We start from the raw sequence: 56,874 nt of genomic DNA, 5'->3' as shown, positions 1-56,874 counted from the left end.
GTACTTCAGCCGGGCCCAGACGCCCTGGCCGGGCTCGGTGGCACCCTGGCCGCCCTTGGTCTTCACGGCGACCTGGACGTCCTTGTAGCCGCCCAGCTCGGACTCGGTGGCGTCGATGATCTCGGTCTTCCAGCCGACGCGCTCGGCGTACCGCAGATACATGCGCAGGAGGTCACCGGCGAACAGGGCCGACTCGTCACCACCGGCGCCGGCCTTGATCTCGAGGATGACGTCCTTGTCGTCGCTGGGGTCGCGGGGGACGAGCAGCAGGCGGAGCTTCTCGGTGAGCTCCTCGCGCTGCTTGTCCAGCTCCTTGACCTCGGCGGCGAAGTCCGGGTCGTCGGCGGCGAGTTCCTTCGCCGTGTCGATGTCGTCGCCCGTCTGCTTCCAGGAGCGGTACGTGGCGACGATCGGGGTGAGCTCGGCGTAGCGCTTGTTCAGCTTGCGCGCGTTGGCCTGGTCGGCGAAGACCGACGGGTCGGCGAGCTTCGTCTCCAGATCGGCGTGCTCAGTGACCAGTTCCTCGACGGCCTCGAACATCTTGGGGCTCCTGTACTGCGAATGACGGGGGAAGGCGGGCGACCAAAAACGCCGGTCCCGGCGCGCTCCGAGGAGCGCGACCGTGGACCGGCGCTGGTGGCTCGCTACTTCTTGGCAGCAGCCTTGCCGAAGCGGGCCTCGAAGCGGGCCACGCGGCCACCGGTGTCGAGGATCTTCTGCTTGCCCGTGTAGAACGGGTGGCACTCGGAGCAGACCTCGGCACGGATGGTGCCGCTCTCGATCGTGCTACGGGTGGTGAACGACGCGCCACAGGTGCAGCTGACCTGCGTCTCGACGTACTCGGGGTGGATGTCGCGCTTCAAGGTGTCTCCTAGTTTCGGGAGGGCACCGGGTCGCCACCGCGGGCTGCGGGAGCGTGAACCGGGGCCGACGTACCAGTCTGCCAGGACTGGCCGCATCCCCCAAAACGGGGGGTGGGGGTGATCTATTCCCAGGGGCCCGAGGGCGGGCCTACGAGGCGGTGACCACGCCGTCCGCCTTGCCCGTGGCCGTGCCCTCGGTCGCGCTCTTCGGGATCGCCCGGTCGTTCTTCAGGGCCTTCCAGACCGCCTTGGCCTTGGCCTCGTCCACGAGGACGCGGTTGGCGTCCGCCGGGTCGTACTGGACCGGCATGGTGATCATGGTCATGTTCTTGGAGCTGATGCCCTTGAGGCCGTTGGCGAAGGACATGAGCTTGTTGACGGAGCCCAGGTCGGAGTCGGTCGTCACGGCCTTGGTGGCGGTGTTGGCGAGGTCGTACAGCTTCTTCGGGTTGCCGAAGACGTCGACGTCCTTGATCTGGTTGATCAGCGCCTTGATGAACGCCTGCTGGAGCTGGATGCGGCCGAGGTCGGAGCCGTCGCCGACACCGTGCCGGGTGCGGACCAGGCCGAGGGCCTGCTTGCCTGTGAGGGTGTGGGTGCCGGCCTTGAGGTTGAGGTGGCTCTCGGAGTCGGTGATGTCCTTGGTGGTCGTCACGTCGACACCGCCGAGCTCGTCGATGAGCTTCTGGAAGCCGGCGAAGTCGACCTCCAGATAGTGGTCCATGCGGATGCCGGTGAGGGACTCGACGGTCTTCACGGCACAGGCGGCGCCGCCCGTGGAATACGCGGAGTTGAACATCTTCATCGACGCGGCGTCGTGGACGTTCCCGTCGGTGTCGGTGCACTCCGGCCGGTCGACGAGAGTGTCGCGGGGTATGGAGACCACGCTGGCCTTCTTGTGGCCCTCGTAGACGTGCACGATCATCGCCGTGTCCGAGCGGGCGCTGCCGTCGTCGGCGCCGCCGCCGAGCTTCTTGTTGGAGCCGGAACGGGTGTCCGAGCCCAGGACGAGGATGTTCTCGGAGCCGTTGTCGACCTTGGTCGGCCGGTCGGTGCCGAGGGCCTGGTCGATGTCGACGCTCTTGATGTTGCCGTTGAGCTTGAAGTACAGATACCCGGCCCCGGTGCCGCCCAGCACGACGATCCCCGCGGCGGTCCAGGCCGCGATCTTCAGGCCCTTGTGCCCGCCCCGGGTCTTGCGGCGGCGGCCCTTGGCGCGGTGGCGCGGGCCCGTGGTGCCGGACTCGCCCGGTATGCCGGGCTCCGGCGTGCTCTCGGCGGTCATGTGCTCCTCGTTCTCGTCGGGTCGGTTACCCCCTGCTTTCAGGGTCAGACGTGGTCGCGCACGACCCGGACCTCACCATGGTCGCTCCGCCTGGTCAGACGGGGAAACCGGAGAAAGGGTTGCACAACGCACTGTGCCCACCCGGTGGACGGGTGGGCACAGTGCGTAGTCAATGAGCCGGGACGTACCCCGCTCACCTGCGATTTCAGCCGAAGATGTCGTACTGCTTGAAATCGGTACCGACCGAGATCCTTGTGGCAAAGATCTCGCTGGTGGCCTTGCCGGTGCCCTTGTACAGGTACAGGGTGCCGCCGGGCGTACGGGCCAGGAAGTCGGCCTTGCCGTCGCCGGTGATGTCACCGATGGCGTCGAAGGCGTTGTACGTGGTGTTGCTCCAGGTGCGGACCTTCACGCGGGCGGCGAACGGGGCCGAGGCCTTGCCGGTGCCCTTGTAGAGGTAGAGGGCGCCGGTGCTCTTGTTGCGGGCGATCAGGTCGGCCTTGCCGTCACCGTTGAAGTCGCCCTTGCCGCGCACCATGTTGTACGAGTTCCAGCCCGTGGCCGTGCCGATCTGCTTGCGGGCGGCGAAGGTGCCGTCGCCGTTGCTCGGGTAGAGCCAGGCCTTGCCTGCGGAGTCCACGGAGACCAGGTCGGGCTTGTAGTCGCCGGTCAGGTCGCCGGGGGCGATGATGCGGGTGCGGGTCTTCCAGTTGTCGAAGATCTTCTTCCGGCTGAACTCGCCCGTCGACCACACGTAACGGTCCCAGTAGACGGCACCGGTGGAGCTGTTGCGGTAGATGAGGTCCTGGACGCTGTCGCGGTTCAGGTCGGTCTGGAGGACGACGTTGTAGGAACCCCAGTAGCCGAGGTCCTGCCGGGCGCCGAAGGAGGTGCCCTTGGAGTCCTTCTCGTAGCCGGTCTTCGTGGACGAGTTGCGCACGAAGAGGTCGGCCTTGTTGTCCGTGTAGCTCAGGTTGGCGTCGTCGACCTGCGCGTACGCGGCGCCGAGGTAGGTGCTGACCTTCGAGAAGACGCTGTAGGCGCCCTTCTCGACGCAGTCCGTGACACCCCACGAAACGACGCCGACGATGCGGTTGTCCACGACCAGCGGACCGCCGGAGTCACCGTTGCAGGCGGACGTCGTGCCCTCGTCGCTGCCGGTGGCGGGGTTGCCGGCGCAGACCATGTGGCCCTTGATGAAGTCGGCCCCGTAGTAGTTGGCGCAGGTGGTGTCCGACTGGATCGGCAGCGTGGCCGTCTTCAGGGTGTCGGAGATGTCCTGCGTGGTGGAGCTGGTACGGCCCCAGCCGTAGACCTTCGCGCTCGTCCCGGCCTTGTACGAGGTGGTGTCCGTGGACGTCGTCATACGGATCGGCGTCGCCTTGACCGGCTGGTTCAGGGTGATGACGGCGATGTCGTTGTCGATGGTCCGCGAGCTGTACGACGGGTGGCTCCACTGGCGCACCGCGCCGGTGACCGTGCCGTTGGTGTTGCCGTTCGCGTCGGGCATCGTCGTCGTGCCGGTGACGATCGCGCCGTACTTGGCCCAGTTGTAGCCCTTGACGCAGTGCGCGGCGGTGAGGATCTTCGTCGGCGAGACGACGGAGCCGCCGCAGAAGAAGTACACGTCGTTCGTCGTGTCCTGGTAGAAGAGCTGGGCCATCCAGGGCGCCGAGGAGATCGTCGTGGTGGTGCCGCCGATGATCTTCGCGTCGACGGTGCCGCTGCTGGTGCTGGAGCTCAGCGACGACTTCGAGGTCGTCTGCCCGGCGATGTCCCCGCCGGCGAGACCCCCCGCGACCCGGGCCTTGAGCTCGGCCTGCGACACCGTGCTGATGGCGGGCGTCTTGGGCGTCGGCTCAGAGGCGGTGGCCGCCCCGGCCGACGTGATCATCAGCGCGGCTGCCACGGCGGCGGCGACACCGGCCGCACCGATGGGCAGGGCGATCCGCATCCGACGTCTGTGCCGGCCGCCCCCGGACATGGCTGTACCCACTCAAGTCCCCCCTCGGGATCAGAAGTTCACGGGTCGAAAAAGTGACCGAAGAGCGCGATCGTACCCCGGCCCCAGAAACCACAAAGGGCCACCCCCACAACGGGGGTGGCCCTTTGCCGAAGACTTACGTCAGTCGCCGTTACCGGGGGTCGGCGTCGTCTTCTGGATCTGCATCAGGAACTCGACGTTCGACTTCGTCTGCTTCATCTTGTCGAGGAGCAGCTCGATGGCCTGCTGCTGGTCGAGCGCGTGCAGCACGCGGCGCAGCTTCCAGACGACCGCCAGTTCCTCGTTGCCGAGGAGGATCTCTTCCTTACGGGTGCCGGACGCGTCGACGTCCACCGCCGGGAAGATGCGCTTGTCGGCGAGCTTCCGGTCGAGCTTGAGCTCCATGTTGCCGGTGCCCTTGAACTCCTCGAAGATCACCTCGTCCATGCGGGACCCGGTGTCCACCAGGGCGGTGGCGAGGATGGTCAGCGAGCCGCCGTCCTCGATGTTGCGGGCCGCACCGAAGAAGCGCTTCGGCGGGTACAGGGCGGTCGAGTCGACACCACCGGACAGGATGCGGCCGGAGGCGGGCGCGGCCAGGTTGTACGCACGGCCCAGACGCGTGATCGAGTCGAGCAGCACGACCACGTCGTGGCCCAGCTCCACCAGGCGCTTGGCGCGCTCGATGGCGAGCTCGGCGACCGTGGTGTGGTCCTCGGCCGGGCGGTCGAAGGTCGAGGAGATGACCTCGCCCTTGACCGACCGCTGCATGTCGGTGACCTCTTCCGGACGCTCGTCGACCAGGACGACCATCAGGTGGCACTCGGGGTTGTTGTGCGTGATCGCGTTGGCGATCGCCTGCATGATCATGGTCTTGCCGGTCTTCGGCGGGGCCACGATCAGACCGCGCTGCCCCTTACCGATCGGCGACACGAGGTCGATGATCCGGGTCGTGAGCACACCCGGGTCCGTCTCCAGGCGGAGGCGGTCCTGCGGGTACAGCGGGGTGAGCTTGTTGAACTCCGGGCGGCCACGGCCGTGTTCGGGCGCCATGCCGTTGACGGAGTCGAGACGGACCAGCGCGTTGAACTTCTCGCGCCGCTCGCCTTCCTTGGGCTGACGGACCGCGCCGGTGACGTGGTCACCCTTGCGCAGGCCGTTCTTGCGGACCTGGGCGAGGGAGACGTACACGTCGTTGGGGCCCGGCAGGTAGCCCGACGTACGGATGAAGGCGTAGTTGTCGAGGATGTCCAGGATGCCCGCGACGGGGATCAGGACGTCGTCCTCGGCGAGCTGCGGCTCGGCCGCGCCCATGTCGTCACGGCCACGACGGCCCCGACGGTCCCGGTAACGGCCGCGACGGCCACGGCGGCCGCCCTCGAAGTCGTCGTCGTCCTGCGGGCCGGCGTTGCGGTCCTGACGGCCGCCGCCCTGCTGCTGGCTCTGCTGCTGGCCGCGCTGGCCGCCGCCCTGCTGGTCGTCACCCTTGCCACGGCGGTCGCGGTCACGGCCGCCACGGTCGCGGTCCTGACGGTCGCCGCGGTCACGGCGGTCGCGACGGCCCTGACGGCCCTCGGCGTCACCCGCGTCGCCCTTGGCCTCGCCCTGCGCCTGCGGGGCGGGCGTCTCGGCCTTGGGCTCGCTCTTCGCCTCGGCGGCCACCGTCTCGGGGCTGCCGGCCTCGGCCGTGGCACGGCGACGGCGGCGCTCGACGGGAGCGTCGTCGGAGGCCGGCTGGCCGGGGATCTCGATCTGCTGCTGGGCCGTCGCCTTCTCGGCGGGGGCCTCGGCCTTCGCGTCCGCCTTCTTCTCGGCGGCCTCGCCGGTGCGGGCCTTGGAGGTGGCGCGGCGCTTGGGCTTGGTCTCGGTGGCGGCGTCCGCCTTGGGAGCCGCGGCGCTGCCTCCGGCCTGCGCCTCCTTGATGACCTCGATCAGCTGGCTCTTGCGCATGCGCGCGGTGCCCCTGATGCCGAGGCCGGATGCGACCTGCTGCAGCTCGGCCAGCACCATGCCCTCGAGGCCGGTACCGCGGCGCCGCCGGGAGCCGGCACCGGTGGCAGGCGCGGAGGCGTCCGTGGCGGGCGCGGCAGCGGTCTCCTCGACACGTGCGCCCATCAGATCGGTGGTGTCGCTCACGAAGGGTCCTTCCCTGGAGCGGACGTCGGCCTGTCTGGCTCGGCGACCGGTTGTGCTGTCCGACGTCGGTCCCATCCTTGTGGACCGTGCCGGGGCGGTGGTCCGCCTGGGCGGCGGAGGAATCTGGTGATGGCGCTTCCCAGAGCCATGACACCGACTGGCTGTGTCACGTGGCTCGGTCGCACCGGTTCCGGAGCGTGCCCGGCAAGTCGCTCAGTGCTCGCGTACGAGGTACTGCCCGCGTACGTCGTACGAAACACAGTGCGGCTTGGGAGGCTCCCGGAAGAATGTCTGTCCCGGACGGGGACGTGAAGCACCTCGCCATGGTGGGGTCGGGTGCAGACTTGAGGTTAACACTACCGGATCCAACAAACATTCCCCCTCTCGAAATCCGGCAACCGAACGCATTCAGATGTCACCGGCGGGTGCGAGCGGCAACACGCTCGCACCCTGGCCATCCAGTTCGAGCCGGTTGGCGGCCCATCCCTCACCCGCGAGGTGGGCCACCTTGTCGGCGCTGGCCTCGTCGACCAGCGCGAGAACCGTGGGTCCGGCGCCGGAAATCACGGCCGGAACTCCGTCCGCCCTCAAGCGCTCCACGAGCGCGGCGCTCTCCGGCATGGCCGGAGCCCGGTATTCCTGGTGGAGCCGGTCCTCGGTGGCGGGCAGCAGCAGCTCGGGGCTCCGGGTGAGGGCCTCGACGAGCAGGGCGGCGCGGCCCGCGTTGGCGGCGGCGTCGACGTGCGGCACGGTGCGCGGGAGGAGACCACGCGCGGTCTCCGTCAGAACCGGCTTCCCGGGCACGAAAACCACCGGAACGATGGAATCGGCGGGCTCCAGCCTGATGGCCCGGGCGGCGCCCGCCTCCATCCAGGCGATGGTGAAGCCGCCGAGCAGACAGGGCGCCACGTTGTCGGGGTGGCCCTCGATCTCGGTCGCGAGCTCCAGCAGCGCGGCGTCGTCGAGCTTGGACTCGCCGCCTATGGTCACGGCACGGGCGGCGACGATGCCGGCGCAGATGGCGGCGGAGGAGGACCCGAGGCCACGGCCGTGCGGAATGCGGTTGGCGCACACGATCTCGAGGCCGCGCGGCTGTCCGCCGAGCAGGTCGAAGGCGGTGCGCAGGGACCGTACGAGCAGGTGCTTCTCGTCGCGCGGGAGGGTCTCGCTGCCCTCACCCGCGATGTCGATGTGCAGCCCTGAGTCGGCCACCCGGACGACGACGTCGTCATAGAGCCCCAGCGACAGGCCGAGGGCGTCGAAGCCCGGGCCGAGGTTGGCGCTGGTGGCGGGGACGCGCACCCGGACGGCGGCGGCGCGGAACGCTGGACCGGCCATCGCTCGATGACTCTCCTTGAGCTGCGTGATTGTCGAAGACATTCGATACGTACGTGGAGACCCCGCGGGCCGCGGAGATGACGCGGCTCCCGGCCATGCGCTCGGGCATATGCGGCGGGCGGGTTCGGTACAGCCTATCGAAGGAAGGTTCTGTGGCGACATAGGGCGCACAGGAGGCGCACGATGCGTGTCGTAAGCCCCCTGTGCACCCCCTGTAGGGATGTCGCCGTGCGGTGCTTGTTTACGCCAGGCCGAGGCGCTCGGCGGCCGTCGCCGCGTCGACCGGGACGGTGACGGGCTGCGGGGCGCCCGCGACGGCCCAGTCGGGGTCCTTGAGGCCGTTGCCGGTGACGGTGCACACGATCTTCTGGCCCGGGTCGACCAGGCCCTGCTCGGCGGCCTTCAGCAGACCGGCCACGGACGCGGCCGAGGCGGGCTCCACGAAGACGCCCTCCTGAGCGGCCAACAGGCGGTAGGCGCGCAGGATCTCACGGTCCGTCACCTCGTCGATGAGGCCGCCGGACTCGTCGCGCGCGGCGAGCGCGTACTGCCAGGACGCCGGGTTGCCGATGCGGATGGCGGTGGCGATCGTCGACGGGTCCTTGACGACCTCGCCGCGCACGATCGGCGCGCTGCCGGAGGCCTGGAAGCCCCACATGCGGGGGGTCTTGGCGGCGATGCCGTCGGCGGCGTACTCCTTGTACCCCTTCCAGTACGCGGTGATGTTGCCCGCGTTGCCGACCGGGAGGACGTGGATGTCGGGGGCGTCGCCGAGCATGTCCACGATCTCGAAGGCGGCCGTCTTCTGGCCCTCGATACGCACCGGGTTGACCGAATTGACCAGCGCCACGGGGTAGTTGTCGCTGAGCGAGCGGGCGAGGGTGAGGCAGTCGTCGAAGTTGCCGTCGACCTGGAGGATCTTGGCGCCGTGGACGAGGGCCTGGCCCATCTTGCCGAGCGCGATCTTGCCCTGCGGCACGAGGACGGCGGAGACCATGCCGGCGCGCACCGCGTAGGCGGCGGCGGAGGCGGAGGTGTTGCCGGTGGAGGCGCAGATGACCGCCTTGGCGCCCTCCTCCTTGGCCCTGGTGATGGCCATGGTCATGCCGCGGTCCTTGAAGGACCCCGTCGGGTTCGCGCCCTCGACCTTGAGGTGGACCTCACAGCCCGTGCGCTCGGAGAGCACCTGCGCGGGCACGAGAGGCGTGCCGCCCTCGCGGAGCGTCACGACCGGGGTGCTGTCGGAGACGGGCAGCCGGTCCCGGTACTCCTCGATGATTCCGCGCCACTGGTGGGTCATTGCTGGTTACTCTCCTTCAACCCGCATGATGCTGGCGACACCGCGCACGGTGTCGAGCTTGCGCAGCGCCTCGACGGTCCCGCCCAGGGCGGCGTCGGACGCGCGGTGGGTCACGACGACGAGGGAGGCCTCGCCGTCCTTGCCCGTCTGGCGAACCGTATCGATGGAAACCCCGTGCTCGGCGAACACGGTCGCGACCTGGGCGAGAACACCCGGTTTGTCCGCGACATCGAGACTGATGTGATACCGCGTGACGACCTCGCCCATCCCCGAGACGGGCAGGGCGGCGTACGCGGACTCGCCGGGACCGGTCGCGCCGTTGAGCCGGTTGCGGCAGACGGCGACGAGGTCGCCGAGGACTGCGGAGGCGGTCGGGGCGCCGCCGGCGCCGGGACCGTAGAACATGAGCTGCCCGGCCGCGTCGGACTCGACGAAGACGGCGTTGTACGCGCCGCGCACGGAGGCGAGCGGGTGGGTGAGCGGGATCATCGCCGGGTGCACGCGGGCCGTGACCGATCCCCCGTCCTCGGCGCGCTCGCAGATGGCGAGCAGCTTGATGGTGCAGCCCATGTTCTTCGCGGAGGCGAAGTCGGCGGCGGTGACCTCGGTCATGCCCTCGCGGTAGACGTCGTCGAGGCGCACGCGCGTGTGGAAGGCGATTCCGGCGAGGATCGCGGCCTTGGCGGCGGCGTCGAAGCCTTCGACGTCGGCGGTGGGGTCGGCCTCGGCGTACCCGAGGGCCGTGGCCTCGTCCAGAGCCTCCTGGTAGCCGGCCCCCGTGCTGTCCATCTTGTCGAGGATGAAGTTGGTGGTGCCGTTGACGATGCCGAGCACGCGGTTGACCTTGTCGCCGGCGAGGGACTCGCGCAGCGGGCGGATCAGCGGGATGGCACCGGCGACGGCGGCCTCGTAGTAGAGGTCGGCGTCGTGGTCCTCGGCGGCCTTGTGGAGGGCGGCGCCGTCCTGGGCGAGGAGGGCCTTGTTGGCGGAGACGACCGAGGCGCCGTGCTCGAAGGCGGTGGTGATGAGGGTGCGGGCGGGCTCGATGCCACCGATGACCTCGACGATGACGTCGATGTCCCCGCGTTTGACGAGGGCGGTGGCGTCCGTGGTGACGAGGGCCGGGTCGATGCCCTCGCGGACCTTGGACGGGCGGCGCACCGCGACACCGGCCAGCTCGACGGGGGCGCCGATGCGCGCGGCGAGGTCGTCGGCGTGCGTCGTCATGATGCGCGCCACCTCTGAGCCGACCACTCCACAGCCCAGCAGCGCCACCTTCAGCGGACGCGTACGCATCATCCGACCTCGTTTCCTCATACCGTCTACGGTTGGACCAGTCTCACTCACCGGACGGGAGTTTCTACCCTTCGTCCGGATCGTGAGACATCTATTTCATTTGTACGGGGGCGGAAGACAGGAGATCTTCCGCCCTCGGGCTTCGGCGGCTGTCCGACGTCTCATCCGACGTCGAGACGCAGGAGGTCCTCCTCCGTCTCGCGCCGGACGATGACCCGCGACTCGCCGTCGCGCACGGCGACGACCGGCGGCCGCAGGACGTGGTTGTAGTTGCTCGCCATGGAACGGCAGTACGCACCCGTCGCCGGTACGGCGATCAGGTCGCCCGGCGCGAGGTCGGCGGGCAGGAACGCGTCCTTGACCACGATGTCCCCGCTCTCGCAGTGCTTGCCGACGACGCGGGCGAGCATCGGCTCGGCGTCGCTCGTCCGGGACACGAGAACGACGCTGTACTCGGCGTCGTACAGCGCGGTCCGGATGTTGTCGGACATGCCGCCGTCGACGGAGACGTATGTGCGCAGTCCGTCGAGGGGCTTGATAGTGCCGACCTCGTACAAGGTGAAGGCGGTGGGCCCGACGATGGCGCGCCCCGGCTCGACGGAGATGCGCGGCGTCCGCAGCTTGGCGCCCTCGCACTCCCTCGTCACGATCTCGGTGAGCGCCTTGGCGATCTCGTGCGGCTCACGGGGGTCGTCGTCGGAGGTGTAGGCGATGCCGAGCCCGCCCCCGAGGTCGATCTCGGGCAGCTCGACGCCGTGCTCGTCGCGGATGTCCTTGAGCAGCCCCACCACCCGGTGCGCGGCGACCTCGAACCCGGACATGTCGAAGATCTGCGAACCGATGTGGGAGTGAATCCCGATGAGTTCGAGGGAGTCCAGCTGGAGCGCCCGGCGCACGGCCTCAGCGGCCTGCCCGCCGGCGAGCGGGATGCCGAACTTCTGGTCCTCGTGGGCGGTGGCGATGAACTCATGGGTGTGCGCCTCCACCCCCACCGTGATCCGGATCTGCACACGCTGCCGCTTGCCGAGCTCCGCGGCGATGTGCGCAACGCGCACGATCTCCTGGAAGGAGTCGAGCACGATCCGCCCGACACCGGCCTCGATGGCCCGGCGGATCTCGCCCGTCGACTTGTTGTTGCCGTGGAAGGCGATGCGGTCGGCGGGCATGCCGGCGGAGAGGGCGGTGGCGAGTTCGCCGCCGGAGCAGACGTCGAGGTTGAGCCCCTCTTCGTGCAGCCACCGCACGACGGCACGCGACAGGAACGCCTTGCCGGCGTAGAAGACGTCGGCGTCGGCCCCGAAGGCGGTACGCCAGGCGCGGGCCCGCTCGCGGAAGTCGGCCTCGTCGAGGATGTAGGCGGGGGTGCCGTGCTCCTCGGCGAGCTGGGTGACGCTGATGCCGCCGACGGTCAGGACCCCGTCCTCATCGCGCGTCACGGTCTGGGCCCAGACCTTGGGATCGAGGGTGTTGAGGTCGGCGGGCGGCACTGTGCTTGCTACGGAGCGCCCCTCAGGGAGGACGTCGGCGTGACGGGGCCCGGCGGGGTGGGCGGAACGGCTCATGATCTGTGGCTGGCTCTCTAGATGTGGTCGGGTGCGTCGATGCCGAGCAGGGACAGGCCGCCGGCCAGCACCGTCCCGGCGGCTTCGGCGAGGGCGAGCCGGGCACGGTGGGCGGCCGAGGGTTTCTCGTCGCCGCGCGGCAGCACGCCGGGCAGGAGGGTGAGCGCGGCATCGGCGACGGTGACGAGGTGCCGGGCGAGACGGTCGGGCGCGCGGTCGGCTGCCGCCTGGGCGAGGACCCGGGGGTGGTCGGCGAGCAGCGGGGTGAGGCTGTGCCGTACGTCGCCGGGTACGGCGGTGAAGCCGAGGTCGGCGGCGTTGCGGCTGAGGGCCCGGGTGCGGGCATGGGTGTAACGGACGCGGAAGAGGGGGTTGCCCTCGCGCTGGACGAGGTGCTCGTCGGTGATCCGGGGCCGGTCGTGGGCGGCGGGACACAGCAGGGCCCAGCGGGCGGCGTCGCGGCCGAGGGGGGTGGGGGTGGTGGGGGCGGGGACCGGGCGGATGGGGACGTTGAGGGGGGTGGGTCCTTGGCGGACGTCGAGGGCGGGGGCGGGCGTCCAGCTGACGTTGCCGTCGAGGGGGGCGAGGGCGGCGGGGACGGGTGCCTGGCTGACGTTGACGTCAAGGTCGGCTGAGTCGGCGGGGGCGGGTGCCTGGCTGGCGTTGACGTCGAGGGGGGCCGGGGTCTCGGGGGTGCCGAAGGCGTCGACGTGGGCGCCGAGGAGGTCGGTCCACTCCGGTTCGGGAGGCGCCTCGCAGGTGTTCCGGACGAGGGCGCCCTGGGAGCGGAGGAGCCGGGAGACGGCGTCCATGACGACGACGGCGCGGACCTCGTGAGGCGCGTGCAGCCGGAAGATCTCGCCGGTGAGCCCGTCAGCGCATCCGTAGTGCCGCCCGCGCCGGAGGATCTCCTCGACGAGCGCGCCGGAGCCGGACTCGCGCAGGCTGATGTTGAGGAAGCCGGGCCCGGTGACGACGACGTCGGTGACACCGGGGGCGTCGAGGAGATGGGCCCGCAGGATCGCGGCGACCTTGTCCGCAGGCCTCCCTGCGGGGCGGGCGAGCTGGAGGGCGATGTTGGTGGCGTAGTCACCACAGCCGCCGGGCCCGGGAGGCGCGACGACGGCCCGTCCGGGAACCGTCACGCTCAGCTCTCCACCGTCGACAGCGCGACGGACCGCGCGCAGCACGGTACTGGAGAGCTCGACGGGGGTCACGGGACAAGCGTATGGGAGGAGGGGGGTGGGTAGGCGAGTCGGTTTAACGGAAGGTCCGGGATGTGGACGCCCGTGGACAGCGGCGAGGCCTGATGGACGCTGCCGAACCCCGACGGCCGGCCACAGCCAGCCACGGCCAATCAAGGACTACTGCTCCACGAAGCAGGCGGCAGGGCTGATCAGCCGCAGCCGCCCGCCTGTCCGGCTCGCTCGGCCTCACCGGCGCCGAGGACGCTGTCGAAGACCGCGTCGTCGTCCCCGTCCGCCTGCTCCGCACCGTGCCTGCGCTCCATCAACTGCCGTACGAGCCGTACGAGTTCGGCAGGCTCGAAGGGCTTGGCGAGGAAGGCGTCGACGCCGACGTCGAGGCCGCTCTCGACCTCGTACTGGGTGCAGGCGCTGACGATGGCGAGCGGAAGATCGCGGGTCCGGGGATCGGAGCGCAGTCGCGCGGCGGTACGAAGCCCATCAAGCCGGGGCATCACGACATCGAGGGTCACCACATCGGGCCGCACCTGATGAACGACATCCAGACACTCGGCACCGTCGGCCGCGGTCACGACCTCGAGACCCTCCAGCTCGAGATTGACCCTGATCAACTGCCGGATGACCTTGTTGTCGTCCACAACAAGCACCCGGCCCGAGGCGCCTGGCACAACTCGAGAGTAGGTCCGGACCGGCCATCGCGTCCGGGTTTTCCCGACTTCCACCCGTACCGGGGACCGCGGGCCGCCCCTGACCGCCGGAAATACCTGTTCATGAAGACCCCATCGAAGCTGGTAGGGTTCTACCCGTCGCCGCGCACAGTGCGGCGGACGCCCGCGTAGCTCAGGGGATAGAGCAACGGTCTCCGGAACCGTGTGCGCAGGTTCGAATCCTGCCGTGGGCACTTTGGAGAGCGGGACCCAGTTTCACTGGGTCCCGCTCTTTGTCGTTGGGTCGTGGTGGTCGCGGTAGAGCTGCGATATGCCCGTTCTCGTGGCGTTGGTCGGTGGGGTCGCGGAGTGCGCTCGGTCTCGGGGCGCTTGTGCCTGTGGCCGGAGCGGCGGCGGTTGCCTGGTGGTCCGGCCGCGCTGCTCGGAGTACGGGTGCTTGGTGAAGTGCAGGCGGGTTCTGGCCTGTTGGTCGGTGCCGGTGCACAGTTGATGATGGTGTGTGCGGCAGTGAGGTTGCACACAGATCATTCGGGGCTGTGCTTGTAACTCGCCTTGTACGTCGGTGGGTTGACGGAGCGTCGCTTTCGGGTGGTGTTTGCGGAGCGTAAGAATCCGGGCATGTTTTCCTTTCAACAATGGCCTTTCCGGCTTTCGTCCCGTTCACTCGGGACCGTCCCCCGCAAGGCAGTTCGGAGCATGGGAAGCGTGTACGGATATGTCCAATTCATCCGAGAAATCCGAAGTCCCGATAAATCCGCACACAGTTAGCGTCGCCGAGGTGATTCCGGGCGACCTGGTCGCGCTGTCGCCCGAGGACGTGGAACGGCAGCGCTGGTACGTCGTCACCCACACGCTGCCCGAGTCGCCGGAGACGATCCGGATGTCGCTGCGGCCGCCGCTCGGCGGGGTGGACCGTGACGAGGTGCTCGGGCGGGAGCGGACCGTCACCGTCGCCTGTCACCGGCTGGACGTCGCGGCCGTGCCCCGGCTGTCGTCACCGCCGCTCGACGACGTGGAGTTCCGGGACGGCGACCGGGTGAGCTCGGTGCGGGCCGTCGATCCACGGGCCGCCGAGGTGACGTATGTACGGCGTTGGGGTGCCTGGCACCGGGATCTCGACGTGTGTGCGGAGCAGCCGGTGGCGGACGAGGACGTGCGGGGGTGGGCTCGTGACGCCGACCGGGAGGGGTATGTCGTACGGCATCACCCTCGGCCCGCGCGGGAAGCCGCTGCCGGTGGGCCGCGGCGGGTCGTCGTCACCGGGCTCGGGGCCATGACTCCGCTCGGGGTCGGGGTGGATGCGTTGTGGCGGGGGCTGCTTGACGGGCGGCACGGGATACGGGAGTTGGACGGGGAGGAGTTCGGTGAGCTGCCCGTGCGGGTGGCCGGGGTCGTGCCCGTCGATCCTGGTGAGTTGTTGCCTCGGGCCGCCGCGCGGCGGATGAACCGGGCCGCCCAGTTCGCAGTGCTCGCCGCGCGGGAGGCCTGGGCCGACGCCGGGTTCGTGGACGGGGGGACCCGGGAGAGCGGGCTCGATCCCGAGCGGGTCGGGGTCAGTCTCGGGGCGATCCTCGGGGATGCCTCCGTGCTGGTCGGTGGGGATCGGAAGCTGCGGGACAAGGGGCCGCGGGCCGTCTCGCCGCTCACCACGCCGATGACCGTGCCCTCGCAGGCCGCCTCGCAGGTCTCCCTCGACCTCCACATCACCGGGGAGGCCCGGACGGTGACCAGCGCGTGTGCCTCCGGCACCGAGGCGATCGGGCAGGCCATCGACCGCATACGGTACGGCCGTGTCGACGTCGCCCTCGCGGGCGGTGCGGAAGCCGTCGTGACGCCGGCGATCATGGCGTCGTTCGCCTCGATGCGGGCGTTGTCCCAGGCCGGGCTGGAGGACGGGCGTTCGCCTTCGCGGCCCTTCGCCAAGGACCGGGGCGGGTTCGTGAACGGGGAGGGCGCGGGGGTTCTCGTGCTGGAGGCCGAGGAACATGCCCTCGCCCGGGGTGCGCGGATCTACTGCGAGGCCGCGGGGTGGGGGCTCTCCGCTGACGCGCATCACATGGCCGCGCCCGATCCCTCGGGGAGCGGGGTGGCGCTCGCGCTGCGGCGCGCGGTGCGGGACGCCGGGGGGTATGTGGTGGACGTCGTCCATGTGAACGCGCATGCCACGGCCACCGTGGAGGGGGATCTCGCCGAGGCGGGTGCGCTGCGGGCCGTCCTCGGGAACCGGAACCTGTCCGTGCCGGTGACCGCGCTCAAGGGGCACCTCGGGCATCTGCAGGGCGCCGCGGGTGGGGTGGAGGCCGTGGCCACCGTACTGACGTTGCATCACGGGGTGGTGCCGCCGACCGTGGGGTGTGCGGAGGTGGACGCCGAGGTGGAGCTGGACGTGGTGACGGACGCTCCGCGGGACTTGCCGGTGGGTGGGGATCTCGCGCTCAGCAACTCGTTCGGGTTCGGGGGGCACAACGCGGTGCTGGCCTTGCGGCGCATGGGGTGAGTGGCGGGGCTCGGACGCGGACGGGCTGAGCGGGGTTCGGCACCGCCGGGCTGCGACGTCGTGGCTGAGCGCCGTCGCGGCGGAAGAAAGTGGCTGGCACAGGAAAAGGAGCAGGAAGAGGAGAAGGAGCAGGAAGAGGAGAAGGAGACTGGCCTGTTGGTAGGCGTCAGGCCGAGCGCTTTCGTGGTGTTGTCTTCTTTGCCGTCGTCTTCTTCGCCGTCGCCGACGCCGTCTTCTTCGATGCCGTCTTCTTCGTCGCTGTCGACTTCTTTGCCGAGGACGAGGACGAGCTCGAGGCCGTCTTCTTCGTCGTCGTCTTCGACGTCGACTTTCTGCCCTGCGCCGGCTTCGGGGTCGTGCGGGACGACGTCTTGCGTTGCGGGAGTTGTCTGACCTCCGCCGGTTCCTCGCCGCGGGACTCCTTCGCCTCGCGCACGCTCTTCTCCAGGGCCGCCATGAGGTCGAGGACCTTGCCGCCCTTGGCCGGTTCCGGGGCCGCCGGCGGGGTCTCGCCGGCGGCCTTCGCGGCGACGACCTCCTCCAGCGCCTCGCGGTACTCGTCGTGGAGGTCCTCGAGGTCGATCTCGCCCAGGGTGTCCATGAGGGCGTCGGCGAGGTCGAGTTCCTTGTCGTTGACCGTGACCTTGGTGTCGGGGGCGACACCCTGGGGGGCGCGGACCTCGTCCGGCCACAGCAGCCCGTGCATCGCGATCGCGTCCTCCACCACCCGCAGCATCCCCAGCCGCTCCCTCCCCCGCAGCGCGAACTTGGCGATCGCCACCTTGTTGCTGCGCTTCAGCGCCTCACGGAGGAGCGTGTACGGCTTCGCCGCCGGGGCGCCACCCGCCGCCAGGTAGTACGCGGCGTCCATCTGGAGCGGATCGATCCGGTCGGCCGGCACGAAGGCCACGATCTCGATCGTCTTCGCCGTCGGGAGCGGGAGGTGGGACAGGTCCTCGTCGGTGATGGGGATGATCGTGCCGTCCGAGTCCTCGTACCCCTTGCCGATCTCCGCCCCGCTGACCTCCTTCTCCTCCAGCTCGCACACCTTGCGGTAGCGGATGCGGCCGCCGTCCTCCAGATGGATCTGGCGGAAGGAGATCGAGTGGCTCTCGGTGGCGTTGACCAGCTTGATCGGGATGCTGACCAGGCCGAACGAGATCGCGCCGTTCCATATGGATCGCACGGGCGGCATCCTTTCGGCGACTGTCACGGGAGGGATCGGGCGGTATCAGACGATATGCGTGAGATTCTCATCGTATGACGCCTATCACGGAGGTGGCGGGGCGCCGGCTCGCGCTCAGCAACCTGGAGAAGGTGCTGTATCCCGCGACCGGGTTCACCAAGGGCGAGGTGCTGCACTACTACGCCACCACCGCCGACGCCCTCCTCCCCCATCTGCGGGACCGGCCGCTGTCCTTCCTGCGCTACCCGGACGGGCCCGACGGGCAGGTGTTCTTCGCCAAGAACGTGCCGCCGGGTACGCCCGACTGGGTCACCACCGCCGAGGTGCCGCGGTCGGAGGGGCCGGCGCGGATGGTCGTCGTACAGGATCTGGCGTCGTTGATGTGGGCGGCGAACCTCGTCACCGAGTTCCATACGCCCCAGTGGGTGGTCGGTGATCCGGCCGAGGCCGATCGGATCGTGTTCGATCTCGATCCCGGGCCGCCCGCCTCCGTCGTCGAGTGCTGTGAGGTCGCGCTGTGGCTGCAGGAGCGGCTCGCGGCGGACGGGATCACGGCGTACGCCAAGACGTCCGGGTCGAAGGGGCTGCATCTGCTGGCGGCGGTGCGGCCGACGCCGTCCGAACGGGTGACGGAGTACGCCAAGGGGCTCGCCGTCGCCGCCGAACGGGCGATGCCGAAGCTCGTCGTGCACCGGATGACGCGGAGCCTGCGCCCCGGGAAGGTGTTCGTCGACTGGAGCCAGAACGCGGCCCGGAAAACCACCGCGACCCCCTACACCCTGCGTGCCCGCCCCGAGCCGACCGTCTCGGCGCCGGTCACCTGGACGGAGGTGGAGGAGTGCCGGTCGGCGTCTCAACTCGCCTTCCTCGCAACGGACATGGGGCCCCGTATCCAGGACTACGGCGATCTGCTCGCGCCGCTCTTCGACGCGCGGTCCGCCGGACGACTGCCCTAGGGCCTGTCCTGGCTTCCCGATCCGCACCGGCGGGCACAGATGGTGATCAATGGGGACATCTCTCATCGAATCACCGAAGGAGCAGCCACCGGCATGCGAGCACGACCATCCTCCGGCGCCCGCGCCCACACCCTCCGCCGAGCCCTTCTCGTCGGACTCACCGCCTACGCCCTCTCCGCCGCCCAGGCCCCGGCCCCGGCGCCCGACAAGCGCCCCGGCGCCGATGTCATCACCGACTGGAACAACACCGCCGTCGCCGTGATCGCCGACGACGCCAGGCGGCCGACCGCCGAGCCATTCCTCTGGTACGGCTTCGTCCATGCCGCCGTCTACAACGCGGTCGTCGGCATCGAGGGCCGCTACGCCGAGTACAAGTGGGACGTACGAGGTCCCCGGCACGCCTCCTCTGAGGCCGCCGCCGCGACGGCCGCGCGGCGGGTGCTGCTCACCTACTTCCCGGCGTCCAAGGTGCGCATCGAGAAGGCGTACACCGCGTCCCTCGCCAAGATCCCGGACGGGACGGCCCAGAAGCAGGGCGTCCGGTTCGGGGAGCTGGCCGCCGAGCGGCTCATCGCATTGCGTGAGGAGGACGGGCGCGGAGAGCGGGTGACGTTCGCCCCGGAGCCCGCCCCGGGTGTCTGGCGGCCCGCCCCGCCGACGTACAGCCCCGCTGTGAACGCCTGGCTGGGCAAGGTGCGGCCGATGCTGTCCGACGACCCGGAGCAGTTCATGCCGGGGCCGCCGCCCGCGCTGACCTCGCGGCGGTACGCCCGGGACCTCGCCGAGACGAAGGCGATGGGCGGGAAGAGCGGCAGCAGGCGGAGCGCGCGGCAGACCGAGACCGCGCTGTTCTTCTCGCACCCGCTGCCCCAGCAGCTCCAGGCCGGCTACCGCGACCACGTCACCCGGCACAAGCTCGACATCGTCGACGCCGCCCGGCTGTTCGCGGCGGCCAACACGGCGGCCGCCGACGCGACGATCACGACCTGGAACGCCAAGTTCACGTACGCCCTCTGGCGCCCGATCCACGCCATCCGGCTCGCCGGCACCGACGGCAACCCGGCCACCGCGGCCGACCCGGACTGGACACCGCTGCTGAACACTCCCCCGTACCCGGAGTACATCGGCGGGCACTGCACCAACGACGGCGCCGTGATGGCCGTACTCGACCGGCTGACCGGCGGGGACATCGACCTGCGGCTGTCGTCGACGCCGACGGGGACGACGCGGACGTACACGAGGTCGGCCGACTTCAACCGGGACACGATCAACGCCCGGATCTGGAGCGGCATCCACTTCCGCACCGCCGACGTGGTCGGCACCCGGATCGGCAGGGACATCGGCAACTGGGCGATGGACCACTACTTCCGGCCGCTGCGGTAACTACACCCGCGTCCAGGTGTTCCGGTCCCGTGCCATCGCGTGCAGGGCCTCCACGTCCGCCGGTTTCAGCACCCCGCCGAGCCGGGCCAGGCTCTCCACCTCCGTGTCCGCGATGACGCGGACCTCGCGCAGCGGGGCGGTGATCCGGACGTCCGCCGGGCCGGCGAGGGCGAGGACCGGGTGGACCTCGGCGGTCAGCGCGTAGGAGGCGCGGTCGGCGTCGGCGCGGACGCGGCGCAGCAGCGGGCGGGGGTCGTGGCGGCCCAGGGTGACCATGGGGTCGGCGACCGTCACCCGCTGCTTGCGGGCGGGCAGGGTGTGGATCGCGAAGAGGCCGCCCGGGCCGATCGCCAGGTGGTGGACGCGGTCGCCGCCGGGGAGCGGGACCGAGTGCAGGGCGTGCCAGCCCGCGCCGTCCAGGCGGTCCAGGGCCTCGCCGACCGCCTGCTCGGCCAGCAGCGCCCTGCGGCGCGGGTCGGGGCGGAGCCGGTGCGGCGGGCCGGGGTCGCGGTCGAGGGCGATCTGGAGGGCCTCGCCGGGTCGGTTGGGCGCCAGGTCGTCGTCCGGGTGGAGGGTCAGCCGGGCCAGTTCCGCCGGCGTCGGGACGGGGGGTGGCCCCACCGCGACCGGGCCCGTCAGGAACGGGCCGAGCACCTCCAGGACGTCCTCCCTGCTCGCCTCGCTGAGCAGGTTCACCCGGGCCGCCTCCCTGTCGTACCAGGCGACGTTCCGCCCGTCCGTCAGGCACACGTAGAGCCGCTCCTGGCCGTGCCGCCAGGTCGGTATGACGCGCAGTCCGCTCATGCACCATCACCCCTTGACCATGGGAACAGGCGGGGTGCTCCAGGGGCAAGAAGGCGGTTACCTTTGGGGAAGGTCGGGAGGGTGGTTGGGTGTGGGGAGTTGGGGAGGCGTTATTGCGTACCCGCAGGAAGCAGCCCGACGTACCGGCCCCGGACCGTCCCTGGAACGAGATCGTGCCCGGACTGTGGATGGGCGGGCACGAGTTCAGGGGGCACTCGGGGCAACGGGAGTTCGCCGTCGTACGGGACGAGTTCGATCTCGTCCAGACCCTGTTGAGGCTGCCGGGGCACGGGCCCGACCCCGGCGTGGAGCACCATGTGTGGCCGATACCCGACGGGCCCCTGGACGGGACCCAGCTCGCGGGCGTGATCCGGCTGGCACGGGCCGCGAACGAGGCGATCGACGAGGGCCGCAAGGTCCTCGTCCGCTGTTATCACGGCTACAACCGCTCGGGGCTGGTCGTGGCGCACGCCCTGATCCGTGCCGGGCACTCCGCCGAGGAGGCGATCCGCACGATCCGGGAACGCCGCTCGCCCTGGGCGCTGCACAACGACCTGTTCGTCGACTATCTGCGGGCCGGACTGCCCACGGCACGGCTGCTGGAGGAGCTGGCCGAATGACGCCCGTCCCGGACGGGTGCGCAAAAAGGACTTCCGTACGAATAAGGTGTACGGGCCGATAGTCGTCCCCCGCCGCCCCGTCCGCCCCTGGAGCACAGTGCCACGCCCTGTCCGAACCGCCCTCGCCACCGCCCTGCTGCTGGCCACCGCCGCGGGCTGCGGTGACGCGGGCGGCCTCCAGGGCGCGGGGTCCACCCCGACCGCGACCAGCCCGGCCAAGCTGTGGCCGCAGCTGACGCCGGCGTCGAGCCCCGCCTGGAACTACGACGACGGCGAGTCCGAGGTGATGAAGGGCATCGCCGTGCCGGGCGACGACGTCCGCGCGGTGGACCCGGTGGCCGTCGTACGGGCGGAGATCCGCCAGCACCCGGACGACTACTCCGGCGCCAAGGCCACGTACCGCGAGACGACCCGCCGGATGGCCTACTGCGGCAAGACACCGGCGGACGGCCGCTGCCCGGTGCTCAAGGCGTACTACCGCGATCTCACCGGCGACGGCCACGCGGATCTGACGCTGGGCTTCCGGCTGCTGCCGGGCAACCAGACCGCCGTCCGCGTCTACACCGTCCAGGGCGGCCGACTGGTGCAGGTCATGAACAACGACGACGCGGTGAGCGAGGTCGAGCTGGCCGGGCGCTCAGTGATCATCCACGCGCCGTCCGACCTCGCGGACTACGAGTACCGGTTCCAGTGGACCTGGGACCCGGACCAGCACGTCTTTCTGCTCACCCACGACGAGATGCTGCACATCGGCAAGAGGCCGAAGGCCTCCCCCACCCCCTCGGCGACCCCCTGATGAGGCTCGCGCTCCCCCGGTGGACCGGCACGCTCGCCCTGAAGGCCGCCGCCTTCATCACCGTCATGTGCTGTGCGCTGGCCGCGCTGCTCGGCATCCTCGTCCATGTCTCGGTGACCAACCAGACCGTCGGCCAGGCCCGTGACCTGGCGCTGTCCCGGCTCGCGGACGCCACCGAGGCGTACGAGGCCGGGGACAGCCTGCTGCCGGGCGCCGGCGTCGACCCGCCGGGGCTGCCCGCGTCGCTGCGGGCCCTCGCGGTGGCGGGCGACCGGGGCACGATGGTCGCCGACCACGACGGGCGCCCCACGATGTGGGCGGCCGGTCCCGCCGACGGCGACCGGGCCCTCGCCGTCGTCGTCGACTACTCCCAGCAGGCCCGCACCATCAACGCGCTCGACCGGGCCATCCTGTGGTCCTCGGCCCTCGCCATCGGGGCGACGCTGCTGGTGGGCGCCTTCGCGGTGACCCGGGTGACCCGGCGGCTGCACGCCACCGCGCGGGTGGCGCGGCGGATCAGCGGCGGTGACCTGGACGCGCGCGTCGACGATCCGCGTACGAAGGATCCGACGCGGCCGCAGGACGAGGTGGCCGCGGTGGCCGCCGCGCTGGACTCCATGGCGGCCTCGCTGCAGAGCAAGCTGCTGAGCGAGCAGCGGTTCACGGCCGACGTGGCGCACGAGTTGCGGACGCCGCTGACGGGGCTGCACGCGGCGGCGGAGCTGCTGCCGCCGGGGCGGCCGACGGAGCTGGTGCGGGACCGGGTGGCCGCGCTGCGGACGCTGACGGAGGATCTGCTGGAGATCTCGCGCCTGGACACGGGGCGGGAGCGGCTGGATCTGGACGCGGTGCCGCTCGGGGCGCTGGCGGAGCGGGTGGTGCGGGCGTCGGGGACCGACACGGAGGTCAGGGTCGTGCGGAGTGTCGTCGTCGAGACGGATCGGCGGCGCCTGGAGCGGGTGTTGGGGAACCTGGTGGCCAACGCGCATCGGCACGGCAGGGCGCCGGTGTCTCTGACAGTGGACGGGCCGACAGTGACCGTTCGGGATCACGGGGACGGGTATCCGGAGTACCTGGTCGAGCATGGGCCACAGCGGTTCCGGACGGAGGGGGGATCGAAGGGACATGGGCTGGGGCTGACGATCGCGGTCGGGCAGGCGGAGGTGCTGGGGGCGCGGCTTTCGTTTTCCAACGCGGTGGATGGTGGGGCGGTCGCAACGTTGCGGCTGAGCTGAGTGGCGGGGTGCGGGTTGCCTGTGGCTGGTCGCGCAGTTCCCCGCGCCCCTTGGCGGCGTTCTCCTATGGCCCAGTTTGAAAGGCGGCCCCCGGACACCCCTCCTAATGTGGCGAATAGTCAAGTTCGCCCCCTTCGTGGAGGTTCCGTCATGTCCCTGCGCTCCCGTCTCTCCATATCGCTCGCCGCCGGCGCCCTGCTCGCCGCCGCTGCCGCCGTGCCCGCCGTCGCGAACGACGACTGGGACGGTGAGCGCGGTGACTGGGGGAACCACCAGCAGCACGAGAACCCGCGCCTGTACCGGGGTGTCGTCACGGCGAGCACGCTGAATCTGCGCAGCGCGCCGAACCGCGGGTCGCAGATCATCCGGACCGCGCACCGGGGCGAGGTCGTCTCGATCTTCTGCAAGACGCCCGGCCAGACCGTCGGCGGCAACCCCCTCTGGTACCTCCTCACGGACGGCACCTGGGCCTGGGGCGCCGCGCGGTACATCGACAACATCGGGGCGGCGCCACGCTGGTGCTAGGAAGACCCGGAAGGTTGGGGAGACAAGTCTCCCTATTTGGGTAGGTTCCGGACATGACCAAGGCCGGAACCACCGTGGTGCGAGCGGATCCCCCCGCTCCCGCCGTCCGCCTCCCCCGGCGCCGGGGCGTCGAACTCGCCCTCATCGTCGTCGCCGTACTGCTCTCCGTGTACGGCTACTGCGCGGTCGGCCTCGCCCGACACGGGACCGTCCCGCCCGGCGCCGCCGGTTACGGCGCCGGGCTCGGCGTGCTCGCGCTGGTCGCGCATCTCGCGGTGCGTTACCGGGCGCCGTACGCCGATCCGCTGCTGCTGCCGATCGGCGTGCTGCTCAACGGCCTCGGCCTGGTCCTCATCTACCGGCTCGACCTGGAGACCCCGGGCGACCGGGCGGCACCCACCCAACTCGTGTGGTCCACGGTCGGCGTGGCGCTGTTCATCGTCACCGCGCTGTTCCTGCGGGACTTCCGGGTGCTCCAGCGGTACGCGTACGTGTGCGTCGCCGCCGCCCTCGCGCTGCTCGTCCTGCCCATCGCCTTCCCGGCCGTGAACGGGGCCCGGATCTGGATCCGGATCGCCGGGTTCTCCATCCAGCCGGGCGAGTTCGCGAAGGTGCTCCTCGCGGTCTTCTTCGCCGCCTATCTCGCCGCCAACCGCAACGCGCTCGCCTATGCCGGGCGGCGGATCTGGCGGCTCCAGCTGCCGACCGGGCGGGTGCTCGGGCCGATCGTGGCGATCTGGCTGCTGAGTGTGGTGGTGCTGGTCCTGGAGCGGGACCTCGGGACGTCGTTGCTGTTCTTCGGGCTGTTCGTGGTGCTGCTGTACGTCGCCACCGGGCGGACCGGGTGGATCGCGGTGGGGCTGCTGCTGGCCTCGCTGGGCGCGGTCGCGGTCGGCTGGCTGGAGCCGCATGTGCACAGCAGGGTGCAGGACTGGCTGCATCCGTTCGCCACCATCGAGGCCGGTCAGGGCCCCAACCAGCTGTCCCAGTCGCTGTTCGCGTTCGCCGCGGGCGGCACCATGGGCACCGGGCTCGGGCTCGGGCACTCGATCCTCATCGGCTTCGCCGCCAAGTCGGACTTCATCCTGGCGACGGCCGGCGAGGAACTGGGGCTCGCGGGCCTCTCGGCGATCTTCCTGCTGTACGGGCTGCTGGTGGAGCGCGGCTACCGGGCCGGCCTCTCCCTGCGCGACCCCTTCGGGCGGCTGCTGGCGGTCGGGCTCGCGTCGATCGTGGCGTTGCAGGTGTTCGTCATCGCGGGCGGCGTGACCGGGCTGATCCCGCTGACCGGCATGGCGATGCCGTTCCTGGCCCAGGGCGGCTCGTCGGTGGTCACCAACTGGGCGATCGTGGCCCTGCTGATCCGGGTGAGCGACTCCGCCCGCAGCCAGTACGACGGGGAGGTCGCCGCGTGACGCGGAACATCCGGATGACCCGCTACATCCGCCACGCCGCCTGCTTCTGCGCCCTGCTGCTGGTGGCGCTCCTGGTCAACGCCACCCGCATCCAGGTCATCCAGGCCCGGTCCTACGACGACAACCCCGCCAACCGCCGTACCGCGATCGCCCGTTACGGCCAGCCGCGCGGCGACATCCTGGTCGGCGACTCCTCGGTCACCGGCTCGAAGGACACCGACGGGCGGCTGCGTTACGAACGGACGTACCCGAAGGGCCCGTTGTACGCGCCGGTGACCGGCTTCGCCTCGCAGATCTACGGCACGACCTTCCTGGAGCACACCGAGGACGACATCCTCTCCGGCACCGACCCGATGCTGTCGGCGTTCCCGCTCTGGAACGACCTGACGCGACGCCAGAACCCGGGCGGCAACGTCGTCACGACCATCAACAGGGCGGCCCAGCGGGCCGCTTACGAGGGTCTCGCCGGGCGGAAGGGCGCGGTGGCGGCCGTGGAGCCGTCGACCGGACGCATCCTCGCGCTGGTGACCAGCCCGTCGTACGACCCACAGGTGCTGTCGGGGAACGACGCGGCCGTGGAGCGGAACTGGGCACGGCTGAACGCGGACCCGGACAAGCCGATGCTCAACCGGGCGGTACGGCAGACCTATCCGCCGGGGTCGACCTTCAAGGTCGTCACGCTGGCCGCCGCGCTGGACGCGGGTGTGGTGACGGACGTCGACAAGGCCACCGACTCCCCCGACCCGTACACCCTGCCGGGCACCACGACCTCGCTGACCAACGAGGCCACGGGATGCGAGGACGCGCCGATCCGGGCCGCGTTCATGTGGTCCTGCAACACGGTGTTCGCGCGGCTCGGGGTGCGGGTCGGGGTGAGCGACATGGCGACCACGGCGGCGCGGTTCGGCTTCAACGACACCGGGCTCGGCATTCCGTACTCCGTCGCGGAGTCGACGTTCGACGTGTCCGTCGACAAGGCACAGCTCGCGCTGTCGTCGATCGGGCAGTACAACACGCGGGCGACGCCGCTCCAGATGGCGATGGTGTCGGCGGCCGTCGCCAACGGCGGGCAGATCAGGTCGCCTTACCTGGTGGAGCGGACGACCAGGTCGGGTGGCGCGACGGTGTCCACGGCCGGTTCGCGGCCGGTGCGGCAGGCGATGCACCCGGCGACCGCGGTACGCCTGAAGGAGCTGATGGAGGAGGTGGTGACCGAGGGCACCGGCACGAACGCGGCGATCCCCGGCGCGACCGTCGGCGGCAAGACCGGAACCGCCCAGCACGGGGTCGACAACTCCGGTACGCCGTATGCCTGGTTCATCTCCTGGGCGCAGGGCGAGCGTGACTTGGAGCCGAAGGTCGCGGTGGCCGTGGTGGTGGAGGACGCGGAGGCGGACCGGGGGGAGATCAGCGGGGGCGGGGACGCGGCGCCGATCGCGCGGGCGGTGATGGAGGCGGTGCTCACCGACTGAGACGGGGGTACCGGCGGCCGGGGTTCCCGACCTACCGTTCGGTACATGACTTCAGCCGCCGCGTACGAACTCGCCCAGGTCAACATCTCACGCCTCAAATTCCCGCTGGACTCACCGGAGTTGAAGGACTTCGTCGACGCGCTGGACCCGGTCAACGCCTCCGCGGAGGTCGCCGACGGTTATGTCTGGCGCCTCCAGTCGGAGGGCGGTGACGCGACCGACATCAAGGTCTTCGGCGACGACTGGCTGATCATCAACCTCACCGTGTGGCGGGACACCAACGCGCTGACCGCCTTCATGTACCAGGGCCAGCACCGCGAGATGCTCTCGCGGCGGCGCGAGTGGTTCGAGAAGGTGGAGGAGGCGATGACGGCCCTGTGGTGGGTACCGGCCGGCCACCGCCCGACGGTCGCGGAGGCGGAGGCGCGGCTGCTGCATCTGCGGGCCAACGGGCCGACGCCGTACGCGTTCACGCTGCGGACGTCGTTCCCGGCGGGCGCTTCGCAGCCGGTGTCGTTCGCGGTGCCGGAGGATCTGGGCTGCGGGGTCTAGGCGGCCGCGCCGGGTACCGCCTCCCGCCGCCGCAGCCACTCCTCCGGGACCCCGCTCACGCCGGTACGGGCGGCCACGATGCCGCCCGTGATGGCGCAGGTGGTGTCGACGTCGCCGAAACCCTCGGCGGTCGTCCACAGGGCCGAGACCAGGTCGTCGGGGTGGCGGGCGGCGGACCAGACGGCGAAGGGGACGGTGTCGTCGGCGCGGATGCGCTGTCCGTTGCCGAGAACGTCGGAGGCCTTCCAGGGCTCGGTGGAGAAGGGGACTTCGGCGGCGCGGGCGAGGCCTTCGCGGACCGCGCTGTCCGGGGTCAGCGCCGCCACCGCGTCCAGCGTCAGCTCGTCCCGGGCCGAGAGCGCGGCGGCCACGGCGACCGCGACCGCGCCGGCGACACCCTCGGGGTGGGCGTGCGTGACCTCGGCGGAGCGGGCCGCCTGCTCGACGGCACGGGACAGATCGGTGTGGAACCACGCTCCGAGCGGCGCCACCCGCATCGCCGCCCCGTTGCCGAGGCTGCCCTCGCCGTCGAAGAGCTCCCGGGCGAACTCCGGCCAGCGTTCGGGCTCTTGGAGCAGGCGGGGCAGCAGGAGATGCATGCCGTGGCCGTAGCCCCGGGCGGGATCGGCGTCGTAGCCGAGGGCGAAGGCCTGGGCCAGTTCCGGCTGCCGGATCTCGCCGAACTCGTCGAGGACCCGGCAGACGGCGAGCGCCATCGCCGTGTCGTCCGTCCAGTGCCACTCGGGCTCCTCGGGCATCCGGCGGGCGCGGACCTCGTCGTACGCCTGCCGGGGCTCGCGGAAGAGCGGGAACCAGCGCTCGCCGAACGCGTCTCCGAGGGCGAGCCCTTCGAGGCTGCGGCGGGCGATGGTACGGGTCATGGAGTCCCCCGGTCGATGGCTTCCTGTACTTCGGCGACCCGGTCATGCTCCTCCGCCGCGAACCGCTCCGCATCCAGTTTCTCGGCGATCTCCTCGTCCTGGGCCATCAGCAGGTCGAGGTTGGAGTCGCCCATCTCGAAGACGCCCATGTCGACGTAGGCCTGCTGGAGGCGTTTGCCCCACAGGCCGATGTCCTTGACGCACGGGACGATGCGGGAGAACAGCAACTGGCGGAACAGGGCGAGGAATTCGGACTGCTCGCTGTACTCCTCGGCCTCGGCGGTGGGGATGCCGAAGTTCTCCAGGACCTCGACGCCTCGCAGACGGTCGCGCATCAAGTAGCAGCCCTCGATGACGAATTCCTCGCGCTCACGGAGTTCGGCGTCGCTGAGCTGCTTGTAGTAGTCGCGCAGGGCCATGCGGCCGAAGGCCACGTGCCGCGCCTCGTCCTGCATGACGTAGGCGAGGATCTGTTTCGGCAGCGGCTTGTCCGTCGTGTCGCGGATCATGCCGAACGCGGCGAGGGCGAGGCCCTCGATGAGGACCTGCATGCCGAGGTACGGCATGTCCCAGCGGCTGTCGCGGAGCGTGTCACCGAGCAGGGACTGGAGGTTGTCGTTGATCGGGTACAGCATCCCGATCTTCTCGTGCAGGAACCGGCCGTAGATCTCCGCGTGCCGGGCCTCGTCCATCACCTGGGTCGCCGAGTAGAACTTCGCGTCGAGGTCGGGCACGGACTCGACGATCCGCGCCGCGCAGACCATCGCGCCCTGCTCACCGTGCAGGAACTGGCTGAACTGCCAGGAGGCGTAGTGCTGCCGCAGCTCGCCCTTGTCCTTCTCGGTGAGCTTCGCCCAGTGCTTGGTGCCGTAGAGGGACATGGACTCGTCGGGGGTGCCGAGGGGGTCGGCGGGGTCGACCTCCAGGTCCCAGTCGATGCGCTTCTGTCCGTCCCACTGCTTGTCCTTGCCCTTCTGGTAGAGGGCGAGGAGGCGTTCGCGGCCATCGTCGTACTCCCAGCTGAAGCGCGCCGCGCCGGTCGCCGGCACCTGCCAGTGGGGGTCTCCCGGATCTGTGGCGTACAGGTCGAAAGTCGGCATGTCCCGCAGGCTGCCCCTTTGTAGACGCGGGGTCAACAAGTAGTGCGCGGGGGATTGACGGGCTTGCTGACAAGCAGTCTCATAACCTCATGACGACGCTGACGGACGCCGATGCGCTCGCGGGCCTCCGCGACGCGCTCGGCCTGCTCAAGGACCGGGAGCAGGTGGCCGAGCGGCTGCTGGACTCCTCCGCCAAGCACTCCTTCGACCCCGACAAGGAACTCGACTGGGACGCGCCCTTCGAGGAGGGCAAGTGGTTCTGGCCGCCCGAGCTGGTGTCGCTGTACGACACCCCGCTGTGGAAGCGGATGAGCGAGGAGCAGCGGATTCTGCTCTCGCAGCACGAGGCCGCCGCGCTGGCCTCGCTCGGGATCTGGTTCGAGCTCATCCTCATGCAGCTGCTCGTGCGGCACATCTACGACAAGGCGGCGACGAGTGCGCATGTGCGCTACGCGCTGACCGAGATCGAGGACGAGTGCCGGCACTCGAAGATGTTCGCGCGGCTGATCTCGCACGGGGACACTCCGTGGTACCCGGTGAGCCGGGCGCACCAACAGCTGGGGCGGCTGTTCAAGACGATCTCGACGACGCCGGGGTCCTTCACGGCCACGCTGCTCGGTGAGGAGGTCCTCGACTGGATGCAGCGGCTGACGTTCCCGGACGAGCGGGTGCAGACGCTGATCCGGGGGGTCACGCGGATTCATGTCGTGGAGGAGGCGCGGCATGTGCGGTACGCCCGCGAGGAGCTGCGGCGGCAGATGGTGACGGCGCCTCGGTGGTCGCAGGAGTTCACCCGGGTGACGTCCGGGGAGTTCGCGCGGGTGTTCTCGGTGGCGTTCGTGAATCCCGAGGTCTACACGAACGTGGGGCTGGACCGGCGGGAGGCGCTGGCCCAGGTGAAGGCGAGTGGGCATCGGCGGGAGGTAATGCAGACGGGGGCGAAGAGGTTGACGGACTTCTTGGATGACATCGGGGTGCTGCGCGGGGTGGGACGGCGGTTGTGGAAGAGCTCGGGGCTACTGGCCTGACGCCGGGTGCGGGCCGGTGGGGGTTGGTCGCGCAGTTCCCCGCGCCCCTTTAGGGCGGCATGCGCAGCCTGCGATTACGCTGCACCCCATGACGCCCGCCGCCCCCGCCTATCGCCGCCTGAGTGTCGAGGAGCGGCGCAGTCAGCTTCTCGAGGCCGCCCTCGGGCTCTTCGCGCACCGCGCGCCCGAGGACGTCTCCCTCGACGACGTGGCCGAGGCGGCCGGGGTATCGCGGCCTCTCGTGTACCGGTACTTTCCCGGCGGGAAGCAGCAGCTGTACGAGGCTGCCCTGCGGTCCGCCGCCGAGGAGCTCCAGCAGTGTTTCGACGAGCCTCGTGAAGGGCCGCTGCTCGACCGGCTCTCCCGGGCCCTCGACCGCTACCTCGCCTTCGTCGACCAGCACGACGCCGGGTTCAGTGCGCTGCTCCAGGGCGGGAGCGTCGTCGAGACGTCCCGTACGACGGCCATCGTGGACGGCGTGCGGCGGGCCGCCGCTCTGCACATCCTCAGCCATCTCGGGGTCACCGAGCCCAGCTCGCGGCTGCGGATGACCGTGCGGATGTGGATCACCGCGGTGGAGGCGGCCTCGCTGATCTGGCTGGACGACGACAAGGAACCGCCGGTCGACGAGTTGCGGGACTGGCTGGTGGAGCAGTTCGTCGCCGTGCTGTCGGTGACCGCGCGGCGCGACCCGCAGACCGCGGCGCTGGTGCAGGCGCTCGCGGCGGATGGCTGACACTGGTCCCGTGAAGAGCGAAGACACCCCCTTCGAGGGCGGCCCCATGGACGGCCGTGTCCTGCCGGTCCTCCTCGGCCCGACCGGGCACCCGCCCAACCAGTACCGCATCCCGGTCCCGGACCCGGACGGCGGTCCGCCCACCGTGCTGATCTACCGCCGGGTGCCGCGCGGGCACAGCAAGCTGGGGCTCCAGAAGGGGTGGAAGTACGCGTACGAGCCCGAGGGCAAGCCGTCGCGGTTGAAGTGGCCGTGGTCCAAGCCCGACGCCACGCCGGGCGGCAAGCCGGACGACACCGACGGGTGACCTCGTTGCGCCGAACCGCGCACACCCGGCGCGCGCGGCCGGGGCGGCCGTCCCATGCTCACGGTGCGGAGCAGAGGGGCTGCTGCGCGCCGGAGGTGATGACGTGTCAGGAAGGCTTCTGCGTCTGGTGTGTACGGCGGCGGTGGCGGCCGGCACCGTCCTCGCACCCTTGCCCGCGGCGGCCGTACCGGAGCCGCCCGCGCCCGGTGAGCGGAGCGTCTCCGAACTGCTGACGGATCTTCAGCGGCTGTACCAGGAGGCCGAGGAGGCGACCGAGACGTACAACGCCACCGCCGAGAAGCTGAAGGAGCAGCGGGCGGAGGTGCGTCGGCTGGACGGGCAGCTGGCGCGGGCCCGGCTCTCCCTCCATGACAGTCGGGGGGCCGCAGGGCGGCTTGCCCGGCAGCAGTATCAGAACAGCACCGACATCTCGCCGTACGTGCGCCTGCTCCTGGCCCGTGATCCGCAGCACGCGCTCGATCAGGGCCATGTGATCGGGCAGTTGGCGCGGGAGCGCGCCGAGACCGTGGGGCGGCTGACGGGGAGCGAGAAGAAGGCCGACGGGCTCGCCCGGAAGGCCCGCGCGGCGCTCGACCGGCAACTCACCCTGTCCGTACGGCAGAAGAAGGACCGGGACGCCGTACGGAAGAAGCTCGACGACGTCGAGGAGCTGCTCGCCTCCCTGACGGAGGAACAGCTGGGCGCCGTCACCGAGTTGGAGCGGACGGATGTCGAGGCGGCTCAGGAGGAGCTTGTCACGTCCGGTGCCCTGGGTCAGGGGGAAGGCGAGCCGACGCGGGCGGCCGATCGGGCCGTGCGGTACGCCGTGCAGCAGCTCGGGAAGCCGTACGAGTGGGGGGCCGAGGGGCCCGAGGCGTACGACTGTTCAGGGCTGACGTCCCAGGCGTGGGGGCATGCGGGCCGGCCCATTCCCCGGACCAGCCAGGAGCAGTGGGCCCAGCTGCCGCGGATTCCGCTGAGTGAACTCCGGCCCGGCGACCTGGTGGTCTACTTCCCCAAGGCGACCCACGTGGCCATGTACCTGGGGGGCGGGCAGGTCGTGCAGGCCCCGAGGACGGGTGAGAAGGTCAAGGTCTCGCCTCTCGCCTCCCACCCGATCCTGGGGGCCGTGCGCCCTGACAAGGGTCAGGACAGGGACGCCAGGTAGGCCGCCGTCTTCTCCGGCTCGTAGAAGAAGTTCTCGAAGTCGGAGGGGTCGTTGAAGGCGTTGGCGAAGCGGTCGGCGGCGGGCTGCAACTGGCCTGCCGCGCCGATGAGGTTGAGGATGTGCTCCGGCGGCGGGGCCAGCATCGCGTTCGTCCACTTGGTGACGTGCTGGGCGGTGTCCCAGTAGCGGTCGAACGTGCCCTGCATCCACTCCTCGTCGAACTCCTTCTCCCCGCGCTCCAGGATCGAGGCGAGGTAGGAAGCCGCGCACTTGGAGGCGGAGTTGGAGCCCTGGCCGGTGATCGGGTCGTTGGCGACGACGACGTCCGCGACGCCGAGGACCAGTCCGCCGCCGGGCAGACGGCCGATCGGGTTGCGGACCGTGGGGGCGTAGCGGCCGGCCAACGTGCCGCCCGCGTCGGTGAGTTCGACCTTCGTGGCCCGCGCGTACTCCCAGGGCGTGTACCGCTCCATGAGTTCCAGGGTCAGGGAGAGGTGCTCCGCCGGGTCCTTGACGCCGTTGAAGACGTCGAGCGGGCCGCCGGGTATGCCCTCCCAGAACAGGATGTCGGCGCGGCCGGAGGTGGTGAGCGTCGGCATGACGAACAGCTCGCCGACGCCGGGGACCAGGTTGCAGCGGACCGCGTCGTAGTCCGGGTGCTCGGGACGCGGGCCCAGGCCGTGGACGTACGACACGGCCAGCGCCCGCTGCGGCTCGCTGTACGGCGAACGGGACGCGTCCCGGCCGAACATCGACACCAGCTCGCCCTTGCCCGCCGAGACCAGCACGAGGTCGTACGTACGGGAGAAGTAGTCGAGGTCGGAGACGGCCGCGCCGTGGATGACGAGCTGGCCGCCGCGCTGGGCGAAGGTCTCCATCCAGCCGGCCATCTTCACGCGCTGGTCGACCGACTGCGCGTACCCGTCGAGCCTGCCCACCCAGTCGATCGCACGGGCGGCCGGGCCCTCGGCCCACGAGCCGGGGGCCGCGACCGAGACGCCGAGTCCTTCGATCTTCGGGGCCTGGGACTCCCAGAAGTTCAGCTGGAGATCGCGCTCGTGCTGCAGTGCCGTGTGGAACATGCACTGCGTCGACATGACCCGGCCGGAGCGGATCTCGTCCGCCGTCCGGTTCGACATCAGGGTGACCTCGTAGCCGTGCGACTGCAGGCCGAGGGCGAGCTGGAGACCGGACTGACCGGCCCCTACGACGAGTATCTTCCGCATGCGGGTGGTGACTCCTTGGTGGGTTCTACTCGGGGGTTTCGTCCAGGGCGTGGCCGACCAGGGAGAGAAGGGTCTCGATCACCGAGATCCGGCGGCGCGCGTCCATGATCATTACAGGTATGTGCGCCGGGATCGTCAACGCCTCCCGCACGTCCTCCGGTTCGAAGAGCTCGCTGCCGTCGAAGTGGTTGACGGCGACGACGTACGGCAGTCCGCAGCTCTCGAAGTAGTCCAGGGCCGGGAAACAGTCCTTCAGGCGCCGGGTGTCCGCCATGACGACCGCGCCGATCGCGCCGCGCACCAGGTCGTCCCACATGAACCAGAACCGCTGCTGGCCCGGCGTGCCGAACAGGTAGAGCACCAGGTCGTCGTCGAGCGTGAGGCGGCCGAAGTCCATGGCCACGGTGGTGGTCAGCTTGCCGGGCGTGGCGGTGAGGTCGTCGGTCTCCTCGCTCGCCTCGGTCATCAGCGCCTCGGTCTGGAGCGGGGTGATCTCCGAGACGGCGGTGACGAGGGTGGTCTTGCCGACGCCGAAGCCGCCGGCCACGACTATCTTCGTCGCGATGGGGGCGCGGGTGCGGTCCGTTTGCCAGGACTTCAGGTCCTCGTCGGTGTCCGCGAAGGCGGTGTCTCTAAAGACGACGGAGTCCATTCAGCACCCTTTCGAGCAGAGCGCGGTCCGGACGGCCGGTGCCGTGACCGGTGCCGGTGCCGTACACACGGATCTTTCCCTGGTCCGCGAGGTCGCTGAGCAGCACCCGGACCACGCCGAGCGGCATCTTCAGCAGCGCGGCGATCTCGGCCACCGTGCGCATGCGGCGGCAGAGTTCGACGATGGCCCGCATCTCCGGCATGACCCGCGAGCTGAGGGATCCATTCGTCAGTTCCTTGCGCTCCTCCGGTGCTTCGAGCGCCGCCACGAACGTCTCCACGAGGAGGACGTGGCCGAAGCGGGTACGGCCGCCGGTGAGCGAGTAGGGGCGGACGCGGGCGGGTTTGCGGTCGCCGCCGCGGACGGGGAGGTTCGGCCTGTCGGTCATCGCGTACTCCCCGCCGACTCGGACTCGAGTGATTTCCGTAGCTCGCTGCGGAGTTCGGGGGTCAGGACATGGCCGGCGCGGCCCACGAACAGGGCCATGTGGTACGCCACCACGCTCATGTCGCAGTCCGCGGAACCGTGCACACCGAGCAGCGAGCCGTCGCTGATCGACATCACGAACAGGCTGCCCTCGTCCATCGCGACCATGGTGTGCTTCACCGGGCCGGACTCCATGAGCTTGGCGGCGCCGATGGTCAGGCTGCCGATGCCGGAGACGATGGTGGCGAGGTCGGCCGACGATCCGCGCGGGCCCTTCGGGGTGGCGGCGCGGGGTTGGCGGGCCTCGTCGTTGCGGCCGGGGTCGGAGGAGAGCAGGAGCAGGCCGTCCGATGAGACCACCGCTACTGACTGGATGCCCGGCACCTCCTCGACCAGGTTCGTCAGCAGCCAGTGCAGGTTGCGGGCTTCACTGCTCAGTCCGAAGGTACTGGGCGCGGTCAACTGCTTGCCTCCTCGGGAGTGCCCCCCGTGGCTTCTTCGGAATGTGCGGGCGTCCTCGTCTGACCCGTCTGTTCGGCGATCTCTGCTTCTACGTCGCGGTAGCCGGCCTCCGCCCCCCGGCGGAAGCCGCCGAGCCTCCGGCGGAGGGCTTCGGCGTCGACGGATGCGGTGCGCTGGCGGGGCGGTTCTGTGGGTGCGGTGATCTTCGGGGTGCGCTTGGGGAGGCCCTTTGCGGTGAGCTGGTCCTCGTCGGGGGTGCGGGTGTGTTCCGTCTCGGCTTCGCCTTCGACAGAGGTGTTCCCGCCCGCACCACCCGTACCACTTTCGTCGTCGGGTGCGGGTGGCCCCTGTGGGGCGGATTCGCCATCGGCGGCCGCAGGTTGTTCGTCGGTCGTCGCAGAGCGTTCGTCGGTCGTCGGCGGTACCGGAGCCAGGAGTTCCATCGTCGTTTCCGACGGGGTTTCCGCCGCCGCCGTCTCCGAGCTTCGTACCGCCTGCTCCGCCAGGGCCACCAGCGCGTCGCCCGATTCCGAGCGGCCGTGCAGGACGTTGGAGTTGGCCTCCGCGTCGGCGCCCGGGAGGGCGAAGGAATGAGGCGTGCCGGAGAATGGGGTGGCGGAGGGGACCGCGGCCGAGGGGGCCGGCGCCAGCAGCGGCTTCGGCAGGACCACGACCGCCGCGATGCCGCCCTGCTTCTGCTCGCGGAGCCGGACGCGGACGCCGTGGCGGTGGGCGAGGCGGGCGACGACGTAGAGGCCGAGGCCGAGACCCTCCTCGCCCTCCTGGTCGTACGGGGAGTCCGGGTCGAAGTCGGCGAGGCGGGAGTTGAGGCGGGTCAGGCGGTCCTCGGTCATGCCGATGCCCTCGTCCTGGACGGAGAGCATGACCTCGCCGCTCTCCAGGAGCCAGCCGGAGACCTCGACGGGCAGGTCCGGCGGGGAGAACGAGGTGGCGTTCTCCATCAGCTCCGCGAGGAGGTGGGAGAGGTCGTCCGCCGCGAAGCCCGCGACGTGGGCATGCGGGGGCAGGGCCGCGATGCGGACGCGCTCGTAGCGTTCGATCTCGCTGACCGCGGCCCGTACGACGTCCACCAGCGGGACCGGGCCCGCGTGCTGCTGGACGTGTTCCGTGCCCGCGAGGACCAGGAGGTTCTCGCTGTGGCGGCGCATGACCGTGGCGAAGTGGTCCAGTTTGAAGAGGGTGGCCAGGCGGTCCGGGTCCTGCTCGCGCTCCTCCAGGCCTTCGATAACGGCCAGTTGGCGTTCGACCAGACCCAGGGTGCGCAGCGCGAGGTTGACGAAGGTGCCGCCGATGCTGTCGCGGAGACGACCCAACTGGGCGGCGGACTCGGCGAGTTCGGCGCGCAGTTCCTCGCGGGCGTCGGCCATCTTCTGACGCTGGGCGACGAGGTGCTTGCGGTCGGCTTCCAGGGTGGTGATGCGGCCCTGGACACCGAGGACATGCGCGTGCAGGGCGTTGACCGAGCGGACGACCTGGGCGAACTCGTCGTTGCGGCCGGTGAACTTGACCGGTTCCTCGGCGGCCGGGTCCGCCGCCGTGGCCAGCCGGGCGGAGCCGAGGCGCAGGACCGCGAGGGGGCGGGTGAGGGTGCGGGCCATGGCGGTGGCGACGCCGACGGCGAGCAGCATCAGGGCGCCGAGGACCGCGATGCGGATCTCCCAGGCGGTGACGTCGTCGTCGCGGAGCTGGGCGAGGTCCTTCGTGCGCTGGTTGTAGAGCGCCGACTCCACGCCGCGCATGAGCTCGACGCGGGCCGAGAGGGTGGCGTCGAGCTTCTTGGTGCTGGTGGTCAGCTCGCGGTCGGAGAGGGTGGGCTGGTCGGTGAGGGAGGCCAGGTACTTCTCGGCGGAGTTGACCTCGGGCCCGGTGACGGTGGAGTCGTAGCGGGCGAAGGTCTCCTCGGGCGCGGTCTCCTTGAAGTCGGCGAGGGCCGCGTCGGAGCGCAGCCGGGCCTGCTGGGCGGCCGCGGTGAGGGCGTCGCGCTGCTTGGCGTCGGCCTCGGAGGTGGTGGAGACGGTCGAGGTGATGCCGGTGACCGGGTCGGTGACCGTCTGGGTGCCGCTCGGCACGCTGAGGGCGGCGAGGAGCAGTCCGCGGGTGGCGGCGGCCTGCTGGACGGCGGAGTCCAGCTCGGCGAGGGCGTAGGTGCCGGAGCCCGCGCGGGGCGGCAGCTGCTCGGCCAGCTGTTCGGCGAGGCGGTGCAGCTCGGTGATGGTGGCCGAGTAGGAGGCGTGCGCTTCGAGAGCGGTGCTCTTGCCGGTGAGCACCGCTCTGCGCAGGGCGGCGATCCCGTCGAGGTCGGCGCGCAGGTCGGCCGGGGTGTCGGTGTCGGCGCGCAGCTCCTCGACCTGCCGGTCGACACGGGTGCTGCGCTGCTCGGAGGGCGCCTTGGAGCGCGGGCGGCCGGCGGCGACGTACGAGGTGACCTCGTCCCGCTCGTCGGCGAGCGCGTGCGCGAGGGCGAGCGCGTTCTGGGTCTGCTCGGCGAGCGTCACCAGATCCTGGGAGTCGCTGAGGTCCTGGGAGGCGGCGAGCACGGAGGGCGCGCCGGCCCCGGCGATCGCGGCGGCCACGACGGCGACGGCGACGATGAGCCGGTTGCGTACGTGGGTGGGGCGGCCCTTGCCCACGACGGCCCCGTCAGGGGTGGGGGCGGAGGTGGTGTCGGCGGGAGCCGTCTGCTTGCTCGTACGACGTGGCCGCGTCTTCTGCACCGGTGCTCGCATTCCTGACTCGTGTACCCATGGGCCCGGGTGACGCTCCGTCAACTGACGGGTACTCCCGGTACGGTTCCCGACCCTCCCAGCGCCAGTGGGCAGTGGTCGCGCATCACCCGACCCGCCACTCGAAGGAGTGAACCCCGGAGGGGAGTTGGGGAGCAAGTTCCCGTGGCACAGTCAGGGGCCTTGCGCGGTGGGCCGGTTGGACGTCCGGGGCGCACGATGGCATCATCTGCCGCCGCGCATGGCCGGAGTGAATCATTCCACCCCAAACCAGACGCTTGACCTGCGCGCCTGCACCGATTCGGCGACCGATGCCAGCCTTTTGTGAACCCTGTGAAGGGCTCGTGCAGACTGGCTGGATGCGTACTGAACTCGTATCGGAGCCCGGCGATCCGACCCGCCCCAACGAGGACTTCGCGAGCGTCGGCCTTCCGGCCTCCGGACGGGGCGGAGCACTGGTGGTCCTGGACGGCGTCACACCGCCGCAGGGCCCCACGGGCTGTCTGCATTCCGTCCCCTGGTTCGTCTCACGCCTGGGCGGCGCCCTGACCGAACTGACCGTTTCCCTCCCGGATGTTCCGCTGTCCGAGGCTCTGAGCCTCGCCGTGGCGCGTACCTCCGATTCCCACGCACACACCTGTGACCTTTCTCACCCACGTACACCACAGGCAACGGTGGTGCTGGCGCGCTGGTCCGCGGAGGCCGTGGAGTACCTGGTCCTGTCGGACTCGGTCCTGCTGGTGGAGGCGCCGGGCGGGGCGCTGACGGTCCTGGAGGACGACCGGCTGTCCCGGCTCCCCCGCGAGTCCCTCACGACCGACGCGTACATCGACGCGCATCTCCGCAACAAGGAGGGCGGGTTCTTCACGGCGGCGGCCGATCCCTCCGTGGCGGCGCGTGCGGCGACGGGCGTACTGCCGCGCTCCTCGGTCAGGACCCTGGCCGCGCTGACGGACGGGGCCACACGCTGGGTGGAGAAGTTCCGGGAGGGCGACTGGACGGACCTGTTCACCTTCGTACGGAAGGAGGGGGCGGGGGCTTTGGTGGCGCGGGTGCGGGAGCTGGAGGTCGCGGATGCGGAGCGGGCGTTCCTGGGGCGGAGCAAGCAGCACGACGACGCGTCGGTGGTGTACGCGGAGCTCTGAGGGCGGCGCCTATTTCTCCATGCCCAGGTTCAGCTGGTGCAGCAGCCGCGCCAGCTCCGACACCTCCCGCGGGTCCCAGTCCGCCAGCCGCCCCGCGTACCGGGCCCGGCGCGCGTCCCGGACCCGGCCGACCCGCGAGCGTCCCTCGTCCGTCAACTCCACGAGCCAGGCCCGCCCGTCCGCGGGATCAGGCGCACGGGTGACGAGCCCGAGGTCCTCCAGGGCCCGCAGCTGCCGGGACATCGTCGCCTTGCCGACGCCGATGTACGCGGCGAGTTCGGTGGCCCGCTGGCGGCCGTGCTCGTCGAGGCGGACCAGGAGCCCGTACGCGGAGGACTCCAGGTCCGGGTGGACCTCGCGGGCCATCTCGCCCTGGTTGGCCCGGGCCCGCCGCAGCAGCACGGTCAACTCGCGTTCCAGCGCCAGGAACTCGGGCTGGTCCACACCACTCCCCCGCACGCCGGAACCGACCCCGCGTCCGCCGCCGTTTGCGTCTTCGTGCACGTCAGTCCCTGCCTCGGTTTTCCTGGTCGTGAAAGTTTCCGCCAAATGCCGTCATCGCCGCAGCTCGGCCAGTATTTCGCAGGCTTAGACCAACGGCAGCCTCCGGCCCCTCTTCCCTGGTGCTCGTCTACGTGCGTAGCTTCTCTACCAGGCACTTACTGGCATGACCACGCCAGAACACCCCCCACGTTCCGGTACGTTCCCCCACCGCGCCTCCGGAGGCACGCATGCCCGTGCACAGACTCAGACCGGTACGTCTCCTCCTCGCCGCCCTCGTCGCGACACTGCTCGCGGCCGTCTCCCTCCCCGCCTCCGCCGCCGACACCCCGGCGCGCGGCTCCGCCTACATGGGCATCGGGGTCCTCGCCCACGACGGGCAGAACGGCACCCCCCGTGACACCCGCGCCACCCAGACCGAGGGCGTGGACGTCTCCGGCCACCAGGGCAACGTCGCCTGGTCCACGCTGTGGAGCAGCGGGGTCAAATGGGCGTACGTGAAGGCGACCGAAGGCACGTACTACACGAACCCGTACTTCGCCCAGCAGTACAACGGCTCCTACAACGTCGGCATGATCCGCGGCTCGTACCACTTCGCCACCCCGGACACGACCGGCGGCGCCACACAGGCCGACTACTTCGTCGACCACGGCGGCGGCTGGTCCAAGGACGGCAGGACGCTGCCCGGCGCCCTCGACATCGAGTGGAACCCGTACGGCGCCTCCTGCTACGGCAAGACGCAGAGCGGGATGGTCACCTGGATCCGCGACTTCCTGAACCGCTACAAGGCCCGCACCGGCCGTGACGCGGTCATCTACACCGCCACCAGCTGGTGGACCGAGTGCACGGGCAACTACGCCGGCTTCGCCACCGCCAACCCCCTGTGGATCGCGCGCTACGCGTCGACGGTGGGGACGCTGCCGGCGGGGTGGGGGTACTACACGATGTGGCAGTACACGTCCTCCGGGCCGACCGTGGGCGACCACGACAAGTTCAACGGGGCTCTCGACCGGGTCGTCGCCCTCGCCAACGGCTGACCCACCGACGTACGGCTGACACACCGGCGTACAGCGAAGGCCCGGGCCTCCCTCACGGGACCCGGGCCTTCACCTCATCCGGTGGCGTCCGTCACGCCGTCACCGGAAGTCGTGCCGCGGCAGGAACACGCGCCGCGAACGGACGTCACGCCGCCACCGGCACCTCCGGCGTCGCCCCGTTCGTCGCCGGGGACAGGGCCAGTTCCAGGACCTGGCGGACGTCGGTCACCGGGTGGACCTCCAGCTTGTCCAGTACCTCGGCGGGGACGTCGTCCAGGTCGGCCTCGTTGCGCTTGGGGATGATGACGGTCGTGACGCCCGCCCGGTGCGCGGCCAGCAGCTTCTGCTTCACGCCGCCGATGGGCAGGACCCGGCCGGTCAGGGAGACCTCGCCGGTCATCGCCACGTCCGTGCGGACCAGCCGGCCGCTGAGCAGCGACGCGAGGGCCGTCGTCATCGTGATGCCCGCGCTCGGGCCGTCCTTCGGGACCGCGCCCGCCGGGAAGTGGATGTGCACGCCCCGGTCCTTGAGGTCGCCGACCGGCAGCTCCAGTTCGGCGCCGTGCGAGCGCAGGAAGGACAGGGCGATCTGCGCGCTCTCCTTCATCACGTCGCCCAGCTGACCGGTGAGGGTCAGTCCCGCCGCGCCCGTCTCCGGGTCGGCCAGGGACGCCTCGACGAACAGCACGTCACCGCCGGCGCCCGTCACCGCCAGGCCCGTCGCCACACCCGGCACCGCCGTGCGCCGCTCCGCCGGGTCCTGGGCCGACTCCGGCACGTGGTGCGGGCGGCCGATCAGGTCGCGCAGCTCCGCGTCCGTCACCGTGAACGGCAGCTTCCGCTCGCCCAGTTCGTGCTGGGCGGCGACCTTGCGCAGGAGCCTCGCGATCGAGCGCTCCAGGGTGCGGACGCCCGCCTCGCGCGTGTACTCGCCGGCGAGCTTGCGCAGCGCGCTCTCCTCCAGCGTGACCTCGTCCTTGTCGAGGCCCGCCCGCTCCAGCTGGCGCGGGAGCAGGTGGTCACGGGCGATGACGACCTTCTCGTCCTCGGTGTAGCCGTCGAGGCGGACCAGTTCCATACGGTCGAGCAGGGCCTCGGGGATCGCCTCCAGGACGTTCGCCGTGGCGAGGAACACCACGTCGGACAGGTCGAGTTCGACCTCCAGGTAGTGGTCGCGGAAGGTGTGGTTCTGCGCCGGGTCCAGGACTTCGAGGAGCGCCGCCGCCGGGTCGCCGCGATAGTCGGAGCCCACCTTGTCGATCTCGTCCAGCAGGACCACCGGGTTCATCGACCCGGCCTCCTTGATGGCCCGCACGACCCGGCCGGGCAGCGCGCCGACGTACGTACGCCGGTGGCCGCGGATCTCCGCCTCGTCGCGGACACCGCCGAGGGCAACGCGGACGAACTTGCGGCCCATGGCGTGCGCGACGGACTCGCCGAGCGAGGTCTTGCCGACACCGGGCGGGCCGACGAGCGCCAGGACGGCACCGCCGCGGCGGCCGCCCACGACACCCAGGCCGCGCTCGCTGCGGCGCTTGCGCACCGCCAGGTACTCGGTGATCCGCTCCTTCACGTCCTCCAGGCCCGCGTGCTCGGCGTCCAGGATCGCCTTGGCGCCCTGGATGTCGTACGCGTCCTCCGTCCGCTCGTTCCACGGGAGTTCGAGGACGGTGTCCAGCCAGGTGCGGATCCACGAGCCCTCGGGGGACTGGTCGGAGGACCGCTCCAGCTTGTCGACCTCCTTCAGGGCCGCCTCGCGGACCTTCTCGGGCAGGTCGGCGGCCTCCACGCGGGCGCGGTAGTCGTCGGACTCCTCGCCCTCCTTCTCACCGTTGAGCTCGCGCAATTCCTTGCGTACGGCTTCCAGCTGGCGGCGGAGCAGGAACTCGCGCTGCTGCTTGTCGACGCCTTCCTGGACGTCCTTGGCGATGGTCTCGGCGACGTCCTGCTCGGCGAGGTGGTCGCGCAGTTGCTGGGTGGCGAGCTTGAGGCGGGCGACCGGGTCGGCGGTCTCCAGCAGCTCGACCTTCTGTTCGGTGGTCAGGAACGGTGAGTAGCCGGAGTTGTCGGCGAGCGCGGAGACGTCGTCGATGGCCTGGACACGGTCGACGACCTGCCAGGCGCCGCGCTTGCGCAGCCAGGCGGTGGCGAGGGCCTTGTACTCCTTGACCAGTTCGGTGACGTGGCCGGGCAGCGGCTCCGGCACCGTCTCGTCGATCCTCGTCCCCTCGACCCACAGCGCCGCACCCGGCCCGGTCGTCCCGGCGCCGATCTGCACGCGCCCGCGGCCGCGGATGAGCGCGCCCGGGTCGCCGTCGGCGAGCCGGCCGACCTGCTCGACGGTGCCGAGGACACCGGTGCCCGGGTACGTACCGTCGATGCGCGGCACCAGCAGGACCTTGGGCTTCCCGGGCTCCGAGCGGGCGGCGGCCTGGGCGGCCTCCACCGCGGCACGCACGTCGGCGTCGTTGAGATCGAGCGGGACCACCATTCCGGGCAGCACGACCTCGTCGTCGAGCGGCAGCACAGGCAGAGTGAGCGGTGTGGACGTCGAAGCCATGATCTCCCCTTCGGCAGTCAAGTTGAGCTATGCCGACTCAATGCACGTGAGCCTTTGATTGTTCCCCCGGGTGCGTTCGCTGTGAGCGATCACCTCTGTCGGGGTGGAGGGCGGTCCGCGTACCGTGACCAACGGTAATAGCCACTGATGTATTTCATCTATTACAAGGAGATGTCGTGGACGAGACCGTGCGGGCCTGGGTGGACGGGTGGGTCGTCTCGCGCGGGGCGGCCCCGCCGGTGGTGGAGCCCTGGGGCTGCACGATCGACATGGGCATGGAGGGGCACGTCACCCGGCATGTCCTCGGCGCGGTCGGCGACGCCGTGGACGAGGCGGACGTACGGAAGGTCGCCGAGGCGGTGACCGGGGCCGGGGTGTGGCTCAAGGTGTTCCGGGACCCGGCCGTCGTCTCCCGATGGCTCGACGACGGCTGGTGGATCGACCCCGAGCCCGGCTACCTGATGACCCTCCCGCTGACGCCGGACACGGCAGACCTCCGGCTCCCGGACGGCTACCGGCAGCGCACCTGGTCCCGCGGCGGAGTCGTCCGCACCATGATCGCCGGCCCCGACGGCTCCTGGGCCGCCCGCGGCCAGCTCGCCCCGACCGGCGCCACCGCGGTCGCCGACCAGATCGCCACCTCCCCCGCCCACCGGCGCCGCGGCCTCGGCACCCTCGTCATGCGCACGCTCCAGCGGGCCGCGCTGGAACAGGGGGCGGAGCGGTGCGTGCTGGCGGGGACGCCCGAGGGGAGGGCGCTGTACGAGTCGCTGGGGTGGACGGTGTCGGCGACGCTGACCAGCGCGAAGTACACCGGGGGCTGAAACCGGCGGCGAGGAAAAGAAGTTGCCCCCTCCCGGAGACCCCGTACGTTCGCCCCGTGACCGATACACAGACCTTCCTCGCCGCCTACGACGACCAGATGCGCGGTGCGCCGCCCACCCCGCCGGCCGGGGTGACGTACGAGAAGGACGGGCCGCTGCTGCGGATCGTCGGGCAGTTCCGCGGGTTCGTGAGCGGTCCGCGCGAACTCGGCCTGGAGGGCGCGGAGCTGGACCGGCTGATCGCCCGGCAGCGGGACTTCTTCGCCGGACGGGGTGAGGCGGTGGAGTGGAAGACCCGGGCCCACGACACCCCCGCCGACCTCACCGCACGACTCCGCGCGGCGGGCTTCGTACCGGAGGACCGGGAGACGGTGCTGATCGGGCGGGCCGCCGACATGGCCGTACGGGAGCCGGTGCTGCCGGACGGGGTGACCCTGCGGCGGGTCACCGCCGACGCGGACATGCGGCGGATCGCCGCCATGGAGTCGGCCGTGTGGGGCCAGGACTGGGGCTGGCTCGCGGACGACCTCATCGGCCGGGTCGCCGCCGCCCCCGACGAGATCGCTGTCTACGTCGCCGAGGCGGACGGCGAGGTCGTCTCCGCCGCTTGGCTGGCCTTCCGGGCGGGCACCGAGTTCGCCAGCCTGTGGGGCGGCTCCACGCTCGCCGCGTGGCGGGGCCGGGGCATCTACCGCGCGCTCGTCGCCGTCCGCGCCGCCCTCGCCGCCGCCCGGGGCGTCACCTACCTGCACGTCGACGCCTCCGACGACAGCGCCCCCATCCTGCGCCGCCTGGGCTTCACGGCGGTGACGACGACCACGCCGTACGTGTGGACGCCGGGCGACCGCGAACGGCCCTGATCTCCACGGCATCGCAAGCCCGCCGCGACATCCCCGCAACGCCGTTCACAGGAAGTCCCTGCACACTGCAAGCTCGTTCACAGCTCGATTGAGCGTTTATACGGGGTTTTACGGGGACTTGGGGGCGTGGGATTCGGATGAGCGGCGAGGAGCGGCGGCGGCGCGGGCCCGGGCGGCGGGCGGTGCTGACGGGGGCGGCCGTGGCGGCGGCGGGAGCCGCGACACCGCTCGTGCTCAGGGCCACCGGCGGCGACTCTCCCACGCCCGGCGCCACGTCCGGCCGCCCGGCCGCCCCCGTCGCGAGCAGGGCGGCCGCCTCCACCGCGCCTCCCGCGTCCCGTGGGGACGCCCGCCCCAACATCCTCCTGGTCCTCACCGACGACCAGCCCAAGGACACCGACTGGGCCCTCCCGCAGACCCTGGACTGGCTCGGCGGCCACGGCACGACGTTCGGGCGGGCGCACGCCAACACCCCGCTGTGCGCCCCGTCCCGCGCCTCGATCATGTCGGGCCGGTACGCGCACAACCACGGCCTTCTCGACACCCGCCACCCCGGCCATCTGGACCAACGCACCACGGTCCAGCGCCAGTTGCACGAGGCGGGCTACCGCACGGGCCTGTTCGGCAAGTACCTCAACTACTGGCCCACCGGCGACGCCCCGCCCCACTTCGACGAGTGGCTGCTCCAGGAGCCGGTGCGCTACTACAACGGCCACTACAACGACAACGGCACCGTCCGGAACATCCCCGGCTACAACACCACCGTCATCAAGGACCGCGCCCTCGACTTCATCGAACGGTCCCGCGCCGACACCCGGCCCTGGTTCGCGTACGTCGCCACGCGCGCCGCGCACGAGGTGAACATCCCGGAGAAGCGGTACGCCCACACGCGCGTGCCCGCGTGGCAGGGCCGCCCGTCGGTCTTCGAACCGAGCAAGGGCGACAAGCCGCCCTACCTCCGCGAGGCCCACCACGCCTTCGCCGAGGGCAGCGCCCTGCGCACCCGTCAGCTGCGCACGCTGCTCTCCGTGGACGACGCGATGCGCGACTTCCGCGACCGGCTCCGCGCGCTCGGCCAACTCGACAACACGCTCGTGCTGTTCACCAGCGACCACGGCCTGTGCTGGGGCGACCACGGCTGGCTGCGCAAGTCGGTGCCGTACCGGCCGAGCCTCGAAGTCCCCTTCCACCTGTCCTGGCCGGCCGGCGGCCACGGCACGGCCCGCGCCGACGACCGGCTCACCGGCCACGTCGACATCGCCCCCACCCTCCTCGCCGCGGCCGGCATCACCCCGGACACCCCGCACGACGGCCACTCCCTGCTCGACACCGGCAACGACCGCAGCCATCTGCTCGCCGAGTGGTGGTGGAACCGTCAGGACAGGCAGCCGATCCACACCTGGGCGTCGTACATCGGCAGGACGGAGCAGTACACGGAGTACTACCGCACCCGCCTCGGCCCCGACGGCCGCCCGCGCGGTGACGGGAAGGTGCTGTTCCGCGAGTACTACGACCTGCGCGCCGATCCGTACCAGCTGCGGAACCGCCTGCACGGCGCCGACGCGGAGGAGGAACAGCGGCTCGGGGTACCGGCGTTGGCGGCGGCGCTCGCCAAGGCCCGTTTGCGGGACGGGAACTGACGGAAGGGAACCTCCTGCACGCCGTATTCTGAGCCGGCGTGAAGGGGGGATGGCTCATGGGGCCGTTGATCGCTGTGATGGGGAGCGCCGATCCGGGGCGGCGGCTGGACCCGCCGTTGACGGACGCGGCCGGTGCGCTGACGGCCTGCGAGGAGATCGGCGCGGAGCTCGCGGCCGACGGGTGCCGGATCATCGTGTACTCCAGCGAGGCGCAGTTCATCGAGAGCCGGGTCGTCACCGGCTTCCTGACCCGGGAGGACCTGCCGGAGGGCTCCGTCCAGGTCCGGCCGCCCTACGAGGACGGCGACATCGACTTCCCCCAGCGGGACGAGCGGCCCGAGGTCTTCGACCTGCGGTACGAGCCGGGCAACGACTGGGAGATCAGCTTCTACCGGTCGCTGCGCGACGTCGACGGGGTCATCCTCGTCGGCGGCGGCCGCTCGACGCTGGTCACAGGGATGATCTGCCTCGCGTTCGGGATACCGGTGTATCCGCTGGCGGCCTTCGGGGGTTCCGCCCGCAAGGTCTGGGAGACCATGAACCGGTCCACCCATCACGCCACGGCGGACGAGGTGTCCGCCATGGGCGCGCAGTGGGGTCCGGGCAGCGCCCAGCGGCTGGTGCGGCTGCTGGGCACGCAGCGGGAGCGGCGTGAGGAGAAGCAGCGCGAGGAGGCGAGGTCCCGGCGGGGCGCCACCCTGCGGGCGGGGCTGGGCGCGGTCACGGGGATGCTGCTGCTCCTGCTGGGCTTCGCTACCATCCCGCTGACGTACGCCGTCGAGTCGAGCACCGCGGTCAACCTGTCCGCGCTGATCGTGGGCGCGCTGGCCACCGGCACCTCGGGGGCGATCACCCGGACCGTCTTCGACCGCGAGACCCACTGGGCGCGGACGGCGGTCCTCGGCATGTCGGCCGGCGGGATCGCCTTCCTGCTCTTCGTCTCCGCCCAACTGGCCGCGTCCCCCGACATCCTGGCCGGGGAGGGCGTCCGCCGCCTGCTGTTCTTCGTCCTGGCCGTCGGCTATGTCTCGGGCTTCACGTTCGACGCGGTGTACAACCGCCTGAAGCAGACGGAGCCGCCGGCGCCGCCGGTGATTCCGGGGTTGCCGACGGGGGTGCCGGGCGGGGCGACGCCGCCGCAGTCGCCAGGGGGTGCGTGATGGAACCGCCGTCCAGGCTCGAGGTGTTCCTCAGCCACCGCTATCACTCACCGGCCGAGAACCAGTACTTCTGGGAGCTGCTCAGCGCGGTCGAGAACGTGTCGTTCCGCGTCGACAAGGCGGGCTCCTTCACCAGTCCGGTGCGGCTGGAGCGGATGATCCGGGACGCGGACGGGTTCGTCGGCATCCATCCGCTGCCAGGACCGGCGCACGCGGCCCCCGTGCCCTCGCAACTCCTGGAGACCGCCCAGTACTTCCGTCTCGAACTCGCGATGGCCGTACGGGCCCGCAAGCCCGCCGTCGTCTTCCACGACCAGCGGCTGCTGCCGGTGCTCCGGGCCCCGCAGAGCGTGCGCCTGCTGCCGTACGACGCCCAGGAGGTCGACGCGGGCCGGCACTCGTCGCTGCCCGCCAAGGTCGAGGCGGCCTTCCGCGGCTTCCTCGCCGAGGCGCACGCGTCGGAGTCGGCACCCAGGCGGCGCTCCCACCAGGCACGGCGGGTGGGGGTGCTGGTCCCGCCGGAGGACCCGCTCGTTGCGGCCACCCTGACCGCTGCCCTGCGCGGCGAGTACTGGGAACCCGAGGTCCTGCCCTGGCCGCCCCGGCTGGACCTCGATCTGATCGCCCGGCTGCGGGCCTGCGACTGGGTGGTGATCGACCTGGACACCGCACCCGGCCGGCTCGCCGCCGCCTTCGCCCACGGCCAGTTCGTCCCGACCCTGGCGATCGCCTCGCGGGCGGACGAACCGGTGCCGGACGTGGAGACGCTCTACGGCACGTCCGCGACCGGCCACCGCAAGGCGATCGTCCGCTGGAGCGGCCCCCTCGACCTCGCGGACGCCGTCACCAAGCACCTGAAGGTCATCGACGAACCGCCCCAGTACATCGGCAGCGCCGAACAGGCCGTGGCGCACTTCCGTTCCGCCGCCCTGCGCAACGAACACGTCTTCCTCAGTTACGCCTCCGCCAACGGCGACCGGGCCGCCGAGTTCTCCCGCCTGCTGAACGGCCGTTTCCAGGAGGTCTTCGACTTCCGCGAGCAGGGGGCCATCGGCGTCGGTGAGGACTGGCTCGACGACCTGATCGGCAATCTGGCCAGGTCGGCGATCGGTGTGCTCCTGCTGTCGAAGGAGTATCTGGAAAGCGAGTACTGCATGTTCGAGGCGCGGGAGTTGCACCGGGCGTCGATCGAACGCCGGGTGAGGCTCGTTCCGGTGTGCCTGGAGAAGATGGACCTCCCGGCCTTCCTCCAGGGCACCCAGTACCGCGCCCTCTACCGCCACACCCCGCAGGAGATCGTCACCGAGCTCCTGTCCCAACTCCCCGCCACCGCCTGACCATCGGCCAGGTCGCCACCCCGATCGCCAGTGAGAACAGGTGCCCCCAGTTGCTCAGCGGATCGGTGAACGCCAGCAGGTCCTGGACCAGCATCCAGCCGAACCCCACCAGCAACGGCCAGCGCAGCCAGGGCCGCAGCAGCCCCGCCAACGCCCCGAAGCTCGCGGCGACGCCGAAGCTGATGCCGTAGTCCAAGCGGTGCAGTGAGCTGTCCGGCAGCTGCCCGACCAGCACCGCGAGCCCCACCGGCACCTCGGTCGCCAGCGTGGCCAGAACGTGCCCCAGCAGGAAGACGACCGCCGTCCGCGCCCCGCCGATCCGCCGCTCCAGCGCGGTGAGGACGAGGAGAAAGCCGATGGCGTACGGCGACAGCAGCCCGCCCGCGACCCACAGCGCACTGGCGAGCAGCACGAGCACCGGCGTCCGCACGAGGTGTGCCACATCGGTGCTGGAGCCCTGGAGCAGGCTGTGCACGAGGTCGGGGTCGGCGTACTCGGTGACCAGCGAGGTCACGGCGAGGACGGCGGCGTACCCGAAGGTGAAGGGGGTCCCGGTGGGGGTGGGGAGGAGGCGCCAGGGGCGGGGGCGTACCGGAGCCGGGCGGGTGGCCGGTGCCGATGCCGGCGCCCGCTGACTCGGGATGCCGTCGAGCAGCTCGGCGGCATCGGGAAGACCGGCCGTCTCAGTCCGTTCCACCGCGAGGCGCTCCTTCCGTTTCGCCCCACGATTCGCGCCCGACCCGCCCGCTGTCTGTGACCGGCGCCACGCGGACCCCGATTCACAGCCACTTCTCAAGAACCGCCCAACGGGCGGCGGGCGGGCCCCTGATGTCGTACGGCCACGGCAATCGCCTGTGCACAAGCCACCGAACTGCCAAAATGACCCGATGCCCATCTCGTACGACACCCCTGAAGTCCTGGACCGTCGCGAGGGCCCGCACGGCGAGGTCGTGCTGCGCCGGCACGGTCGGTTGTTGCAGATCATCGCCAACGGCTGCTTCCTGATGGACACTTCCGACGGCCGCTCGGAGCGGCTGCTGGTCGACGCCGCGCTCGCCGCGCTGGACGACCGGCCCGCGCCGAGCGTGCTGATCGGCGGGCTCGGCGTCGGCTTCTCGCTCGCACACGCGGCCGAGAATCCGCGCTGGGGCCGGATCACCGTCGTGGAGCGGGAATCGGCCATCATCGACTGGCACCGTGACGGCCCGCTGTCCGCGCTCTCCGCGCGAGCGCTCGCGGATGCACGCGCAAAGATTCTGGAAACGGATCTTGTCACTTACGTCAATGAGACATCGGACACGTACGACGCGCTGTGCCTGGACATCGACAACGGACCCGGCTGGACCGTCACCGAGGGCAACGACGGGCTGTACTCCTCGGCCGGACTGGCCAGCTGCGCAAGGGTGTTGAGGCCGGGCGGGGTGCTGGCGGTGTGGTCGGCGCAGCCCTCTCCGGAATTTGAAAGTTCCCTATGGAATGCCGGGTTCCAACAGGTGCGTACCGAAGAGATCCCGGTTGCCCGGGGCGTTCCGGACGTCGTGCATCTCGGCGTCCGACCTGGATAGCCGAGGCGCGGTGACTCCCCGTACTCTGCTTCCCTGACGCAGATCATTCAAGCGTCAATCGCAAGCATGCGCAGGCAAGCCAGAGAGCGGAATCACCCCACTGATTCCGGAAAGCAACTTTTGGGGCGGGCGATGGAGCAGACACACACCTCCCACAACGGCACGGCTACGGCCACCCCGGGCGCGCAGCGCCGGGTGCTGGTGGTCGAGGACGACCCGACGATCGTGGAGGCCATCGCGACCCGGCTGCGCGCCGAGGGATTCCTCGTGCAGACCGCGGGCGACGGTCCGGCGGCGGTCGACACGGCCGAGGCCTGGCAGCCCGATCTGCTGATCCTCGACATCATGCTGCCCGGCTTCGACGGCCTGGAGGTCTGCCGCCGGGTGCAGGCCGCCCGTCCGGTGCCGGTGCTGATGCTGACCGCGCGGGACGACGAGACCGACATGCTGGTCGGGCTGGGGGTCGGCGCCGACGACTACATGACCAAGCCGTTCTCGATGCGGGAGCTGGCGGCCCGGGTGCACGTCCTGCTGCGGCGGGTGGAGCGGGCGGCGCTGGCCGCCGCGACGCCCCGCTCGGGCATCCTGCGCCTGGGCGAGCTGGAGATCGACCACGCGCAGCGCCGGGTGCGGGTCCGGAGTGAGGATGTTCACCTCACCCCGACCGAGTTCGACCTCCTGGTGTGCCTGGCGAACACCCCGCGCGCGGTGCTATCCCGGGAGCAGCTGCTGGCCGAGGTGTGGGACTGGGCGGACGCCTCCGGCACCCGCACGGTCGACAGCCACATCAAGGCGCTGCGGCGGAAGATCGGCGCCGAGCGGATCCGCACGGTGCACGGCGTGGGCTACGCCCTGGAGACGCCGACGCCATGAGCGACGGTCCGGCCGGACGGAGAGGGCCCTGGGGGCCCGGGGACCCCAAGGGTGTTCCCGGTGAGTCCTGGGGCAGCGTGCGCCCGTTCTCGATCAAGACCAAGCTGGGGGCGCTGGTCGTCGCCTCGGTCCTGATCACCACGGGCCTGTCGATGATCGCGGTGCAGACGAAGACGGAGATCCGTTTCATCACGGTCTTCTCGATGATCGCCACGCTGCTGATCACCCAGTTCGTGGCGCACTCGCTCACGGCTCCGCTGGACGAGATGAACGCGGTCGCCCGCTCCATCTCGCACGGCGACTACACCCGCCGGGTCCGCGAGAACCGCCGGGACGAGCTCGGCGACCTCGCCGAGACCATCAACCGCATGGCCGACGACCTGGAGGCCCAGGAGCAGCAGCGCAAGGAGCTCGTGGCGAACGTCAGCCATGAGCTCCGTACGCCCATCGCGGGCCTCAGGGCGGTGCTGGAGAACATCGTGGACGGGGTCTCGCCCGCGGACCCCGAGACGATGCGTACGGCCCTGAAGCAGACGGAGCGGCTCGGCCGGCTCGTCGAGACGCTGCTCGACCTCTCCCGCCTCGACAACGGCGTCGTACCGCTGAAGAAGCGCCGTTTCGAGGTGTGGCCGTATCTGTCTGGCGTGCTGAAGGAGGCCAACATGGTCGCCTCGGCGCGGGCGGGACTCAGCTCCGGGTCCGGCAGCCACACGCGCACGGACGTGCATCTGCACCTGGACGTGACCCCGCCGGAGCTGACCGCGCACGCGGACCCGGAGCGGATCCACCAGGTGGTGGCGAACCTCATCGACAACGCGGTCAAGCACAGCCCGCCGCACGGCCGGGTCACGGTGAAGGCCCGGCGGGGTCCCCTGCCGGAGTCCCTTGAGCTGGAGGTCCTCGACGAGGGCCCCGGCATTCCGCGCTCGGAGTGGCACCGGGTCTTCGAGCGGTTCAACCGCGGCAACATCACGCGCCCGCACGGTCCGGGCAGCGACGGCGGCACCGGGCTCGGGCTGGCGATCGCCCGCTGGGCGGTGGATCTGCACGGTGGCGGGATCGGAGTGGCCGAATCCGAGCGTGGCTGCCGGATTCTTGTCACTCTCCCGGGACTTCCATCTCTGCCAAGTTGACGTAAAGTTCGAAGCGGAGCTTCAAGATCCACGGGCGTCCGCGCTGACGGACACGTGTGATCGGCCACAGGCCCGCGCCATCGGCGTCCAGGGGCCCCGCTCACCCCTTCCCGGGTGACGCCGTGAGAACCGGAACCACGCTTGTTTCCCGCCATTTCCAGCGGCGAAACACGGTTTTCGATGTGACTTACACGACGATGAACCGGCCCGGCCTGACCTTCTGGGTCTTGGAGGCGTAGCCTTTATTCCCGCTGTCCATCACCTTGTGAAGCGGAAGAGGGCGGTTGCCGCCGTGTCGCCACAGTCCCCCAGTAACTCGAGCATGTCGACCGACGCAGACCAAGCGGGCAAGAACCCCGCGGCCGCGTTCGGACCGAACGAGTGGCTCGTCGACGAGATCTATCAGCAGTACCTCCAGGACCCGAATTCGGTAGACCGAGCCTGGTGGGACTTCTTCGCCGACTACAAGCCGGGCGCGGCCGCCGCCCCGGCTGCGGCTGCTGCTCCGGCCCCCGCCGCCCCGGCTCCGGCGGCTCCTGCCGCCCCCGCGGCTCCTGCGGCGCCCTCGGTGCCCGCGCCGGCTCCCGCGGCCGCGCAGCCCGCTGCCGCCGCTCCGGCGCCCGCCAAGGCCGCCGCCCCGGCTCCGGCTCCGGCCGCTGCTCCTGCGGCTGCTTCGGCTCCGGCTCCGGCGAAGCCCGCCGCGGCCAAGCCGAAGGCCGAGCCGGCCGCCGCGTCCGCGGAGGGCCCCGAGCTGGTCACGCTGCGCGGCCCCGCCGCCGCGGTCGCGAAGAACATGAACGCCTCCATCGAGGTGCCCACGGCCACGTCCGTGCGCGCGGTCCCGGTGAAGCTGCTCTTCGACAACCGCATCGTGATCAACAACCACCTGAAGCGCGCCCGGGGCGGGAAGATCTCCTTCACCCACCTCATCGGGTACGCGATGGTGCAGGCCATCAAGGCCATGCCGTCGATGAACTACTCCTTCACGGAGAAGGACGGCAAGCCCACCCTGGTCAAGCCGGAGCACGTCAACTTCGGCCTCGCCATCGACCTGGTGAAGCCCAACGGCGACCGCCAGCTGGTCGTCGCGGGCATCAAGAAGGCCGAGACGCTGAACTTCTTCGAGTTCTGGCAGGCCTACGAGGACATCGTCCGCCGCGCCCGTGACGGCAAGCTGACGATGGACGACTTCTCCGGTGTCACGGTCTCCCTGACCAACCCCGGCGGCCTCGGCACCGTCCACTCGGTCCCGCGCCTCATGCCCGGTCAGTCGGTCATCATGGGCGTCGGCTCCATGGACTACCCCGCGGAGTTCCAGGGCACCTCCCAGGACACCCTGAACAAGCTCGGCATCTCGAAGGTCATGACGCTCACGTCGACCTACGACCACCGGGTCATCCAGGGCGCCGCCTCCGGCGAGTTCCTGCGGATCGTCGCGAACCTGCTCCTCGGTGAGAACGGCTTCTACGACGACATCTTCGAGGCCCTGCGCATCCCCTACGAGCCGGTCCGCTGGCTCCGGGACATCGACGCCTCGCACGACGACGACGTCACGAAGGCCGCCCGTGTCTTCGAGCTGATCCACTCCTACCGGGTCCGCGGCCACGTCATGGCCGACACCGACCCGCTGGAGTACCGCCAGCGCAAGCACCCCGACCTCGACATCACCGAGCACGGCCTCACCCTGTGGGACCTGGAGCGCGAGTTCGCGGTCGGCGGCTTCTCCGGCAAGTCCCTGATGAAGCTGCGCGACATCCTCGGCGTGCTGCGCGACTCGTACTGCCGCACCACCGGCATCGAGTTCATGCACATCCAGGACCCCAAGCAGCGCAAGTGGATCCAGGACCGCATCGAGCGCCCGCACTCCAAGCCGGAGCGCGAGGAGCAGCTGCGCATCCTGCGCCGGCTGAACGCGGCGGAGGCCTTCGAGACCTTCCTGCAGACGAAGTACGTCGGCCAGAAGCGGTTCTCCCTGGAGGGCGGCGAGTCCGTCATCCCGCTGCTGGACGCGGTCATCGACAGCGCGGCCGAGTCGCGCCTGGACGAGGTCGTCATCGGCATGGCCCACCGCGGCCGCCTGAACGTGCTCGCCAACATCGTCGGCAAGTCGTACGCGCAGATCTTCCGCGAGTTCGAGGGCAACCTCGACCCGAAGTCGATGCACGGCTCCGGTGACGTGAAGTACCACCTGGGCGCCCAGGGCACCTTCACGGGCCTGGACGGCGAGCAGATCACCGTCTCGCTGGCCGCGAACCCGTCCCACCTGGAGACGGTCGACCCGGTCATCGAGGGCATCGCCCGCGCCAAGCAGGACATCATCAACAAGGGCGGCACGGACTTCACCGTCCTGCCGGTCGCCCTGCACGGTGACGCGGCCTTCGCGGGCCAGGGCGTGGTGGCCGAGACCCTGAACATGTCGCAGCTGCGCGGCTACCGCACCGGCGGCACGGTCCACATCGTCATCAACAACCAGGTCGGCTTCACGGCGGCTCCCGAGTCGTCGCGTTCCTCCATGTACGCCACGGACGTGGCCCGCATGATCGAGGCGCCGATCTTCCACGTGAACGGCGACGACCCCGAGGCCGTCGTCCGCGTCGCCCGCCTCGCCTTCGAGTTCCGCCAGGCGTTCAACAAGGATGTGGTCATCGACCTCATCTGCTACCGCCGCCGCGGTCACAACGAGTCGGACAACCCGGCGTTCACGCAGCCGCTGATGTACGACCTGATCGACAAGAAGCGCTCGGTGCGCAAGCTCTACACCGAGTCCCTCATCGGTCGCGGCGACATCACCCTGGAAGAGGCCGAGCAGGCGCTCCAGGACTACCAGGGCCAGCTGGAGAAGGTCTTCACCGAGGTCCGCGAGGCCGTCTCCCAGCCGGCCACCGGCCCGGTGTCGGACCCGCAGGCGGAGTTCCCGGTCGCCGTGAACACCGCGATCTCCTCCGAGGTCGTCAAGCGGATCGCCGAGTCCCAGGTCAACATCCCGGACACCTTCCACGTCCACCCGCGTCTGCTGCCGCAGCTCCAGCGCCGGGCGACGATGGTCGAGGACGGGACGATCGACTGGGGCATGGGCGAGACCCTCGCCGTCGGCTCGCTGCTCCTGGAGGGCACCCCGGTCCGCCTGTCGGGCCAGGACTCCCAGCGCGGCACCTTCGGCCAGCGCCACGCGGTCCTCATCAACCGCGAGACGGGCGAGGAGTACACCCCGCTCCAGTACCTCGCCGAGGACCAGGCCCGCTACAACGTCTACAACTCCCTGCTCTCCGAGTACGCGGTCATGGGCTTCGAGTACGGCTACTCGCTGGCCCGCCCCGACGCGCTCGTGATGTGGGAGGCGCAGTTCGGCGACTTCGTCAACGGCGCGCAGACGGTGGTCGACGAGTACATCTCGGCGGCGGAGCAGAAGTGGGGCCAGACGAGCGGTGTCACGCTCCTCCTCCCCCACGGCTACGAGGGCCAGGGCCCGGACCACTCCTCGGCCCGTGTCGAGCGGTTCCTCCAGCTCTGCGCCCAGAACAACATGACGGTCGCGATGCCGACCCTCCCGTCGAACTACTTCCACCTCCTGCGGTGGCAGGTGCACAACCCGCACCACAAGCCGCTGGTGGTCTTCACCCCGAAGTCGATGCTGCGTCTGAAGGCCGCCGCGTCGAAGACGGAGGAGTTCACGTCGGGTCAGTTCCGCCCGGTCATCGGCGACGCGTCGGTGGACCCGGCCGCGGTCCGCAAGGTCGTCTTCGTGGCGGGCAAGCTGTACTACGACCTGGAGGCCGAGCGGGTCAAGCGCGGCATCACGGACACGGCGATCATCCGGATCGAGCGCCTGTACCCGCTGCCGGGTGCCGAGCTCCAGGCCGAGATCGCCAAGTACCCGAACGCCGAGAAGTACCTGTGGGCCCAGGAGGAGCCGGCGAACCAGGGTGCCTGGCCGTTCATCGCGCTCAACCTGATCGACCACCTCGACCTGGCGGTCGGCGCGGACGTCCCGCACGGCGAGCGCCTGCGGCGCATCTCGCGCCCGCACAGCTCGTCGCCGGCGGTGGGTTCGGCGAAGCGGCACCAGGCCGAGCAGGAGCAGTTGGTGCGTGAGGTGTTCGAGGCGTAGGCCTCTGCGTCCGGCACGCCGGAAGGCCCGGTCCCCTTTGCGGGGCCGGGCCTTCCGGCTGTCCGTGAGCGGTCCTGGTCAGGCGGGCTGCGGTTCGAACTCCCAGTAGGGGCGCACCCGTTCCCGGGCCGAGACGGTGTGGATGTGCTGCGGTCCGAGGGTCTCGGCCAGCCGCCGCAGGGCGTCCTGTTCCAGCGGGTCGGCCTCGTCGGGGCGCCCCACGTCCCGCAGGTCGTAGGCGAGGGCCACCTGGGCGCTGAGTGTCATCGGGTGATGGTCGCCGAGGACGGCGCGGCAGCCGTCGTACGTCGCCGTCGACAGGG

Annotated in this window: 49 protein-coding genes and 1 tRNA gene (2 of these 50 running past the window's edge); 26 read left to right on the top strand and 24 right to left on the bottom strand. The window is 70.7% G+C overall.

From position 1 onward, the window contains the following. From prfA to IQ210_RS16815, 11 genes are all read right to left on the bottom strand, one after another. Positions 1-540: the 5' portion of a peptide chain release factor 1 gene (gene prfA, locus IQ210_RS16865; RefSeq protein ID WP_194079831.1), read on the bottom strand. 537 nt of this gene lie to the left of the window's left edge; 540 of the gene's 1,077 nt are visible here — the first part of the coding sequence; its start codon is at positions 538-540; its stop codon lies off the left edge, out of view. A 104-nt stretch (positions 541-644) separates the two neighbouring features. Continuing rightward, complete coding sequence (gene rpmE, locus IQ210_RS16860) at positions 645-863, bottom strand: 50S ribosomal protein L31 (RefSeq protein WP_079311057.1); 219 nt, start codon at positions 861-863, stop codon at positions 645-647. A 148-nt stretch (positions 864-1,011) separates the two neighbouring features. Continuing rightward, positions 1,012-2,148 carry an LCP family protein gene (locus IQ210_RS16855; RefSeq protein ID WP_194079830.1) on the bottom strand — a complete coding sequence of 379 codons (1,137 nt, stop codon included), beginning with the start codon at positions 2,146-2,148 and terminating at the stop codon, positions 1,012-1,014. A gap of 205 nt (positions 2,149-2,353) precedes the next feature. Continuing rightward, positions 2,354-4,102: a trypsin-like serine protease gene (locus IQ210_RS16850; protein ID WP_228047864.1), complete on the bottom strand. Its 1,749-nt coding sequence runs from the start codon at positions 4,100-4,102 to the stop codon at positions 2,354-2,356. A gap of 171 nt (positions 4,103-4,273) precedes the next feature. Then, the gene (rho, locus tag IQ210_RS16845) at positions 4,274-6,268 is read right to left on the bottom strand and encodes a transcription termination factor Rho (RefSeq protein ID WP_194079829.1); all 1,995 of its coding nucleotides are present in this window, start codon (positions 6,266-6,268) and stop codon (positions 4,274-4,276) included. 408 nt (positions 6,269-6,676) lie between these two features. After that, positions 6,677-7,606 (bottom strand): homoserine kinase, encoded by a 930-nt coding sequence (thrB, locus tag IQ210_RS16840; RefSeq protein ID WP_194079828.1) that lies wholly within the window; start codon positions 7,604-7,606, stop codon positions 6,677-6,679. Between the two features lie 241 nt (positions 7,607-7,847). Further along, a complete protein-coding gene (gene thrC / locus IQ210_RS16835; protein ID WP_126274368.1) occupies positions 7,848-8,906 on the bottom strand; it encodes a threonine synthase in 1,059 nt (352 codons plus the stop codon). Positions 8,907-8,912: 6 nt separating this feature from the next. Then, entirely contained in the window at positions 8,913-10,205 is a 1,293-nt protein-coding gene (locus tag IQ210_RS16830) for a homoserine dehydrogenase (RefSeq protein WP_194079827.1), read from the bottom strand. A 158-nt stretch (positions 10,206-10,363) separates the two neighbouring features. Continuing rightward, positions 10,364-11,764: a diaminopimelate decarboxylase gene (lysA, locus tag IQ210_RS16825; RefSeq protein WP_194079826.1), complete on the bottom strand. Its 1,401-nt coding sequence runs from the start codon at positions 11,762-11,764 to the stop codon at positions 10,364-10,366. A 17-nt stretch (positions 11,765-11,781) separates the two neighbouring features. After that, positions 11,782-12,981: an ArgS-related anticodon-binding protein NrtL gene (gene nrtL, locus IQ210_RS16820; protein ID WP_194079825.1), complete on the bottom strand. Its 1,200-nt coding sequence runs from the start codon at positions 12,979-12,981 to the stop codon at positions 11,782-11,784. Between the two features lie 179 nt (positions 12,982-13,160). Next, complete coding sequence (locus tag IQ210_RS16815) at positions 13,161-13,691, bottom strand: response regulator (RefSeq protein WP_194079824.1); 531 nt, start codon at positions 13,689-13,691, stop codon at positions 13,161-13,163. Between the two features lie 107 nt (positions 13,692-13,798). Here IQ210_RS16815 and IQ210_RS16810 point away from each other — a divergent pair. Next, positions 13,799-13,870 (top strand) — tRNA-Arg (locus IQ210_RS16810). Positions 13,871-14,352: 482 nt separating this feature from the next. Beyond that, positions 14,353-16,134 (top strand): beta-ketoacyl-[acyl-carrier-protein] synthase family protein, encoded by a 1,782-nt coding sequence (locus IQ210_RS16805; protein ID WP_194079823.1) that lies wholly within the window; start codon positions 14,353-14,355, stop codon positions 16,132-16,134. A gap of 166 nt (positions 16,135-16,300) precedes the next feature. On the opposite strand, the gene ku is transcribed toward IQ210_RS16805, so the two are convergent. After that, positions 16,301-17,320, bottom strand: coding sequence for a non-homologous end joining protein Ku (gene ku / locus IQ210_RS16800; protein ID WP_456115060.1), 1,020 nt, complete (start codon positions 17,318-17,320; stop codon positions 16,301-16,303). Positions 17,321-17,394: 74 nt separating this feature from the next. Between ku and ligD the strand changes: the two genes are divergently transcribed. Further along, a complete protein-coding gene (gene ligD, locus IQ210_RS16795; RefSeq protein ID WP_194079821.1) occupies positions 17,395-18,276 on the top strand; it encodes a non-homologous end-joining DNA ligase in 882 nt (293 codons plus the stop codon). Between the two features lie 93 nt (positions 18,277-18,369). Beyond that, a complete protein-coding gene (locus IQ210_RS16790) occupies positions 18,370-19,659 on the top strand; it encodes a vanadium-dependent haloperoxidase (RefSeq protein WP_194079820.1) in 1,290 nt (429 codons plus the stop codon). On the opposite strand, the gene IQ210_RS16785 is transcribed toward IQ210_RS16790, so the two are convergent. After that, positions 19,660-20,463 (bottom strand): nuclease-related domain-containing protein, encoded by an 804-nt coding sequence (locus IQ210_RS16785; RefSeq protein ID WP_194079819.1) that lies wholly within the window; start codon positions 20,461-20,463, stop codon positions 19,660-19,662. A 113-nt stretch (positions 20,464-20,576) separates the two neighbouring features. Here IQ210_RS16785 and IQ210_RS16780 point away from each other — a divergent pair, with 113 nt between their 5' ends. From IQ210_RS16780 to IQ210_RS16750, 7 genes are all read left to right on the top strand, one after another. Next, positions 20,577-21,083, top strand: a complete 507-nt coding sequence (locus IQ210_RS16780; RefSeq protein ID WP_194079818.1) for a protein-tyrosine phosphatase family protein — start codon at positions 20,577-20,579, stop codon at positions 21,081-21,083. Positions 21,084-21,180: 97 nt separating this feature from the next. After that, entirely contained in the window at positions 21,181-21,879 is a 699-nt protein-coding gene (locus IQ210_RS16775) for a hypothetical protein (RefSeq protein ID WP_194079817.1), read from the top strand. After that, positions 21,879-23,114, top strand: a complete 1,236-nt coding sequence (locus tag IQ210_RS16770) for a sensor histidine kinase (protein WP_194079816.1) — start codon at positions 21,879-21,881, stop codon at positions 23,112-23,114. The genes IQ210_RS16775 and IQ210_RS16770 overlap by 1 nt, the downstream gene beginning before the upstream one ends. Before the next feature lie 150 nt (positions 23,115-23,264). After that, positions 23,265-23,639 (top strand): SH3 domain-containing protein, encoded by a 375-nt coding sequence (locus IQ210_RS16765; protein ID WP_194079815.1) that lies wholly within the window; start codon positions 23,265-23,267, stop codon positions 23,637-23,639. A 53-nt stretch (positions 23,640-23,692) separates the two neighbouring features. Further along, on the top strand, positions 23,693-25,054 hold the full coding sequence (locus IQ210_RS16760) for an FtsW/RodA/SpoVE family cell cycle protein (protein WP_194079814.1): 1,362 nt from the start codon (positions 23,693-23,695) through the stop codon (positions 25,052-25,054). Between the two features lie 14 nt (positions 25,055-25,068). Continuing rightward, the gene (locus IQ210_RS16755; RefSeq protein WP_194080013.1) at positions 25,069-26,526 is read left to right on the top strand and encodes a penicillin-binding transpeptidase domain-containing protein; all 1,458 of its coding nucleotides are present in this window, start codon (positions 25,069-25,071) and stop codon (positions 26,524-26,526) included. A 45-nt stretch (positions 26,527-26,571) separates the two neighbouring features. After that, complete coding sequence (locus IQ210_RS16750; RefSeq protein ID WP_194079813.1) at positions 26,572-27,078, top strand: DUF3291 domain-containing protein; 507 nt, start codon at positions 26,572-26,574, stop codon at positions 27,076-27,078. On the opposite strand, the gene IQ210_RS16745 is transcribed toward IQ210_RS16750, so the two are convergent. Both IQ210_RS16745 and IQ210_RS16740 read right to left on the bottom strand, forming a co-directional pair. Continuing rightward, positions 27,075-27,959: an ADP-ribosylglycohydrolase family protein gene (locus IQ210_RS16745; protein ID WP_194079812.1), complete on the bottom strand. Its 885-nt coding sequence runs from the start codon at positions 27,957-27,959 to the stop codon at positions 27,075-27,077. The genes IQ210_RS16750 and IQ210_RS16745 overlap by 4 nt on opposite strands. Next, a complete protein-coding gene (locus IQ210_RS16740) occupies positions 27,956-29,059 on the bottom strand; it encodes a ferritin-like domain-containing protein (RefSeq protein WP_194079811.1) in 1,104 nt (367 codons plus the stop codon). Before IQ210_RS16740 ends, IQ210_RS16745 begins: the two co-directional genes overlap by 4 nt. An 89-nt stretch (positions 29,060-29,148) precedes the next feature. On the opposite strand from IQ210_RS16740, the gene IQ210_RS16735 reads away from it, so the two are divergent. The 4 genes from IQ210_RS16735 to IQ210_RS16720 all read left to right on the top strand — a co-directional run bounded on the left by IQ210_RS16735 (position 29,149) and on the right by IQ210_RS16720 (position 32,298). Further along, positions 29,149-30,087 (top strand): AurF N-oxygenase family protein, encoded by a 939-nt coding sequence (locus tag IQ210_RS16735; protein ID WP_194079810.1) that lies wholly within the window; start codon positions 29,149-29,151, stop codon positions 30,085-30,087. 88 nt (positions 30,088-30,175) lie between these two features. Further along, the gene (locus IQ210_RS16730; protein ID WP_194079809.1) at positions 30,176-30,823 is read left to right on the top strand and encodes a TetR/AcrR family transcriptional regulator; all 648 of its coding nucleotides are present in this window, start codon (positions 30,176-30,178) and stop codon (positions 30,821-30,823) included. Further along, the gene (locus IQ210_RS16725) at positions 30,816-31,130 is read left to right on the top strand and encodes a hypothetical protein (RefSeq protein WP_194079808.1); all 315 of its coding nucleotides are present in this window, start codon (positions 30,816-30,818) and stop codon (positions 31,128-31,130) included. The genes IQ210_RS16730 and IQ210_RS16725 overlap by 8 nt, the downstream gene beginning before the upstream one ends. A 103-nt stretch (positions 31,131-31,233) precedes the next feature. Further along, positions 31,234-32,298, top strand: a complete 1,065-nt coding sequence (locus tag IQ210_RS16720) for a C40 family peptidase (protein WP_194079807.1) — start codon at positions 31,234-31,236, stop codon at positions 32,296-32,298. Here the strand turns inward: IQ210_RS16720 and IQ210_RS16715 are convergent. The 5 genes from IQ210_RS16715 to IQ210_RS16695 are packed head-to-tail and all read right to left on the bottom strand — an operon-like array spanning position 32,277 to position 37,799. Further along, a complete protein-coding gene (locus IQ210_RS16715) occupies positions 32,277-33,524 on the bottom strand; it encodes a styrene monooxygenase/indole monooxygenase family protein (RefSeq protein WP_194079806.1) in 1,248 nt (415 codons plus the stop codon). The genes IQ210_RS16720 and IQ210_RS16715 overlap by 22 nt on opposite strands. Positions 33,525-33,549: 25 nt before the next feature. Then, complete coding sequence (locus IQ210_RS16710) at positions 33,550-34,176, bottom strand: GTP-binding protein (protein WP_194079805.1); 627 nt, start codon at positions 34,174-34,176, stop codon at positions 33,550-33,552. Continuing rightward, positions 34,157-34,564 (bottom strand): DUF742 domain-containing protein, encoded by a 408-nt coding sequence (locus IQ210_RS16705; RefSeq protein ID WP_194079804.1) that lies wholly within the window; start codon positions 34,562-34,564, stop codon positions 34,157-34,159. The genes IQ210_RS16710 and IQ210_RS16705 overlap by 20 nt, the downstream gene beginning before the upstream one ends. Next, positions 34,561-35,064: a roadblock/LC7 domain-containing protein gene (locus tag IQ210_RS16700; protein ID WP_194079803.1), complete on the bottom strand. Its 504-nt coding sequence runs from the start codon at positions 35,062-35,064 to the stop codon at positions 34,561-34,563. The genes IQ210_RS16705 and IQ210_RS16700 overlap by 4 nt, the downstream gene beginning before the upstream one ends. Continuing rightward, a complete protein-coding gene (locus tag IQ210_RS16695) occupies positions 35,061-37,799 on the bottom strand; it encodes a sensor histidine kinase (RefSeq protein WP_322656379.1) in 2,739 nt (912 codons plus the stop codon). The genes IQ210_RS16700 and IQ210_RS16695 overlap by 4 nt, the downstream gene beginning before the upstream one ends. Before the next feature lie 368 nt (positions 37,800-38,167). On the opposite strand from IQ210_RS16695, the gene IQ210_RS16690 reads away from it, so the two are divergent. Further along, entirely contained in the window at positions 38,168-38,953 is a 786-nt protein-coding gene (locus IQ210_RS16690; protein WP_194079801.1) for a protein phosphatase 2C domain-containing protein, read from the top strand. Between the two features lie 9 nt (positions 38,954-38,962). Here IQ210_RS16690 and IQ210_RS16685 read toward each other — a convergent pair whose 3' ends face one another. After that, positions 38,963-39,457, bottom strand: a complete 495-nt coding sequence (locus tag IQ210_RS16685) for a MarR family winged helix-turn-helix transcriptional regulator (protein WP_194079800.1) — start codon at positions 39,455-39,457, stop codon at positions 38,963-38,965. 227 nt (positions 39,458-39,684) lie between these two features. Here IQ210_RS16685 and IQ210_RS16680 point away from each other — a divergent pair, with 227 nt between their 5' ends. Then, entirely contained in the window at positions 39,685-40,491 is an 807-nt protein-coding gene (locus IQ210_RS16680) for a lysozyme (protein ID WP_194079799.1), read from the top strand. A gap of 145 nt (positions 40,492-40,636) precedes the next feature. Here the strand turns inward: IQ210_RS16680 and lon are convergent, their stop codons facing one another. Continuing rightward, positions 40,637-43,051 carry an endopeptidase La gene (lon, locus tag IQ210_RS16675; protein ID WP_194079798.1) on the bottom strand — a complete coding sequence of 805 codons (2,415 nt, stop codon included), beginning with the start codon at positions 43,049-43,051 and terminating at the stop codon, positions 40,637-40,639. Positions 43,052-43,227: 176 nt separating this feature from the next. Between lon and IQ210_RS16670 the strand changes: the two genes are divergently transcribed. The 5 genes from IQ210_RS16670 to IQ210_RS16650 all read left to right on the top strand — a co-directional run bounded on the left by IQ210_RS16670 (position 43,228) and on the right by IQ210_RS16650 (position 48,872). Then, the gene (locus IQ210_RS16670; protein ID WP_194079797.1) at positions 43,228-43,875 is read left to right on the top strand and encodes a GNAT family N-acetyltransferase; all 648 of its coding nucleotides are present in this window, start codon (positions 43,228-43,230) and stop codon (positions 43,873-43,875) included. A 98-nt stretch (positions 43,876-43,973) separates the two neighbouring features. Continuing rightward, complete coding sequence (locus IQ210_RS16665; protein WP_228047926.1) at positions 43,974-44,735, top strand: GNAT family N-acetyltransferase; 762 nt, start codon at positions 43,974-43,976, stop codon at positions 44,733-44,735. Positions 44,736-44,872: 137 nt separating this feature from the next. Next, positions 44,873-46,375, top strand: coding sequence for a sulfatase family protein (locus IQ210_RS16660; protein WP_194079795.1), 1,503 nt, complete (start codon positions 44,873-44,875; stop codon positions 46,373-46,375). 56 nt (positions 46,376-46,431) lie between these two features. Further along, positions 46,432-47,535: a hypothetical protein gene (locus IQ210_RS16655; RefSeq protein ID WP_228047862.1), complete on the top strand. Its 1,104-nt coding sequence runs from the start codon at positions 46,432-46,434 to the stop codon at positions 47,533-47,535. Next, the gene (locus IQ210_RS16650; protein WP_194079794.1) at positions 47,535-48,872 is read left to right on the top strand and encodes a toll/interleukin-1 receptor domain-containing protein; all 1,338 of its coding nucleotides are present in this window, start codon (positions 47,535-47,537) and stop codon (positions 48,870-48,872) included. The genes IQ210_RS16655 and IQ210_RS16650 overlap by 1 nt, the downstream gene beginning before the upstream one ends. On the opposite strand, the gene IQ210_RS16645 is transcribed toward IQ210_RS16650, so the two are convergent. Continuing rightward, positions 48,835-49,569, bottom strand: coding sequence for a rhomboid-like protein (locus tag IQ210_RS16645; protein WP_194079793.1), 735 nt, complete (start codon positions 49,567-49,569; stop codon positions 48,835-48,837). The two genes, IQ210_RS16650 and IQ210_RS16645, sit on opposite strands and share 38 nt — an antisense overlap. 190 nt (positions 49,570-49,759) lie before the next feature. Here IQ210_RS16645 and IQ210_RS16640 point away from each other — a divergent pair, with 190 nt between their 5' ends. The 4 genes from IQ210_RS16640 to IQ210_RS16625 all read left to right on the top strand — a co-directional run bounded on the left by IQ210_RS16640 (position 49,760) and on the right by IQ210_RS16625 (position 56,551). Beyond that, entirely contained in the window at positions 49,760-50,437 is a 678-nt protein-coding gene (locus tag IQ210_RS16640; RefSeq protein ID WP_194079792.1) for a spermine/spermidine synthase domain-containing protein, read from the top strand. Between the two features lie 132 nt (positions 50,438-50,569). Continuing rightward, the gene (locus tag IQ210_RS16635; RefSeq protein ID WP_046261291.1) at positions 50,570-51,310 is read left to right on the top strand and encodes a response regulator transcription factor; all 741 of its coding nucleotides are present in this window, start codon (positions 50,570-50,572) and stop codon (positions 51,308-51,310) included. Next, positions 51,307-52,443, top strand: a complete 1,137-nt coding sequence (locus tag IQ210_RS16630; RefSeq protein ID WP_194079791.1) for a sensor histidine kinase — start codon at positions 51,307-51,309, stop codon at positions 52,441-52,443. Before IQ210_RS16635 ends, IQ210_RS16630 begins: the two co-directional genes overlap by 4 nt. A 292-nt stretch (positions 52,444-52,735) precedes the next feature. Next, entirely contained in the window at positions 52,736-56,551 is a 3,816-nt protein-coding gene (locus tag IQ210_RS16625) for a multifunctional oxoglutarate decarboxylase/oxoglutarate dehydrogenase thiamine pyrophosphate-binding subunit/dihydrolipoyllysine-residue succinyltransferase subunit (RefSeq protein ID WP_194079790.1), read from the top strand. 78 nt (positions 56,552-56,629) lie between these two features. On the opposite strand, the gene fxsT is transcribed toward IQ210_RS16625, so the two are convergent. After that, positions 56,630-56,874, bottom strand: partial view of an FxSxx-COOH system tetratricopeptide repeat protein gene (fxsT, locus tag IQ210_RS16620; RefSeq protein WP_194079789.1) — the end only. It continues 2,749 nt past the right edge of the window; 245 of the gene's 2,994 nt are visible here — the last part of the coding sequence; the start codon falls outside the window, past its right edge; the stop codon is at positions 56,630-56,632.

The sequence above is a fragment of the Streptomyces justiciae genome, assembly GCF_015163075.1.
GTDB lineage: Bacteria > Actinomycetota > Actinomycetes > Streptomycetales > Streptomycetaceae > Streptomyces > Streptomyces justiciae.
The sequence above is the reverse complement of the archived record's forward strand: the minus strand, read 5'-3'. Positions and strand labels throughout refer to the sequence as shown.

Excerpts from the sequence above, each read along its gene's own strand:
- IQ210_RS16630 (WP_194079791.1), top strand. The coding sequence starts at position 51,307 with ATGAGCGACGGTCCGGCCGGACGGAGAGGGCCCTGGGGGCCCGGGGAC.
- IQ210_RS16750 (WP_194079813.1), top strand. The coding sequence starts at position 26,572 with ATGACTTCAGCCGCCGCGTACGAACTCGCCCAGGTCAACATCTCACGC.
- IQ210_RS16850 (WP_228047864.1), bottom strand. The coding sequence starts at position 4,102 with ATGCGGATCGCCCTGCCCATCGGTGCGGCCGGTGTCGCCGCCGCCGTG.
- IQ210_RS16655 (WP_228047862.1), top strand. The coding sequence starts at position 46,432 with ATGGGGCCGTTGATCGCTGTGATGGGGAGCGCCGATCCGGGGCGGCGG.
- IQ210_RS16660 (WP_194079795.1), top strand. The coding sequence starts at position 44,873 with ATGAGCGGCGAGGAGCGGCGGCGGCGCGGGCCCGGGCGGCGGGCGGTG.
- IQ210_RS16830 (WP_194079827.1), bottom strand. The coding sequence starts at position 10,205 with ATGATGCGTACGCGTCCGCTGAAGGTGGCGCTGCTGGGCTGTGGAGTG.
- IQ210_RS16635 (WP_046261291.1), top strand. The coding sequence starts at position 50,570 with ATGGAGCAGACACACACCTCCCACAACGGCACGGCTACGGCCACCCCG.
- IQ210_RS16855 (WP_194079830.1), bottom strand. The coding sequence starts at position 2,148 with ATGACCGCCGAGAGCACGCCGGAGCCCGGCATACCGGGCGAGTCCGGC.
- IQ210_RS16785 (WP_194079819.1), bottom strand. The coding sequence starts at position 20,463 with ATGAGCGGACTGCGCGTCATACCGACCTGGCGGCACGGCCAGGAGCGG.
- IQ210_RS16805 (WP_194079823.1), top strand. The coding sequence starts at position 14,353 with ATGTCCAATTCATCCGAGAAATCCGAAGTCCCGATAAATCCGCACACA.
- IQ210_RS16690 (WP_194079801.1), top strand. The coding sequence starts at position 38,168 with ATGCGTACTGAACTCGTATCGGAGCCCGGCGATCCGACCCGCCCCAAC.
- IQ210_RS16705 (WP_194079804.1), bottom strand. The coding sequence starts at position 34,564 with ATGACCGACAGGCCGAACCTCCCCGTCCGCGGCGGCGACCGCAAACCC.
- IQ210_RS16765 (WP_194079815.1), top strand. The coding sequence starts at position 23,265 with ATGTCCCTGCGCTCCCGTCTCTCCATATCGCTCGCCGCCGGCGCCCTG.
- IQ210_RS16715 (WP_194079806.1), bottom strand. The coding sequence starts at position 33,524 with ATGCGGAAGATACTCGTCGTAGGGGCCGGTCAGTCCGGTCTCCAGCTC.
- IQ210_RS16745 (WP_194079812.1), bottom strand. The coding sequence starts at position 27,959 with ATGACCCGTACCATCGCCCGCCGCAGCCTCGAAGGGCTCGCCCTCGGA.
- IQ210_RS16770 (WP_194079816.1), top strand. The coding sequence starts at position 21,879 with ATGAGGCTCGCGCTCCCCCGGTGGACCGGCACGCTCGCCCTGAAGGCC.
- thrB (WP_194079828.1), bottom strand. The coding sequence starts at position 7,606 with ATGGCCGGTCCAGCGTTCCGCGCCGCCGCCGTCCGGGTGCGCGTCCCC.
- thrC (WP_126274368.1), bottom strand. The coding sequence starts at position 8,906 with ATGACCCACCAGTGGCGCGGAATCATCGAGGAGTACCGGGACCGGCTG.
- IQ210_RS16730 (WP_194079809.1), top strand. The coding sequence starts at position 30,176 with ATGACGCCCGCCGCCCCCGCCTATCGCCGCCTGAGTGTCGAGGAGCGG.
- lysA (WP_194079826.1), bottom strand. The coding sequence starts at position 11,764 with ATGAGCCGTTCCGCCCACCCCGCCGGGCCCCGTCACGCCGACGTCCTC.
- IQ210_RS16680 (WP_194079799.1), top strand. The coding sequence starts at position 39,685 with ATGCCCGTGCACAGACTCAGACCGGTACGTCTCCTCCTCGCCGCCCTC.
- IQ210_RS16640 (WP_194079792.1), top strand. The coding sequence starts at position 49,760 with ATGCCCATCTCGTACGACACCCCTGAAGTCCTGGACCGTCGCGAGGGC.
- IQ210_RS16725 (WP_194079808.1), top strand. The coding sequence starts at position 30,816 with ATGGCTGACACTGGTCCCGTGAAGAGCGAAGACACCCCCTTCGAGGGC.
- IQ210_RS16710 (WP_194079805.1), bottom strand. The coding sequence starts at position 34,176 with ATGGACTCCGTCGTCTTTAGAGACACCGCCTTCGCGGACACCGACGAG.
- IQ210_RS16755 (WP_194080013.1), top strand. The coding sequence starts at position 25,069 with ATGACCCGCTACATCCGCCACGCCGCCTGCTTCTGCGCCCTGCTGCTG.
- IQ210_RS16650 (WP_194079794.1), top strand. The coding sequence starts at position 47,535 with ATGGAACCGCCGTCCAGGCTCGAGGTGTTCCTCAGCCACCGCTATCAC.
- IQ210_RS16665 (WP_228047926.1), top strand. The coding sequence starts at position 43,974 with ATGCGCGGTGCGCCGCCCACCCCGCCGGCCGGGGTGACGTACGAGAAG.
- lon (WP_194079798.1), bottom strand. The coding sequence starts at position 43,051 with ATGGCTTCGACGTCCACACCGCTCACTCTGCCTGTGCTGCCGCTCGAC.
- ligD (WP_194079821.1), top strand. The coding sequence starts at position 17,395 with ATGACGCCTATCACGGAGGTGGCGGGGCGCCGGCTCGCGCTCAGCAAC.
- IQ210_RS16760 (WP_194079814.1), top strand. The coding sequence starts at position 23,693 with ATGACCAAGGCCGGAACCACCGTGGTGCGAGCGGATCCCCCCGCTCCC.
- IQ210_RS16790 (WP_194079820.1), top strand. The coding sequence starts at position 18,370 with ATGCGAGCACGACCATCCTCCGGCGCCCGCGCCCACACCCTCCGCCGA.
- IQ210_RS16735 (WP_194079810.1), top strand. The coding sequence starts at position 29,149 with ATGACGACGCTGACGGACGCCGATGCGCTCGCGGGCCTCCGCGACGCG.
- IQ210_RS16740 (WP_194079811.1), bottom strand. The coding sequence starts at position 29,059 with ATGCCGACTTTCGACCTGTACGCCACAGATCCGGGAGACCCCCACTGG.